The 55,585-nt window shown below is 71.1% G+C and carries 57 protein-coding genes and 1 pseudogene (1 of these 58 cut by a window edge); 25 read left to right on the top strand and 33 right to left on the bottom strand.

The features are described 5' to 3' along the window. The 6 genes from AC1DWC_RS21340 to AC1DWC_RS21315 all read right to left on the bottom strand — a co-directional run. Window positions 1–638 carry the 5' portion of a methionine ABC transporter permease gene (locus tag AC1DWC_RS21340; RefSeq protein ID WP_477911269.1) on the bottom strand. Its footprint begins 31 nt before the window's first position, so the window shows 638 of its 669 coding nt (coding positions 1–638); it begins with the start codon at window positions 636–638; the stop codon falls past the left edge of the window. Continuing rightward, entirely contained in the window at window positions 635–1,669 is a 1,035-nt protein-coding gene (locus AC1DWC_RS21335) for a methionine ABC transporter ATP-binding protein (RefSeq protein WP_477911267.1), read from the bottom strand. The genes AC1DWC_RS21340 and AC1DWC_RS21335 overlap by 4 nt, the downstream gene beginning before the upstream one ends. Next, window positions 1,669–2,502 (bottom strand): MetQ/NlpA family ABC transporter substrate-binding protein, encoded by an 834-nt coding sequence (locus AC1DWC_RS21330; protein WP_477911265.1) that lies wholly within the window; start codon window positions 2,500–2,502, stop codon window positions 1,669–1,671. The genes AC1DWC_RS21335 and AC1DWC_RS21330 overlap by 1 nt, the downstream gene beginning before the upstream one ends. Before the next feature lie 31 nt (window positions 2,503–2,533). Beyond that, on the bottom strand, window positions 2,534–3,532 hold the full coding sequence (locus AC1DWC_RS21325; RefSeq protein WP_477911263.1) for an isopenicillin N synthase family dioxygenase: 999 nt from the start codon (window positions 3,530–3,532) through the stop codon (window positions 2,534–2,536). 329 nt (window positions 3,533–3,861) lie between these two features. Next, on the bottom strand, window positions 3,862–5,355 hold the full coding sequence (locus AC1DWC_RS21320; protein WP_477911261.1) for a SulP family inorganic anion transporter: 1,494 nt from the start codon (window positions 5,353–5,355) through the stop codon (window positions 3,862–3,864). A gap of 71 nt (window positions 5,356–5,426) precedes the next feature. Continuing rightward, window positions 5,427–5,972, bottom strand: coding sequence for an alpha/beta fold hydrolase (locus AC1DWC_RS21315; RefSeq protein ID WP_477911259.1), 546 nt, complete (start codon window positions 5,970–5,972; stop codon window positions 5,427–5,429). 132 nt (window positions 5,973–6,104) lie between these two features. Between AC1DWC_RS21315 and AC1DWC_RS21310 the strand changes: the two genes are divergently transcribed. From AC1DWC_RS21310 to AC1DWC_RS21300, 3 genes are read left to right on the top strand one after another with little or no spacing between them, the layout of a single operon-like run. After that, complete coding sequence (locus AC1DWC_RS21310) at window positions 6,105–6,467, top strand: GntR family transcriptional regulator (protein WP_477911283.1); 363 nt, start codon at window positions 6,105–6,107, stop codon at window positions 6,465–6,467. Beyond that, on the top strand, window positions 6,464–7,369 hold the full coding sequence (locus tag AC1DWC_RS21305) for an ABC transporter ATP-binding protein (RefSeq protein ID WP_477911257.1): 906 nt from the start codon (window positions 6,464–6,466) through the stop codon (window positions 7,367–7,369). The genes AC1DWC_RS21310 and AC1DWC_RS21305 overlap by 4 nt, the downstream gene beginning before the upstream one ends. Beyond that, a complete protein-coding gene (locus tag AC1DWC_RS21300; protein ID WP_477911255.1) occupies window positions 7,366–8,112 on the top strand; it encodes an ABC transporter permease in 747 nt (248 codons plus the stop codon). Before AC1DWC_RS21305 ends, AC1DWC_RS21300 begins: the two co-directional genes overlap by 4 nt. A gap of 188 nt (window positions 8,113–8,300) precedes the next feature. Here AC1DWC_RS21300 and AC1DWC_RS21295 read toward each other — a convergent pair whose 3' ends face one another. The 3 genes from AC1DWC_RS21295 to AC1DWC_RS21285 form a co-directional block, all read right to left on the bottom strand. Continuing rightward, on the bottom strand, window positions 8,301–9,845 hold the full coding sequence (locus AC1DWC_RS21295; RefSeq protein ID WP_477911253.1) for a cobyric acid synthase: 1,545 nt from the start codon (window positions 9,843–9,845) through the stop codon (window positions 8,301–8,303). Beyond that, window positions 9,842–10,699: a type I methionyl aminopeptidase gene (map, locus tag AC1DWC_RS21290; protein WP_477843067.1), complete on the bottom strand. Its 858-nt coding sequence runs from the start codon at window positions 10,697–10,699 to the stop codon at window positions 9,842–9,844. Before map ends, AC1DWC_RS21295 begins: the two co-directional genes overlap by 4 nt. A gap of 96 nt (window positions 10,700–10,795) precedes the next feature. Beyond that, window positions 10,796–12,244, bottom strand: coding sequence for an MFS transporter (locus tag AC1DWC_RS21285; protein WP_477911251.1), 1,449 nt, complete (start codon window positions 12,242–12,244; stop codon window positions 10,796–10,798). Window positions 12,245–12,414: 170 nt separating this feature from the next. Between AC1DWC_RS21285 and AC1DWC_RS21280 the strand changes: the two genes are divergently transcribed. Together AC1DWC_RS21280 and AC1DWC_RS21275 are read left to right on the top strand one after the other, a co-directional pair. Then, the gene (locus AC1DWC_RS21280; RefSeq protein ID WP_477911249.1) at window positions 12,415–12,867 is read left to right on the top strand and encodes a MarR family winged helix-turn-helix transcriptional regulator; all 453 of its coding nucleotides are present in this window, start codon (window positions 12,415–12,417) and stop codon (window positions 12,865–12,867) included. A 54-nt stretch (window positions 12,868–12,921) separates the two neighbouring features. Next, the gene (locus tag AC1DWC_RS21275) at window positions 12,922–13,047 is read left to right on the top strand and encodes a hypothetical protein (protein ID WP_477911247.1); all 126 of its coding nucleotides are present in this window, start codon (window positions 12,922–12,924) and stop codon (window positions 13,045–13,047) included. Between the two features lie 91 nt (window positions 13,048–13,138). Here AC1DWC_RS21275 and AC1DWC_RS21270 read toward each other — a convergent pair whose 3' ends face one another. Continuing rightward, window positions 13,139–13,855 carry a GntR family transcriptional regulator gene (locus tag AC1DWC_RS21270; RefSeq protein ID WP_477911245.1) on the bottom strand — a complete coding sequence of 239 codons (717 nt, stop codon included), beginning with the start codon at window positions 13,853–13,855 and terminating at the stop codon, window positions 13,139–13,141. A gap of 166 nt (window positions 13,856–14,021) precedes the next feature. Between AC1DWC_RS21270 and AC1DWC_RS21265 the strand changes: the two genes are divergently transcribed. From AC1DWC_RS21265 to AC1DWC_RS21225, 9 genes are all read left to right on the top strand, one after another. After that, window positions 14,022–15,149: a TIGR03364 family FAD-dependent oxidoreductase gene (locus AC1DWC_RS21265; RefSeq protein ID WP_477911243.1), complete on the top strand. Its 1,128-nt coding sequence runs from the start codon at window positions 14,022–14,024 to the stop codon at window positions 15,147–15,149. Window positions 15,150–15,198: 49 nt separating this feature from the next. After that, window positions 15,199–15,879: a phosphonatase-like hydrolase gene (locus AC1DWC_RS21260; protein ID WP_477911241.1), complete on the top strand. Its 681-nt coding sequence runs from the start codon at window positions 15,199–15,201 to the stop codon at window positions 15,877–15,879. 73 nt (window positions 15,880–15,952) lie between these two features. Then, window positions 15,953–16,999: a 2-aminoethylphosphonate ABC transporter substrate-binding protein gene (locus AC1DWC_RS21255; protein WP_477911239.1), complete on the top strand. Its 1,047-nt coding sequence runs from the start codon at window positions 15,953–15,955 to the stop codon at window positions 16,997–16,999. 1 nt (window position 17,000) lies between these two features. Next, entirely contained in the window at window positions 17,001–18,188 is a 1,188-nt protein-coding gene (locus AC1DWC_RS21250; RefSeq protein ID WP_477911237.1) for an ABC transporter ATP-binding protein, read from the top strand. Beyond that, window positions 18,185–19,093: a 2-aminoethylphosphonate ABC transporter permease subunit gene (locus AC1DWC_RS21245; RefSeq protein ID WP_477911235.1), complete on the top strand. Its 909-nt coding sequence runs from the start codon at window positions 18,185–18,187 to the stop codon at window positions 19,091–19,093. Before AC1DWC_RS21250 ends, AC1DWC_RS21245 begins: the two co-directional genes overlap by 4 nt. Then, entirely contained in the window at window positions 19,068–19,856 is a 789-nt protein-coding gene (locus AC1DWC_RS21240; protein ID WP_477911233.1) for an ABC transporter permease subunit, read from the top strand. The genes AC1DWC_RS21245 and AC1DWC_RS21240 overlap by 26 nt, the downstream gene beginning before the upstream one ends. Before the next feature lie 51 nt (window positions 19,857–19,907). Further along, window positions 19,908–20,885: a GlxA family transcriptional regulator gene (locus AC1DWC_RS21235; RefSeq protein WP_477911231.1), complete on the top strand. Its 978-nt coding sequence runs from the start codon at window positions 19,908–19,910 to the stop codon at window positions 20,883–20,885. 119 nt (window positions 20,886–21,004) lie between these two features. Beyond that, complete coding sequence (locus tag AC1DWC_RS21230; protein WP_477911229.1) at window positions 21,005–21,823, top strand: dienelactone hydrolase family protein; 819 nt, start codon at window positions 21,005–21,007, stop codon at window positions 21,821–21,823. After that, entirely contained in the window at window positions 21,820–22,113 is a 294-nt protein-coding gene (locus AC1DWC_RS21225) for an antibiotic biosynthesis monooxygenase (protein WP_477911227.1), read from the top strand. The genes AC1DWC_RS21230 and AC1DWC_RS21225 overlap by 4 nt, the downstream gene beginning before the upstream one ends. A 71-nt stretch (window positions 22,114–22,184) precedes the next feature. Here AC1DWC_RS21225 and AC1DWC_RS21220 read toward each other — a convergent pair whose 3' ends face one another. Continuing rightward, on the bottom strand, window positions 22,185–23,690 hold the full coding sequence (locus AC1DWC_RS21220; RefSeq protein WP_477911225.1) for an AMP-binding protein: 1,506 nt from the start codon (window positions 23,688–23,690) through the stop codon (window positions 22,185–22,187). A 103-nt stretch (window positions 23,691–23,793) separates the two neighbouring features. Between AC1DWC_RS21220 and AC1DWC_RS21215 the strand changes: the two genes are divergently transcribed. The 4 genes from AC1DWC_RS21215 to AC1DWC_RS21200 all read left to right on the top strand — a co-directional run bounded on the left by AC1DWC_RS21215 (window position 23,794) and on the right by AC1DWC_RS21200 (window position 28,558). Continuing rightward, window positions 23,794–24,660 carry a LuxR C-terminal-related transcriptional regulator gene (locus AC1DWC_RS21215; protein ID WP_477911223.1) on the top strand — a complete coding sequence of 289 codons (867 nt, stop codon included), beginning with the start codon at window positions 23,794–23,796 and terminating at the stop codon, window positions 24,658–24,660. Window positions 24,661–24,764: 104 nt separating this feature from the next. Then, window positions 24,765–26,126, top strand: coding sequence for an APC family permease (locus AC1DWC_RS21210; RefSeq protein WP_477911281.1), 1,362 nt, complete (start codon window positions 24,765–24,767; stop codon window positions 26,124–26,126). Window positions 26,127–26,220: 94 nt separating this feature from the next. Continuing rightward, the gene (locus AC1DWC_RS21205) at window positions 26,221–26,994 is read left to right on the top strand and encodes a nuclear transport factor 2 family protein (protein ID WP_477911221.1); all 774 of its coding nucleotides are present in this window, start codon (window positions 26,221–26,223) and stop codon (window positions 26,992–26,994) included. Between the two features lie 124 nt (window positions 26,995–27,118). Then, complete coding sequence (locus AC1DWC_RS21200; protein WP_477911219.1) at window positions 27,119–28,558, top strand: HNH endonuclease signature motif containing protein; 1,440 nt, start codon at window positions 27,119–27,121, stop codon at window positions 28,556–28,558. A gap of 222 nt (window positions 28,559–28,780) precedes the next feature. Here the strand turns inward: AC1DWC_RS21200 and AC1DWC_RS21195 are convergent, their stop codons facing one another. The 6 genes from AC1DWC_RS21195 to dxr form a co-directional block, all read right to left on the bottom strand. Next, on the bottom strand, window positions 28,781–29,482 hold the full coding sequence (locus AC1DWC_RS21195; RefSeq protein WP_477911217.1) for a hypothetical protein: 702 nt from the start codon (window positions 29,480–29,482) through the stop codon (window positions 28,781–28,783). A gap of 46 nt (window positions 29,483–29,528) precedes the next feature. Beyond that, window positions 29,529–31,340 (bottom strand): penicillin-binding transpeptidase domain-containing protein, encoded by a 1,812-nt coding sequence (locus AC1DWC_RS21190; RefSeq protein WP_477911215.1) that lies wholly within the window; start codon window positions 31,338–31,340, stop codon window positions 29,529–29,531. A gap of 90 nt (window positions 31,341–31,430) precedes the next feature. After that, window positions 31,431–32,267 carry a GNAT family N-acetyltransferase gene (locus AC1DWC_RS21185; RefSeq protein WP_477911213.1) on the bottom strand — a complete coding sequence of 279 codons (837 nt, stop codon included), beginning with the start codon at window positions 32,265–32,267 and terminating at the stop codon, window positions 31,431–31,433. A 65-nt stretch (window positions 32,268–32,332) separates the two neighbouring features. Continuing rightward, window positions 32,333–33,490, bottom strand: coding sequence for a flavodoxin-dependent (E)-4-hydroxy-3-methylbut-2-enyl-diphosphate synthase (gene ispG, locus AC1DWC_RS21180; protein ID WP_477911211.1), 1,158 nt, complete (start codon window positions 33,488–33,490; stop codon window positions 32,333–32,335). A 44-nt stretch (window positions 33,491–33,534) separates the two neighbouring features. After that, the gene (locus AC1DWC_RS21175) at window positions 33,535–34,761 is read right to left on the bottom strand and encodes a M50 family metallopeptidase (protein ID WP_477911209.1); all 1,227 of its coding nucleotides are present in this window, start codon (window positions 34,759–34,761) and stop codon (window positions 33,535–33,537) included. 7 nt (window positions 34,762–34,768) lie between these two features. Next, complete coding sequence (dxr, locus tag AC1DWC_RS21170) at window positions 34,769–35,926, bottom strand: 1-deoxy-D-xylulose-5-phosphate reductoisomerase (RefSeq protein ID WP_072846331.1); 1,158 nt, start codon at window positions 35,924–35,926, stop codon at window positions 34,769–34,771. 125 nt (window positions 35,927–36,051) lie between these two features. Between dxr and AC1DWC_RS21165 the strand changes: the two genes are divergently transcribed. Beyond that, complete coding sequence (locus tag AC1DWC_RS21165) at window positions 36,052–36,405, top strand: zinc ribbon domain-containing protein YjdM (RefSeq protein WP_477911207.1); 354 nt, start codon at window positions 36,052–36,054, stop codon at window positions 36,403–36,405. Between the two features lie 75 nt (window positions 36,406–36,480). After that, window positions 36,481–36,750, top strand: coding sequence for a DUF2631 domain-containing protein (locus AC1DWC_RS21160; RefSeq protein ID WP_477843386.1), 270 nt, complete (start codon window positions 36,481–36,483; stop codon window positions 36,748–36,750). 90 nt (window positions 36,751–36,840) lie between these two features. Here AC1DWC_RS21160 and rlmN read toward each other — a convergent pair whose 3' ends face one another. Further along, window positions 36,841–37,950 carry a dual-specificity RNA methyltransferase RlmN gene (gene rlmN, locus AC1DWC_RS21155; protein WP_477843388.1) on the bottom strand — a complete coding sequence of 370 codons (1,110 nt, stop codon included), beginning with the start codon at window positions 37,948–37,950 and terminating at the stop codon, window positions 36,841–36,843. 93 nt (window positions 37,951–38,043) lie between these two features. On the opposite strand from rlmN, the gene AC1DWC_RS21150 reads away from it, so the two are divergent. Both AC1DWC_RS21150 and AC1DWC_RS21145 read left to right on the top strand, forming a co-directional pair. Beyond that, window positions 38,044–38,439 carry a lipopolysaccharide assembly protein LapA domain-containing protein gene (locus AC1DWC_RS21150; protein WP_477911205.1) on the top strand — a complete coding sequence of 132 codons (396 nt, stop codon included), beginning with the start codon at window positions 38,044–38,046 and terminating at the stop codon, window positions 38,437–38,439. A 3-nt stretch (window positions 38,440–38,442) separates the two neighbouring features. Further along, window positions 38,443–39,351 (top strand): cation efflux transmembrane domain-containing protein, encoded by a 909-nt coding sequence (locus AC1DWC_RS21145; RefSeq protein ID WP_477911203.1) that lies wholly within the window; start codon window positions 38,443–38,445, stop codon window positions 39,349–39,351. A 6-nt stretch (window positions 39,352–39,357) separates the two neighbouring features. Here AC1DWC_RS21145 and AC1DWC_RS21140 read toward each other — a convergent pair whose 3' ends face one another. From AC1DWC_RS21140 to rpsB, 8 genes are all read right to left on the bottom strand, one after another. Continuing rightward, window positions 39,358–40,698 carry an MFS transporter gene (locus AC1DWC_RS21140; protein WP_477911201.1) on the bottom strand — a complete coding sequence of 447 codons (1,341 nt, stop codon included), beginning with the start codon at window positions 40,696–40,698 and terminating at the stop codon, window positions 39,358–39,360. A gap of 31 nt (window positions 40,699–40,729) precedes the next feature. Further along, window positions 40,730–41,902, bottom strand: a complete 1,173-nt coding sequence (locus AC1DWC_RS21135; protein WP_477911199.1) for an alpha-galactosidase — start codon at window positions 41,900–41,902, stop codon at window positions 40,730–40,732. A 134-nt stretch (window positions 41,903–42,036) separates the two neighbouring features. Continuing rightward, window positions 42,037–42,762: a class I SAM-dependent methyltransferase gene (locus tag AC1DWC_RS21130; protein ID WP_477911197.1), complete on the bottom strand. Its 726-nt coding sequence runs from the start codon at window positions 42,760–42,762 to the stop codon at window positions 42,037–42,039. A 4-nt stretch (window positions 42,763–42,766) separates the two neighbouring features. Further along, window positions 42,767–43,639, bottom strand: coding sequence for a phosphatidate cytidylyltransferase (locus AC1DWC_RS21125; protein WP_477911195.1), 873 nt, complete (start codon window positions 43,637–43,639; stop codon window positions 42,767–42,769). A gap of 5 nt (window positions 43,640–43,644) precedes the next feature. After that, a complete protein-coding gene (frr, locus tag AC1DWC_RS21120) occupies window positions 43,645–44,202 on the bottom strand; it encodes a ribosome recycling factor (protein ID WP_072846324.1) in 558 nt (185 codons plus the stop codon). Window positions 44,203–44,257: 55 nt separating this feature from the next. Then, complete coding sequence (gene pyrH, locus AC1DWC_RS21115; RefSeq protein ID WP_072846323.1) at window positions 44,258–45,001, bottom strand: UMP kinase; 744 nt, start codon at window positions 44,999–45,001, stop codon at window positions 44,258–44,260. Between the two features lie 203 nt (window positions 45,002–45,204). Beyond that, the gene (tsf, locus tag AC1DWC_RS21110) at window positions 45,205–46,029 is read right to left on the bottom strand and encodes a translation elongation factor Ts (RefSeq protein WP_477843403.1); all 825 of its coding nucleotides are present in this window, start codon (window positions 46,027–46,029) and stop codon (window positions 45,205–45,207) included. 102 nt (window positions 46,030–46,131) lie between these two features. Further along, the gene (gene rpsB / locus AC1DWC_RS21105) at window positions 46,132–47,028 is read right to left on the bottom strand and encodes a 30S ribosomal protein S2 (protein ID WP_477843405.1); all 897 of its coding nucleotides are present in this window, start codon (window positions 47,026–47,028) and stop codon (window positions 46,132–46,134) included. 284 nt (window positions 47,029–47,312) lie between these two features. On the opposite strand from rpsB, the gene AC1DWC_RS21100 reads away from it, so the two are divergent. Further along, entirely contained in the window at window positions 47,313–47,789 is a 477-nt protein-coding gene (locus AC1DWC_RS21100; protein ID WP_477911193.1) for a M23 family metallopeptidase, read from the top strand. 12 nt (window positions 47,790–47,801) lie between these two features. Here AC1DWC_RS21100 and AC1DWC_RS21095 read toward each other — a convergent pair whose 3' ends face one another. Next, window positions 47,802–48,752: a tyrosine recombinase XerC gene (locus AC1DWC_RS21095; protein ID WP_477843408.1), complete on the bottom strand. Its 951-nt coding sequence runs from the start codon at window positions 48,750–48,752 to the stop codon at window positions 47,802–47,804. Window positions 48,753–48,836: 84 nt separating this feature from the next. Between AC1DWC_RS21095 and AC1DWC_RS21090 the strand changes: the two genes are divergently transcribed. After that, window positions 48,837–50,027 (top strand): multidrug effflux MFS transporter, encoded by a 1,191-nt coding sequence (locus AC1DWC_RS21090; RefSeq protein ID WP_477911279.1) that lies wholly within the window; start codon window positions 48,837–48,839, stop codon window positions 50,025–50,027. A gap of 22 nt (window positions 50,028–50,049) precedes the next feature. Here AC1DWC_RS21090 and AC1DWC_RS21085 read toward each other — a convergent pair whose 3' ends face one another. Continuing rightward, window positions 50,050–50,820, bottom strand: a complete 771-nt coding sequence (locus tag AC1DWC_RS21085; protein ID WP_477911191.1) for a siderophore-interacting protein — start codon at window positions 50,818–50,820, stop codon at window positions 50,050–50,052. 154 nt (window positions 50,821–50,974) lie between these two features. Here AC1DWC_RS21085 and AC1DWC_RS21080 point away from each other — a divergent pair, with 154 nt between their 5' ends. Further along, window positions 50,975–51,598, top strand: coding sequence for a hypothetical protein (locus AC1DWC_RS21080; protein WP_477911189.1), 624 nt, complete (start codon window positions 50,975–50,977; stop codon window positions 51,596–51,598). On the opposite strand, the pseudogene AC1DWC_RS21075 reads toward AC1DWC_RS21080, so the two are convergent. From AC1DWC_RS21075 to AC1DWC_RS21055, 5 genes and pseudogenes are all read right to left on the bottom strand, one after another. Beyond that, window positions 51,577–53,067: pseudogene (locus AC1DWC_RS21075) on the bottom strand (long-chain-fatty-acid--CoA ligase); the annotation flags it as partial. The gene AC1DWC_RS21080 and the pseudogene AC1DWC_RS21075 sit on opposite strands and share 22 nt — an antisense overlap. A gap of 53 nt (window positions 53,068–53,120) precedes the next feature. Continuing rightward, window positions 53,121–53,768 (bottom strand): CoA transferase subunit B, encoded by a 648-nt coding sequence (locus AC1DWC_RS21070; protein WP_072846314.1) that lies wholly within the window; start codon window positions 53,766–53,768, stop codon window positions 53,121–53,123. A gap of 1 nt (window position 53,769) precedes the next feature. Then, window positions 53,770–54,537 carry a CoA transferase subunit A gene (locus tag AC1DWC_RS21065; RefSeq protein ID WP_072846313.1) on the bottom strand — a complete coding sequence of 256 codons (768 nt, stop codon included), beginning with the start codon at window positions 54,535–54,537 and terminating at the stop codon, window positions 53,770–53,772. Continuing rightward, a complete protein-coding gene (locus AC1DWC_RS21060; protein ID WP_477911186.1) occupies window positions 54,534–55,115 on the bottom strand; it encodes an RBBP9/YdeN family alpha/beta hydrolase in 582 nt (193 codons plus the stop codon). The genes AC1DWC_RS21065 and AC1DWC_RS21060 overlap by 4 nt, the downstream gene beginning before the upstream one ends. A gap of 167 nt (window positions 55,116–55,282) precedes the next feature. After that, window positions 55,283–55,585, bottom strand: a 303-nt coding sequence (locus tag AC1DWC_RS21055) for a 3-keto-5-aminohexanoate cleavage protein (protein ID WP_477911184.1), incomplete at its 5' end; no start/stop codon positions are given.

The raw sequence follows: 55,585 nt of genomic DNA, 5'->3' as shown, positions 1-55,585 counted from the left end.
CCGTCGCCGATGGACTGCAGGATCTGCACCAGCACGATGAGCACCACCACCGCGACCAGCAGCACCGGCGTGTTGAACCGCTGGTAGCCGTAGACGATCGCGAAGTCGCCGAGCCCGCCGCCGCCGATGACGCCGGCCATCGCCGAGTACCCGACGAGCAGCACCACGGTCAGGGTAGCGCCCGCCACCAGCGACGAAACCGACTCCGGCACCAGCACTTTGCGCACGATCTGACCGTTGGTCGCCCCCATCGCCTGCGCCGCCTCGACGCGGCCGACGGGGACCTCGCGCAGCGACGACTCGACCACGCGCGCGTAGAACGGGATCGCGCCGATCGTCAGCGGCACGATCGCCGCGGTCGGCCCGATCGCGGTGCCGACGATCAGCCGGGTGACGCCGATCAGGGCGATCATCAGGATCAGGAACGGCAGCGACCGGAAGATGTTGACGATCGCGCCGAGCACGCCGTTGACGGCGCGCTGCGGCCACAGCCCACTCGGCGAGGTCACGTGCAGCACCACGCCGAGCAGGATCCCCCCGATCACGGTGAGCAGGAACGAGATCGACACCATGTAGAGGGTCTCCTGCGTCGCCTCCCACACCTCGGGCAGCGAGTCGAACCAGGTCAGCTTGTTCATGCGGTTGCTCCCTGCGTCACTGCGCCGATCGTTTCCGGTCCCTCGCCCCAGGCCAGGGTGGTACCCGGCTGGGCGTCCACGAACGCGGCGACGTCCGCCCGGTCCACGTCGGGGCCGAAGCGCAGACGCAGCCGGCCGACGGTGACGCCGGCGACCTGTTCCACGCGACCCCCGACCACCGAGATGTCGACGTCGAGCTTGCGCACGAGCTGGGCGAGCCACGGCCCGTGCGCCTCGTCACCGATCGTCGTGACCAGCGCCGTGTCCGCGCCGTCCCCCGCGGACGGATCGTCCCCGACCGGGACGATCGCCGACCCCAGGACCGAGCCGGGCGTGCCGACCAGGTCGAGGATCCGGCCGGTCTCGGCGATCCGGCCGTCGTCGAGCCGGGCGGCGGACGTGCAGATGCGGCGCAGCACCCCCAGCTCATGGGTGATGAGCACGACGGTGACGCCGATCCTGCGGTTCAGCTCGGCCAGCAGGTCCAGCACCTGGTCGGTGGTGTCGGGGTCGAGGGCGCTGGTCGCCTCGTCGCACAGCAGCACGTCCGGCTCCGACGCGAGAGCGCGGGCGATGCCGACCCGCTGCTGCTGGCCGCCGGACAGCTGCGAGGGGAAGGCCTTCTCCTTGCCCGCCAGCCCCACCAGCTCGATCAGCTCGTCGGCGCGGGCCCGGCGCTGCGTGCGGCCCAGTCCGGCCAGCTCCAGCGGGAACTCGATGTTCGCCCGCACCGTCCGCGAGTGCAGCAGGTTGAACTGCTGGAACACGGTGCCGATGCGGCGACGCGCCTGCCGCTGGCCGGCGCCGGTCAGCTGCGAGACGTCGTCGCCGCGGAGCACGATGCGCCCGCTGGTCGGGCTCTCGAGCAGGTTCAGGCACCGCAGCAGCGTCGACTTGCCCGCACCCGACGGCCCGACGATGCCGAAGATCTCGCCCTCGGCGATCTCGAGGTCGATGCCGCGCAGGGCCGAGACCTCCCCCGCGCCGGCGGCGGCGGGGTAGGTCTTGACCAGGTTCTCGACGACGATCATCAGTTGGCCGCGTGAACCGGGACGACGGAACCGTGATAGTTCTCCTGGATCCAGGCGGCGGTCTCCGGCGAGACGAGTGCGGCGGCGAGGGCCTTGACGCCCGGGTCGTTCTCCGTCGCGGCGCGGACGACGAGCAGGTTCGCGAACGGGTTGTTCTCGACGTTCTCGGAGAGCAGCGCGTCGTCGGCCGGGACCAGGCCGGCCTCGATCGCGTAGTTCGAGTTGATGACGGCCGCGGTGACCTGCGGGTCGCCGAGGTTGCGGGCGATCTGGGAGCGCTCGATCTCGACGAACTTCAGGTTCTTCGGGTTGGCCTTGATGTTCTTCTGCGTGACGACGGACAGGTCGGCGTCGGCGAAGGGCACGTCCATCTCGATCAGCTTGGCCGACTCGAGCAGGTACAGCCCGCGCGCGAAGTTGGTGGTGTCCTTGGGCAGGGCGATGGTCGACCCGTCGGCGATCTGGTCGACGGCGGTGACCTTCTCGGAGTACAAGCCCATCGGCTCGAGGTGCACGTCGGCGACGGAGACGAGGTCGTCGACGCCCTTCTGCTTCTGCCAGTCGGCGAGGTACGGGGCGTGCTGGAAGTAGTTGGCCTGCACGTCGCCGGCGACGAGCAGTTCGTTGGGGTCGATCTCGCCGGTGACGGGCTTGATGTCGAGCTTGACGTCGCCGAGGGCGCCGGAGTCGGCGATGTGCTCGAGGATCTCGACGTGCGGCGTGCTCGACGCGGAGATCACCAGCTTCTCCCCGCCACCGCCCGAGGAGCAGGCGGCGAGTCCGATGGTGAGCAGGGCGGCGGCGGAGAGAACAGCGGTGCGGCGCAAGAACATTGGGAGATACCTTCCGGTGGGGTCGAGAGGGTCAGCCGCGCAGGGCGGGCAGGTCGAGCAGGTCGCGGTGGTACCGCTCGGTGACGTTCGGATGCGCGCGCAGGCGCGACTTGAGGGCGTTGAGTCCGTAACGGGCGTGCAGGGTGCCGCCGTGCTGGTCGGGTCCGACGCCGGCGGCCTCGGCCGCGAGTTCGGGCGACAGCGGCACCGTCGGCAGGGCGTGGTCGTAGCCGGGGTTGAGGAAGAACGGCAGCGAGACCCGGTCGGTGCCGGCGACCGGCGGCAGCACCCGGTGCACGGTGGCCTTGAGGTAACCGCCGGTGGTCACCTCGAGCAGCTCGCCGATGTTGACGAGCAGGTGTCCGGGAATCGGTGCGACGTCGAGCCAGCCGTCGTCCGTTTCCACCTGGAAACCGGCGCTGCCGGGCTCCGGGTACAGCAGGGTCAGCGCCCCGACGTCCTTGTGGCTGCCGACGCCCTGGTCGGTGACCGAGCCGTCGTGGCCCGGGTAGCGGGCGATCTTCAGCAGCGGATCGGGGTCGGCGAACGCGGCGTCGAAGAAGTCGGCGGGCGCGCCGAGCGAGACCGCCCATCCGCTGATCAGTCGGAGTCCCGCGGACTGCGCCTGGGCCGACCACTCGAGCGCCAGGTCGCGCAGCCGCGGGACCCGCGCCGGCCACAGGTTGGGCCCGTGCAGCACGTCCCACGGGCGGGCCGGGTCGATCGGCTCCACCGCGGCACGCTCGGGCCCGATGTCGAGCTGCTCGCGCCAGTCGATGTAGCCCTGGGTGCGCTCGCCGCCGACGCGGGTGTAGCCGCGGAAGTGCGGCGAGTTGCTGTTCTCGATCTCGAGTTTGTCGGCCTCGGGCAGCGCGAAGAACTCGCGGGCAGCGGCGATCAGGTCGTCGGTGAGCCGCTGGTCGATGCCGTGACCGGTCAGGTAGAAGAATCCGATCTCGTGCGTGACCTCGCGGAGAGCGTCGACGTCGAGGTTCTCCAGATCGATGATCGGGAGTGAGCGGGCGGACATGGAACGGGTCCTTTCCCCACGGGGCACCGGCGGGCTACTGGCGCTGCGACGTGTGGGTGCCCGGTGGGAGGATTCGCACTTCGGGTACGGGACGGCCTTGAATGGGCCGTCGCGCGGGGTCTCGTCTCAGCGCTGACGCATGCAACAACAACCACGCGTGTGCATCGTGGTGGCGGTTGCTGCGGGGCCGCGCATCGAGGTCCCTTCCGGACGAGGTCGTTACCGCCGCACAGGACTCGGCGTTGCTGAACGTTAACGCGTCGGCGGCCACGAGTTCAAATCACGCGGGCACGCGGAGCGCCGAGCGGCGAGACGGGTGCGACGAGCGGTCAGAGCTGCCCGGACAGACGCTCGAGCCGGCCTAGTCCGGCGCCCTCGAGGCCGACGATCCGGACGGACTTCCCCCGCGCCTCGTACTTCTCGCGCACCGCGTCGAGCGTGGCCACGGTCGACGCGTCCCACACCTCGGCGTCGGTCAGGTCGATGACCACCGCCTCGGGGTCGGCGTCGTAGTCGAACCGGCGGACCAGGTCGTTGCTCGACGCCCAGAACAGTTGTCCCGTGACCCGGTACACCCGCTCGACCCCTCCGTCCCGGTCGCGGTCGGCGGCGGCGACCGAGGCCATGTGGGCGACCCGACGCGCGAACGCCACCGTCGCGGTCAGCACACCGAGGACGACACCGACGGCAAGGTTCTCGGTGGCGAGGGTGCCGACGACCGTCACCACCATCACCAAGGTTTCGCTGCGCGGCATCAGCCGCAGGGTGCGCGGCGCGATGCTGCGCCAGTCGAAGGTGGTCACCGCGATCACCAGCATCACCGCGACCAGCGCGGCCATCGGGATCGCGCCGACCACGTCGCCGACCGTCACACACAGGACCAGCAGGAACGCCCCGGCGAGGAACGTGGAGATGCGGGTGCGCGCCCGGCCCTCCTTCACGTTGACCATGGTCTGCCCGATCATCGCGCAGCCGCCCATGCCGCCGAACAGTGCGCCGGCCATGTTCGCGACGCCCTGCCCCCAGGACTCGCGGGTCTTGTCCGACGGGGTGTCGGTGATGTCGTCGACGAGCTTCGCGGTCAGCAGCGACTCGAGCAGACCCACCAGGGCGAGACCGAGCGCGAAGGGCGCGACGATCGTGAGGGTCTCCCACGTCCAGGGGACGTCCGGGATCATCCAGGTGGGCAGCCCCGACGGCAGCGCGCCCTGGTCGGCGACGTCGGGCACGTCCAGGTGGAACAGGGCGACGACCCCGGTGAGCACCACGATCGCGATCAGTGGGGCCGGGACCGCCCGCGTCAGCTTCGGGACGAACACGACCATCGCGAGACCCGCGGCGACGAGGGGGTACACCAGCCACGGCACATCGAACAGGTGCCTCAACTGGGCGCCGAAGATGAGGATCGCGAGCGCGTTGACGAAGCCGATCATCACCGACCGCGGGATGAACCGCACCAGCCGCGCGACCCCAGCCAGCGCGAGGACGATCTGCAACCCGCCGGCCAACCACACCGCGGCGATCAGGTAGTCGATGCCGTGCGACGCCACGAGCGGCGCCACCACCAGCGCCGTGGCGCCGGCCGCGGCCGAGACCATCGCGGGCCGGCCGCCGACGAACGCGATCGTCATCGCCATGATGCACGACGTGTACAGCGCCACCTTGGGGTCGACGCCCGCGATGACCGCGAACGAGATCACCTCGGGGATCAGGGCAAGTGCCGTCACCAGGCCCGCCAGGGCCTCCGTGGTCAGCCGGCGGGGGGATCGCAGGGCCGAGCGGACCGACGTGTCGTCGGAGGCGGCGGGGACGGTGTCGAGCACCGGCAGAGTCTAGTGCGCTGTCTGCGGCAGGACCCGATGCGGGAGTCGTCGGTCAGCACCCGTGCAGCGACTCACCACATGCTGGTGCGCAGCGAGATCTCCGCGGCGAACGCGGCGGCCGCGGCGCGCGGCACCGACTCGACGCCGTCGAGTTCGACGACCCGGAAGTCGGAGTAGCAGCGTCGGCCGCTGGCGTCGGCGTCGGGCCGGCCGTCGGGCCCCCCGATCACCAGCGTGGACGGGACCTCCACCGCGGGACAGTCGGCGCCGGCCACCGCGGGGTGCGGACTGTCGGCGACGACGAGGCTCTTGAACCGGCCGAAGGTGCGGGCGGCGGCCTGCCAGGCGAGCGCAGCGCCTTCCCGGTTGCCGGCGAGGTTGACGTACTTCAGGCCGAGCGCGTCGAGGAGGGCGAGCACCCCCGCCACGTCGAGGCCGTCGATCGTGTCGGGCACCACGGTGCGCAGGTCGGAGCCGTGCAACCGCTCGCAGACGGCGTCGAACACCGAAGCGTCCTCGCCGGCGCCGGGCAGCAGCACCACCACGTGGGCACTCTCGGGACCGTCCATGCGCACGGTGTAGACGACCTCGCCGACCGACACTTCCGTCAACTCCATGGCATCGGACGGTACACGCCGCCGCGCCCCGGTCGGGAAAACCGTGCGCGAAGGGTTGCGCCCCCGCCGCGCCGGTTCTATGGTTCATTACATGAGTAATGAACCAGCGAGCCGGCGACGGTGGGCATTCCGGTGATCGACGACGGCAGGCCGCTCTTCCAGCAGATCGCCGAGTTGGTCGAGAACTCGATCATCGACGGAACCCTGCCGGAGGACGGCCAGGCCCCGTCGACCAACGAGCTCGCCGCGTTCCACCGGATCAACCCGGCGACCGCCGCCAAGGGCCTCGGCCAGCTGGTCACCGAGGGAATCCTCTACAAGAAACGAGGCATCGGCATGTTCGTCACGCCAGGAGCGCGCGACGCGCTCCGGTTTCGGCGACGCGAGCACTTCGCGCGCCAGTACATCGAGCCGCTCGTCGCCGAGGCCGACAAGCTCGGCATGACGATCCCCGAGCTCAAGACCATGCTCGACCAGTGGGAGGAGACCCGATGAACCGCACCGCCCTCGCCGAGCGACCGGTCGTCACCGTGCGCGAGGTCGGCATGCGCTACGGCGACGTCGACGCGCTCGACGGCGTCACCCTCACCCTCGAACGCGACAAGATCTACGGCCTGCTCGGCCGCAACGGCGCGGGCAAGACCACGCTGATGCAGACCCTCACCGGCCAGGCGCTGCAGACCACCGGACGGGTGGAGGTGTTCGGCGAGACGCCGTTCGAGAACCCCCGGGTGCTGCGCAACCTCTGCTTCATCCGGGAGAGCCAGTCCTACCCGGAGGACCTGTGCGTGCGGCACGTCCTCACCGCCGCGCGGCACCTGCTGCCCGGCTGGGACCGCGACTTCGCCGACCAACTCCTCGACGACTTCCAACTTCCCCTGGGCCGCAAGGTCAAGAAGCTCTCCCGCGGCATGCGCTCCGCACTCGGGGTGGTCATCGGCCTCGCATCCCGCGCCCCGCTCACCCTCTTCGACGAGCCCTACCTCGGCCTCGATGCCGTTGCCCGGCAGCTCTTCTACGACCGGCTGCTCGCCGACTATGCCGAGCAGCCGCGCACCGTCGTACTGTCCACCCACCTCATCGACGAGGTCGCCAACCTGCTCGAGCACGTCGTCGTCATCGACCGGGGCCGGATCATCATGGACGACGACGCCGACGCGTTGCGCCGACGCGCCGTCGTCGCTACCGGCCCGGCCGCCGCCGTGGACGCATTCAGCGCGGGGGCCACCGTGCTGCACCGCGAGTCGCTCGGCGAGCAGGCCCGCGCGACCGTGTGCCGCACCGCGTCCGGCGCCGAGGTCGCCCGACTCCGCGAGGAGGGCGTCACGCTCGAACCCGCGTCGCTGCAGGAACTCGTCATCCGGAGCACCACCGCCACGAAGGAGCCGACCCGGTGATCACCGACTCCCCCACCGCCACCGTGCCCGTCCGCGACGACGCCACCGCCGGCTCCCGGATCGGAGCGACGCTGCGCCTGCACACCGTGGCCTGGCCGCTGCTGATCGCCTGGCCGGTCGGCATCCTCGCAGGCTCGTTCCTGATCAGCTACGTGATCTTCGCCCTGCTGCAGTCGGACCAGGACGACAACTTCACTGGCAGCGTGTTCGCCGTCTACGGCTTCGTCCTGGCCTTCTACCTGCAGGCGATGACGCAGACGTTCCCGTTCGCGCTCGGCCTCAGCGTCACCCGCCGTGAGTTCTTCACCGCCACCGCGCTGATGGCCCTGGCGCAGTCCGTCGTCTTCGCCCTCGCGCTCTACCTCCTGTCGGTGGTCGAGGCGGCCACCGACGGATGGGGCGTGCGGATGCGGATGTTCGGCCTCTCCCACTACTTCACCGACAGCCCCGCCCTGCAGTTCCTCGCCCTGTTCGCCAACCTGCTGCTGGTCGCCGCGGTCGCGTTGGCCGCCGGCGCCGTCTACCAGCGCTGGAAGGTCACCGGGGTGCTCACTGCCGGCGTCACCGTCCTCGGCGGCCTCTCGCTGGCGGCCGTCCTGGTGACCTGGGCGCGGGCGTGGCCGAGCATCGGCGCCTGGTTCCAGGAGGTGAACCGGGCGGTGCCGATGGTGGTGCTGCCGCTGGCGCTGGCCGTACTGGCGATCGGGGTGTCCTGGGCCGCGCTGCGCCGGGCGACGCCGTGACCGACTAATCCCGGTCTCCGTCTCCGGACCGAGCCACCGCCGGGACCGTCGCCGCCGGCCGCTCGGCGGCCGAAAGGTCCTCGGCCGTGCGGCTTCTCGCGGACCCAACCCTGCGGAACCGGCGTTTCGACGCGTCACCCGCGCAGTGGGCCGCGCACTTCGGCCACCGCTCGGTGAGCCGGCCGAGGCTACTCCCCCACCGCCAGGAAGTGCTCCAGGACCGGAAGACCCTGGGGCGCACCGCCGCTGATCAGCGCCAGCACCGCGTCCACGTCCAGGTGCCGCTCCACCAGGTCGGCCAGCAGGTCCAGCTGGGCGGCGCGCTCGGCGGCGACGGAGGTGTCCGGCGCGACGGTGAACGCGCGGCCGGTCTGCCCGGCGACCCAGGTCAGCAGCGCGCGACGGTATCCGTCGGACTCGAGCAGCCCGTGCCAGTGGGTGCCCAGCACCGCGCCGCGGACGCTGCCCTCGGCGACGCCGTCGGCCCCGCGCAGCAACGGCGCGTCGCCGGTGCGGACCACCCGGCCGTGGTGGATCTCGTAGCCGGACACCGCGACTGCCGCGCCCGGGACCCCGGGCTCGGAGGTCCCCGTCGCCTGCCGCAGCACCTTCTCGGCCGCGAACTCGACGTCCAGGTCGAGCAGGCCGAGCCCGTCGACGGCCCCGGACCCGGACTCGACGTCGTCGACGATGGTGCGGCCCAGCATCTGGTAGCCGCCGCAGATCCCGAGGATCGGCCGGCCGGCCGCGGCCCGGGCGGTGAGGGCGTCCGCGATCCCGCTCGACCGCAGCCACGCCAGGTCCGTGACGGTGGACTTGCTGCCGGGCAGCACCACCAGGTCCGCGTCCTGCAGCCGGGACGGCTCGGTCACCCAGTGCACGGACACCCCGGGCTCGCAGGCCAGCGCCTCGACGTCGGTGGCGTTGGACACCCGTGGCAGCCGCACCGCGGCCACCCGCAGCCACGCCTGCCCGACGGGCGGGCCGGGCCGGCCGACGGGCGCGTCGGCCACCGTGGACAGCGAGTCCTCGGCGTCGATCCACAGGCCCTCGGCGAATGGCACCACGCCGAGCGTGGGCCGGCCGGTCATCACCCGGAGCTGCTCGAGCCCGGGTTCGAGCAGCCCCACGTCGCCGCGGAACTTGTTGACCACGAACCCGGTGATCAGCGCCTGGTCGGCCGCGTCCAGCACCGCCACGGTGCCGAACAGGTGGGCCAGCACCCCGCCGCGGTCGATGTCCCCGACCACGATCACTGGCAGCTGCGCGGCCTGCGCCAGCCCCATGTTCGCCAGATCCGTTGCCCGCAGGTTGATCTCGGCGGGCGAGCCGGCGCCCTCGCAGATCACCACGTCGTACTGCTCGCGCAGCGCGGCCAGTTCCTCGGCGACCACCTCGCGCAGCCACTGCCGGTGCTCGACGTAGTCGCGGGCGCCGACGGTGGTGACGGCGCGGCCCCGCACCACCAGCTGCGAGGTGCGGTCGCTGCCGGGCTTGAGCAGCACCGGGTTGAAGCGGACGCTGGGCGCGAGCCCGCAGGCCTGCGCCTGCAGGGCCTGGGCGCGGCCGATCTCGCCGCCGTCGAGGGTGACGACGGAGTTGTTCGACATGTTCTGCGCCTTGAACGGCGCCACCGAGACGCCGCGCCGGGCCAGCATCCGGCACAGCCCGGCGACCAGCACGCTCTTGCCGGCGTCGGAGGTCGTCCCGGCTACGAGCAGTGCGCCCTTCACGGGAGGGTGAGGATTTCCGTACCCGTCTCGGTCACCACGATGGTGTGCTCGAACTGCGCGGTCCACTTGCGGTCGGCGGTGACCACGGTCCAGTCGTCGGCCCACATCTCGTAGTCGGGGGTGCCGAGGTTGATCATCGGCTCGATGGTGAAGACCATGCCGGGCTCGATGACCGTGTCCACGTTCGGCTGGTCGTAGTGCAGGATCACCAGTCCGTTGTGGAACGTCTCACCGATGCCGTGGCCGGTGAAGTCGCGCACCACGCCGTAGCCGAAGCGGTTCGCGTAAGCCTCGATCACCCGGCCGATCACGTTCAGTTCGCGGCCCGGCCGGACCGCCTTGATGGCCCGCATGGTGGCCTCGCGGGTGCGTTCGACCAGCAGCCGGTGCTCCTCGGAGACGTCGCCCGCCAGGAAGGTGGCGTTGGTGTCGCCGTGCACGCCGTCGATGTAGGCGGTGACGTCGATGTTGACGATGTCACCGTCCTCGATCACCGTGGAGTCCGGGATGCCGTGGCAGATCACCTCATTGAGCGAGGTGCAGCACGACTTGGGAAAACCCTTGTAGCCCAACGTGGACGGGTAGGCGCCGTGGTCGCACATGTACTCGTGCGCGATCCGGTCCAGCTCGTCGGTGGTGACGCCGGGCGCCACCGCCTTGCCCGCCTCCGCGAGGGCCTGCGCGGCGATCCGGCCCGCCACCCGCATCTTCTCGATCGTCTCGGGGGTCTGCACCCACGGCTCGTTGCCCTCGTTGACGGTCGGCTTCCACGCGTACTCCGGCCGCTCGATCTTGGCGGGGACGGCGAGGGTCGGCGAGACGTTTCCGGGGCGGAGCTGGGTGCGCACAGACATGGGTGCAAGGCTACGCGCCACGCGAGTGCCCGAACGGACGAGCCCGGCGAACCTCCACGAGGGATGTCCGCCGGGCCCGGGTGGTTCGGCTGCAGGTCAGCTCCGCGCGGACACCAGCTCGTCCTCGGACCCGACGGTCGGCACCTCCGGCGCCCGTCGACCTGTCGGGATGCACGCGGCGACGACGGCGGCGACGAGCGCGACGCCGCAGCCCAGCAGCAGTCCGGTCCGGAAGCCGTTCTCGGTGGGCAGCGTGTACTCGCCGACCTGGACGCTCATCTGGGCGAGGACGAGGCCGACGACGGCGGCGGCGATCGACGTGCCGATGGACCGGCTGAGCGTGTTGAAGGCGTTGGCCGCGGCGGTCTCCGAGTGCGGGACCGCGCTCATGATCAGGGCCGGCATCGCACCGTAGGCGAAGCCGGTGCCGGCGCCGCAGATGGCGGCGACGATCATCAGGCCCCAGGCCGTGCCCATCAGCAGCATCGACGAGGCGTAGCCGACCGCGATGATCAGGGCACCGACGATCAGGGTCACCTTGGGCCCGCGCGCCGAGGAGAGCTTGGCGCCGACCGGGGAGAGCGCCATCATCACCAGGCCGCCCGGCACCATCCACAGGCCCATCGCCAGCATCGACTGTCCCAGACCGAATCCGGTGGCCTCGGGCAGCTGCAACAGCTGCGGCAGGATCAGCGACTGCGCGTACATCGCGAAGCCGACGACCACGCCGGCGACGTTGGTCAGCAACACCTGCGGACGCGCGGTGGTCCGGAGATCGACCAGCGGATCACTGGTGCGCAGCTCCCACCAGCCCCAGGCCAGCAGGACGGCGATCGCGACGACGAAGAGTCCGACGATGGTCCCGCTGCTCCAGCCCCAGACCGCGCCCTTGGACACGCCGAGGAGCAGGCACACGAGGCCGACGCCGAGGCCGACCGCGCCGATGGGATCGAACCTGCCGGCGTCGGGGTCGATCGGGGTGGCGGGCACGATCTTCCAGATCAGCCCGGCGATCACGACGCTGAGGACGGCGGCGCCCCAGAACAGCACCCGCCAGCTGGTGTTCTGCGTGACGGCCGCGGCGATCGGCAGGCCGAGCGCGCCGCCGATGCCCATCGACGCACTCATCAGGGCGATCGACGTGTTCAGCTTCTCCCTGGGCACCAGGTCACGCAGGGCGCTGATGCCGATCGGGATCAGGCCCATGCCCATGCCCTGCAGGGCGCGGCCGGCGATCATCGGCACCACGGACGTCGCGAGCGCACACATCACCGAACCCAGGATCAACGGCACCGTGCAGACGAGCAGCATGCGCCGCTTGCCGTAGAGGTCGCCGAGCCGGCCGGTGATCGGGACGCACACCGCGCCGGCGACCAGGGTCGCGGTGATCACCCAGGAGGCGTTCGATGCGGTGGTGTCGAGCAGGAGCGGGAGGTCGGCGATCAGCGGGACGACCAGCGTCTGCATCAGCGCGGCGACGATGCCGGTGAACGCCAGCACACCGACGAGGCCCTTCGGGTTGGCGGTTGGACTCGGACCTGACACGGGCGATCTCCTCGACTTCACGGGTGGCACCGATGTGCTCGATACACAGAGTGTGCACAATACACATCTATTGCATGATGCAAACTGTCTGCACCATGCAATGGGCATGTATCGTGCAATGCGGACAAAACGCGCAGCGCGCCCCGGGCCGGGGCGACGGAAGGACCCGCATGGACAAGCCCACGAACCGGATCGAGTTCGAGACCATGCTGCTCGGACGGCACCTCACCCGCCCCCGCCGCGGCGAGGGCCACCTGGACGCGAGCGCCTACGCCCTGCTCAGCCGACTCTGCATCGACGGCCCGATGTCCGTAGGCGAACTCAGCGAGGCCTTCATCCTGGACACCTCGACCATCAGCCGCCAGAGCAGCGCCATGCTCAATTCCGGCCTGGTCGAACGCATCCCGGACCCCGACGGCGGGATGGCCCGCAAGTTCCGGATCACCGCCGAGGGCCGCCAACGCCTCGACGCCGAGCGGGCCGGCAACGTCGCCGGGCTGGACCGGGTGATGGCCGACTGGGAACCCGACGACGTCGCCGCCTTCGCCGCGATGCTCGAACGGTTCAACCTCGACATAGAGCGCCGGGCGGGCCGCCCGTGGCCACGAATGCGCGAATCCTGAACACCCAGCGGACATCTCGCCGGTGCGAGCGCAACGTCACCCCCGGAGGTTCGCATGGGATCAATCGAGGACGTCTGCGTCGCCCACACCTACGTCGCCCGCGGCATCGACGCCGCATCGGCGGGAGGCCCGGAAGGGATACTGAACATGCTCGGCATCTCGCCCCAGTCAGCGCAGTAGAGCCCGCGCACGTCGGCGGTGGTGGCACTTCGCGCCTGTGCGCACTTTGGTACCTGGAGCCACCAAAAGTGCGCACAGGCAGCGGAGCCGCCTACTCGCGCAACGTCGCGACGAACGCCACCCGGTCGCCGCGATACAGGGACCGGACCCGCTCGATCGGCACGCCCTCGGCGTCCAGGGACGTCCTGTGCAGCAACAACACCGGCATGGACGTGGCCGAGTCCAGCAGCGCGGCCTCGCGTGGTGACGCCAGCACCGTCTCGATCCGCTCGGTCGCCGAGGTGAACACCACCCCGGTCGCGCGGATCGCCGCGTACAGCGACCCCGAGGGGTCGAAGGTCTCGGCCAACTCCCCGAACCGCCGGGCCGGCAGGTACGTGCTCTCCAGCCCGATCTTGTTGCCGTCCGCCAGCAGCACCCGCTCCAGGTGGACGACCTGGGACCCGACCGGCAGGTCCAACTCCGCCGCCAGCTCCTCGTCCGCCCGGACCCGCCCGAGCGAGACCAGCTCGCGGCCGGGCACCCGCCCCTGGCCGAGTGCCCCCTCTGTGTAGGAGCGCAACGAGAGCGGTTGCACGAGTTTGGGACTGGCGACGACGGTGCCGCGGCCCCGACGCTCGACCCGGCCCTCGACGAGGAGTTCGTGCAGGGCCTGCCGGACGGTCTCCCGGGACACCCCGCAGCGGACCGCGAGCTCCCGCTCCGCCGGGACGGCGTCGCCCTCCTCGAGCCCGACGAGCAGCGCCTCGAGTTCGGCGCGCACCAGGGCGGCCTTGGGCAGATTCACAGCGGCCTCCGCGACCCTCACCGGCGCCCGCACCCACGTGCGACGACGGCGGGGACGGCACCGATCCTTTGCTCGTTCATGCGGGTCAGCGTACCCGAAATTGGTCTGTACCAATCTTTTGCCGCCGTTGTCCCGCCGTTCACCAAGAGGTCACCTTCTGGTCTAGACCAAAGTCCACGATCTGCCCATGCGAATTGCAATTGTGGGTGGAGGAATCCTCGGAACGGCGCACGCCGACGAGGCGATCCGCCGCGGACACGACGTCGTCCAGCTCGAGCGCGAACCCGAGGCACGCGGCGCGACGGTACGGAACTTCGGCCTGGTGTGGGTGTCCGGGCGGGCCGAGCACGAGCTCGAGGCCGCCCTGCGGTCCCGCGAGCTGTGGGCGGACCTCGCCGCCCGGGTGCCCGGGGTCGGGTTCCGCGCCGCCGGGTCGATGACGCTGTTGCGCACCCCCGAGGAGGTGGCCGTCGCCGAGCAGGCCGTCGCCCGCCCGGACGCGCAGGCCCGCGGTTTCGCACTGCTCGACCCGGACCAGGTGCTCGCGGCGAACCCCGCGCTGCGCGGCAAGTTCCTCGCCGGCCTGCACTGCACCCGCGACGGCGCCGTCGAGTCCCGCGTGGCCCTGCCCGCGATCCGCCGTCACCTCGAGGCCAGCGGGCGCTACGCCTTCCACGCCTCCACCGAGGCCCGCGAGGTCCGCAGCGACGAGAACGGCGTGCACATCCGCGACGACCACGGCCGCACCTTCGACGCCGACCTGGCCGTCGTCTGCCCCGGCGCCACCCTCGGCGGGCTGGCCCGCGACCTCGCCGGCGAGCTGCCGCTGCGTCGCGTCCGTCTGCAGATGATGCAGACCGCCCCGCTCGGCGAGGCGCTGACCACCGCGATCGCCGACGGCGACAGCCTGCGCTACTACCCCGGATTCGCCGGCACCGCGCTCGACGCGCTGCGCACCGCGCAGCCGCAGGCGCCGACCGCCGAGGCACACCGGATGCAGCTGCTGTGCGTGCAGCGCCTGCACGGCGGACTGACCATCGGCGACACCCACGAGTACGACGAGCCGTTCGACTTCGACGTGGACGAGGCGCCCTACCGGCACCTGACCGGCGTGACCGAGGAGCTGCTCGGCCGCCGGCTGCCCCCGATCGTCAAGCGCTGGGCGGGCGTCTACAGCCAGTGCCGCGACACCGGCGAACTGGTGCACCGCGGCCGGCCCGCCGACAACGTCTGGGTGGTCGCCGGTCCCGGCGGCCGCGGCATGACCCTCGGGCCCGCCCTCGCCGAGCAGACCGCCGACCAGCTGGGCCTCTGACACCACCGAGGCACCGCCCACCAACACCTCTCACCCCCCAGGAGTCACCGTGACCTCCCGCATCACCCTCGCCGTGCTCGACATGGCCGGCACCACCGTCGCCGACGACGGGCTGGTCCTGCAGGCCTTCGCCGCCGCCGCCGAGGCGGGCGGGCTGCCGCCGCAGGGCCCCGAGGCCGACGCCGCCCGCCAGTACGTCCTCGACACCATGGGCCAGTCCAAGATCGTCGTCTTCCGCGCCCTGTTCGGGGACGAGGACCGCGCCCACACCGCCAACGCCGCCTTCGAGGCCGCCTACGACCGCCTGGTCGAGGAGGGCAACGCCGCGCCGATCCCCGGCGCCGCCGAGTCGATCACGGCGCTGCGCGAGGCCGGCATCAAGGTCGCGCTGACCACCGGCTTCAGCCGCGGCACCCAGGACAAGCTGCTCGCCGCCCTCGGCTGGCACGGCCTCGCCGACCTGACCCTCTCCCCCGCCGAGGCCGGCCGCGGCCGCCCCTACCCGGACCTGGTCCTCGCCTCGCTGCTGCGTCTCGGCATCGACGACGTGAAAGAGGTTGCCGTGCTGGGCGACACCGCCAGCGACGTGACCACCGGGCTGCGCGCCGGCGCCGGCGTCGTCGCGGGCACCCTCACCGGCGCCCACGACGAGGCGCAGCTGCGGGCCGCGGGCGCCACCCACGTGGTGCCCTCGGTCCGCGAGTTCGCCGACCTGCTGCTGAACCGCTGACCCGACCCCAGACATCCCGTCACCGCACCACCCCTGCCCCTGCTCGACTCCTTCACCCACAGTCAGGAATCCGATGCGCCTCCGCTCCAGCCTCGCCGCCGTCGCCCTCGCGGCGACCGTCCTCACCGTGACCACCGCGTGCGGTGGCACCGGCACCGCCGCAGGGTCCGGCACCGAGACCGTCACCGTCTACAGCGCCGACGGGCTCGCCGGGTGGTACAAGACCCAGTTCGACGCGTTCACCAAGGAGACCGGCGTCGCCGTCAACCTGGTGGAGGCCGGCTCCGGCGAGGTGGTCTCCCGGGTCGAGAAGGAACAGTCCAACCCGCAGGCCGACCTCGTCGTCACCCTGCCGCCGTTCATCCAGAAGGCCGCCGCCCAGGACCTGTTGCAGCCCAGCGGCATCGACACCTCCGCGGTGCCCGCGGCCGAGCAGGACCCGGCCGGCCGGTACGTGCCGGTGGTCAACAACTACCTCTCGTTCATCGCCAACCCGGGCGCGAACCCGGCGCCTGTCCGCTGGGACGACCTGCTCACCGAGCAGTACCAGGGCAAGCTGCAGTACTCGACCCCCGGGCAGGCCGGTGACGGCACCGCGGTGCTGCTGCTCCTGCAGCACCTGATGGGCAAGCCGGCCGCGCTGGACTACCTCGGCAAGCTCCAGGCCAACAACGTCGGCCCGTCCTCGTCCACCGGCAAGCTGCAGCCGAAGGTGAGCAACGGCGAGCTGCTGGTCGCGAACGGCGACGTCCAGATGAACCTCGCCTCGATCTCCGGCGACGGCTCCAAGTTCGCCGTCTTCTTCCCCGCCGACGCCGCCGGCGCCCGCACCACCGTCGCCCTGCCGTACGTGATGGGCCTGGCCAAGGGCGCGCCGCGCGCCGAGCAGGCCCGGAAGCTGATGGAGTTCCTGCTCTCCGAGCAGGCGCAGCGCACCGTCGGACCCGACGCGCTCGGCGTCTCCGTCCGCTCCGATCTGCAGTCCGCGGGCGACGTGACCGACAAGGGCACCCCGGCCGGCCTGCTCGACGGCGTCACCGTCTGGACGCCGGACTGGAACACCGTGATCACCGAGCTCGACGGCGACGTCGCCGCCTACCAGAAGGCCACCGGGAACTGACATGGCACGACTGAGCCTGCGCCGGGCCACCGGCTCGGCCGACACCGGGACCCGTGGCGCCGCGGCCACTTCCGCCGCCGCACCCGCGATCACCTTCGACCGCGTCAACGTGGCCTACGGCCGCGGCAAGGGCGCCACCCGCGCGTTGATCGACTTCAACCTGCGGGTGGCCCCCGGCGAGACGGTGGCGCTGCTCGGGCCCAGCGGGTCCGGCAAGTCCACCGCACTCAAGGCGCTGGCCGGCTTCGTCCGGCCGGTCTCCGGCGGCGTCCGCCTCGGCGAGCGGGACGTCACCGACCTGCCGCCGGCCCGGCGGGGGCTCGGCGTCGTGGTCCAGTCCTACGCGCTCTTCCCGCACCTGCGGGTGGCCGAGAACGTGGCCTTCGGGCTGCGCGCGCAGCGGGTGCCGCGTGGCGAGATCGGCGGGCGGGTCTCCGACGCGCTCGCCATGGTGGGAATGTCCGCGTACGGCAAGCGCTTTCCGCGCGAGCTCTCCGGCGGGCAGCAGCAGCGGGTGGCGATCGCCCGGGCGCTGGCCATCCGGCCCGGCGTCCTGCTGCTCGACGAGCCGCTGGCCGCGCTCGACGTGAAGTTGCGCGAGAGCATGCTCACCGAGCTGCAGCAACTGCGGGCGGCGCTGCCGGACACCGCGATGCTCTACGTCACCCACGACCAGAGCGAGGCCTTGGCGCTGGCCGACCGGATCGCCGTGATGCGCGACGCCCGGCTGGTGGACGTCGACACCGCGGAGAACCTCTGGAAGCGTCCGCCGAGCAGCTTCACCGCCGCCTTCCTCGGCGGCGCGAACCTGTTGCCCTGCACTGTGACCCGGGTGATCGGCACCTCCGCTCTGGTCTCGGTGGGCGGCACCCCGGTAACCGCGCTGGCCCCGCAGCCGGCGATCGGCCGGACCAAGTGGGAGTCCGACACCGGCGCCCTGCTGTGCATCCGCCCGCACGCGGTCACCCTCACCGCGCCGTCCGAGCGCGGCACCCTGGCCGCCCGGGTGGTCGGCAGCGTGTGGCGCGGCTCGACCACCCGGCTCTCGGTGGCCCTGGTGGGGCTGCCCGAGTCGCCGATCGAGGTCGACGTCCCCGGGCACGACGAGCGGCCGGTGGGCACCGCGGTGGGGGTTCGCTGCCCGGACGGCGGCGCCGTGCTGGTGCCCGAGCCCGGGTCCGCGTCGTGACCGCCGTCCTCGACGCGCCCCGACTGGACGCGCCGCAGCCGACGCGGAAGGCGCCGCGGAACTGGCGGCCCGTCGCGTGGGCGCTGCCGCCGCTGCTGCTGGTGCTGGGGTTCGCGGTGTACCCGATGGCCCGGGTGCTGGCCGAGTCCACCGTCACCGACGAGGGGCGCGGGCTGTCCACCTGGGGCTCGGTCCTGGCGTCGTCGATGTTCCGCAATGCGTTGTGGCGCACCGTCGAGGTGGCCGCGCTCTCCACCCTCGGCTGCCTGGTGCTGGGCACCTTCCTCGCGCTGGTGCTGGCGTTCGTGCCGTTCCCCGGTTCGCGGGTGGTGGGCCGGCTGATCGACACCGTGCTGTCGCTGCCGTCGTTCCTGATCACGCTGGCGTTCACGTTCCTCTACGGCACCGCGGGCGCCGTCAACGCGCTGATCGCCCGGATCACCGGCGCCGAGTCCGGGCCCCTGAACTTCCTGGCCACCCCGTGGGGCGTGATCGCCGCCGAGATCACCTTCTTCACCCCGTTCGTGGTCCGGCCGCTGCTCGCCGCGTTCACCCAGATGCCGCGTGAACAACTCGACGTCGCCGCCAGCCTGGGCGCGTCGCCGCTGCGGGTGCTGCGGACCGTGGTGCTGCCGGAGGCGTGGCCGGCGCTGATGGCGGGCGGCTCGCTGGTGCTGCTGTTGACGCTCAACGAGTTCGGCATCGTGCTGTTCACCGGCGCCAAGGACGTGGTGACGCTGCCGGTGCTGATCTACACCCGCGGGATCGTCACCTTCGACCTGCCCGGCGCCGCGGTGATCGCGACCGTCCAGGTGGCGCTGTCACTCGCCCTGTACTGCGGCTACCGATTCCTCTTCGCCCGACTGATGGGAGGCAGCCGTGCTGCTGTGGACAACGCGCGCTAGGGGCGCGGCGCTGGCCGTGTTCGCGCTGGTGGTGGCGGTGGTGTTCGTCGCCCCGATCGCCACCGTGATCGCCGCCGCCCTCGCCGGGGCGTGGACGGGGCCGCTGCCGTCGGACCTGGGCGGCGAGAACCTCGGCGCCGCGCTCTCGAACGAGAACCTGGCCAGCCTCTCGGTGAGCCTGCAGACCGCCTTCATCGCCGGCGGGATCGCGCTGTTCGTGGGCACCTGGGCGGCGCTGGCCGCCCGCGAGGCCCCGGCCTGGCTGCGCAAGAGCACCGACGCCGTCTTCCACCTGCCGATCGCGGTGCCGTCGGTGGCGATCGGCCTCGGCCTGCTGATCGCCTTCAACTCGAAGCCGCTGCTGCTGGGTGGCACCAAGTGGATCGTGATCCTCGCGCACACGGTGCTGGTGCTGGCGTTCGCGTTCAGCGCGGTGTCCGCGGCGCTGGACCGGATCGACCCCGCCTACCGGCAGGCCGCCGAATCGCTCGGCGCCGGCCCGGCGCGGGTGCTCACCCGGATCACCCTGCCGCTGCTGCTGCCCGCGCTCGGCGCCGCCGCCGGCCTGGCCATCGCCCTGTCGATGGGCGAACTCGGCGCCACCGTCATGGTGTACCCGGCCACCTGGAAGACCCTGCCGGTCACCATCTTCGGGCTCACCGACCGCGGGCAGGTGTTCCAGGCCGCCGCCGACACCACGCTGCTGCTCGCCGTCACCCTGGTGGCCCTGCTGCTGGTCGGGCGGATCCGCCGCCGCCAGTAGGCGCTGCGCACTCGTGCGCGCTGCCTGTGTCGCTGGTGAACAATGGCGGCCATGCGGATCGGAATCCTGGCCTACGAGGGCTGTTTCGCGGCCGAGATCTTCGTCTTCTCCGACATCCTCCGCATCGCCAACCGCGTGGCCCGGCAGCGCGGTGTCGAGGCCGCGGACCTGTTCGAGGTGTCGGTGATCGGGGCGTCGGACTCCCCGGTGGACGCGGCCGGCGGGTTCCCCATCGGGGTGCGACGGTGGCACCACGGGTTCGACCTGCTCGTGGTGCCCGGATTCGAGTTCGTCCCCGCCGAGGACACCGACGCCCGACTCGCCGGATGGGAACGCGAGGTCGACTTCCTCCGCGCGGCCGCGGTGCGTCGTACCCGGATCGCGTCTGTGTGCGTCGGCGCATTCCTGCTGGGGGCTGCGGGGGCGCTCGACGGGCGCCGGTCGACCACCTCGTGGCTGTACGCCTCGCAGCTGGGTCGGCGCCATCCGCGCACGACGCTGTGCGTGGAGTCGCTGATCGTCCGTGACGGGCACATCACCACGACGGCGGCGTTCAGTGCCTCACTCGATCTCGCGACCGCCCTCGTTCGCGAACACCTGGGCGACGACGTCGCCACCGCCACCGCCCGGGTGACGCTGGTGTCCGAGAACCGGACCAGCCAGGCGCCGTACATCGTCGAGGCCATGGTGCCGGCGGCCGGCGGGCCGTTCGCCGACGAGGTCGGGCGGTGGCTGGTCGAGCACCTGCAGGAGCCGTACAACCTGTCGCGGTTGGCGGGCGAGTTCCACGTCAGCGGCCGGACGCTGCTGCGCCGGTTCGGCGCCGAGGCCGGCCGGTCGCCGTTGGCCTTCCTGCTGGAGGCCCGGGTCCGGGCCGCCAAGCAGCTCCTCGCCGAGACCGACGTGCCGCTGGGCGACATTCCGCGCCGGATCGGCTACCAGGACCCGGGCGCGCTGCGCCGGCTGTTCGTCGAGCGAGTGGGCATCAGCGCCGCCGAGTACCGCCGACAGTTCGGCCGACCACGGTAGGGATGGCGAGATCGGCCGCAAATGTGGCGGCCTGGCCCCTCGCCAACCGGACCGGGAGGCAGACAGGATCATCGTGCTCGCACCGAGCAGACCGATTCGATGCCCAGGGAGTACCGCCGATGCCGACTCGTCAGATGACCGAGGACGACCCGCTCGAGGACTTCGAGGTCCGCACCGTCACCTTCGGCGGCGTCGCCAAGGTAGTCCGGGTGAGCGGCCGGGGCCCGGCGGTGATCGTGCTGCCGGAGATGCCCGGCATCAGCCCGCAGGTCGCGCGCTTCGCCCGCTGGGTTCGCGAGGCCGGCTTCACCGTCTACCTGCCCTCGCTGTTCGGGCGGGACGGCGCGGTGCCACAGGTCGAGGACGGCACCGCCGTCATGCAACGCGCCTGTGTCAGCGCGGAGTTCCGCGCCTTCGGGGCCAACCGGACCAGCCCCGTCACCCGGTGGCTGCGGGCGCTGGCGGGGCTGGTGCACGACGAGTGCGGCGGACCCGGCGTCGGCGCGATCGGCATGTGCTTCACCGGGAACTTCGCGCTGACCATGGTCCTCGAGGAGTCGGTGCTCGCGCCGGTCGTCTGCCAGCCGTCCCTGCCGCTCGACGACCCCGCCGGACTCGAGATCGCACCGGGCGACCTGCGGGCCGTCGCCGACCGCCTCGACCGGGACGACCTGACGGTCCTGGCCTACCGATTCGCCGGCGACAAGTGGTGCCGCGCCGAACGATTCGCCGCGTACTCCGAGGCGCTCGGCGACCGGTTCGTCGGCAGGGTGCTGCCGGACAGCGCCGCCAACCCCACGCCCGCACCGTTCTTCGCGGAGGTGGTCGCCAGCCCGCACAGTGTGGTCACGGCGCACCTGGTCGACGGCGCCGGCGAGCCCACCGCCGCCGCGCGCGACGAGATCCTGACGTTCTTCGCCGATCGGCTCGCGCGATGACCGGCGACGGGCTTTACGTCCTGATCGTCCATGAGGTCGCCGACTACGCCGCCTGGAAGGCGGTGTTCGACGACGCGGCGCCGATGCGCAGGGCGGCCGGGGAAATCGAGTACCGGCTGCTGCGGCAGGAACACGACGCCAACCAGGTCGTCCACTTCTCACGGTGGACGACGCTGGCGGCGGCGAGATGCTTCTTCGAATCCCCCGACCTCGTCCGGATCCGCGCCGAGGCCGGGGTCCGGGCACCGACGTTCCACTACCTGGAGAGCCTGGCGGACGGAACCCTCTGACAGGCGCTGCGCGCCCGTGCGCCTCTCTGGTCCGCATGGGGGCCAGTAGGACTCACGGGCGGCGGAGCCGCCTACCCCTTGCGGAGGAGGTAGCGCTGCACCTTGCCGCTGGGGGTCTTCGGCAGCGCCGGCACGAAGTGCACGGTCCGCGGGTAGGCGTGCGCGGCGAACTTCTTCTTCACCAGCGTCTGCAGCTCCGCCTCGAGCGCGTCGGTGCCCGCGACCCCGTCCCGCAGCACCACGAACGCCTCGAGCACCTCGCCGCGCAGTTCGTCGGGCATGCCGACGACGGCCGACTCGACCACGTCCCCGTGCATCGCGAGCACGGACTCCACGTCGAAGGGTCCGATCCGGTAGCCCGCCATGATGATCACGTCGTCGTCGCGGGAGGAGAAGAAGAAGCGCCCGTCCTGGTCGGTGCTGCCGGCGTCGCCGGTGAGGTACCAGCGGCCGTCCTCGCTGAACCGCTCCGCGGTCTTCTCCGGGGCGTCGACGTAGCCGGAGAACCACATCATCGGGCTGGCGGCGGTGTCGATGGCGACCCGGCCGGCGGTGCCCGCGGTCGCCACCTCGTCCGCGTCCTCGCGCAGCACCGCACAGGAGCCGAGGGCGGTCCGCGACCACGCCACCACGTCCGGGGTCAGCGGCTCGCCCGCCGACGACGCCCGGCGCAGGGTCATCTCGGGCACCGGCCCGGTGTCCGCCCGCAGGCTCCGGTACACGGTGGGCGCGGCGGCGAAGTTGGTGACGCCGAACTTCTCGATCACCTGCCAGGTGAGCTGCGCGGAGAAGCCGGAGTGCAGCAGCAGGCTGCGGCGACCGGCGGCCAGCGGACCGAGCAGGGCGTAGTACAGCCCGTACGCCCAGCCCGGGTCGGCGGCGTTCCAGAACACGTCGTCCTCGCGGACGTCGAGCCCGAACTCCATGTAGCCGTGGAACGACGCGAGCGCGCGCACCGGCACCGGCMCGCCCTTCGGGGTGCCGGTGGTGCCGCTGGTGAACAGCTGCACGATCGGCGCGTCGCCGCCGCGCGCGACCGCCGCGCCCGCCGGGTCGTCCGCCGCGTGGGCGTCGAGCAGGTCCTGGAAGCGGAGCTGATCGTCGGACTGGGGGTCGCCGGCCGCGACGATCACCCGCCAGGACGCGTCGGCCGGGATGTCCTCGCCGGGCGCCAGCTTGGCCAGCTGGTCCCGGTCCGAGAGGACCACCTTGGCGCCGCTGGCCCCGAGCCGGAACGCGATCGCCGGCGCGGCGAACGCGGTGAACAACGGCACGTGCACGGCGCCACGACGCCAGATGCCGAGCAGCGCGACGACCAGTTCCGCCGACTTGCCCATCAGCGTGGCCACGCAGTCGCCGGGCTCGACGCCGAGGTCGGCGAGGGCGGCGGCGAACCGGGTGGACTCGGCGCGCAGCTCGCCGTACGTCAGGTCCCGCGACGAGAGGTCTCCCTCGATCACCGTGAACGCGACGTCGGCCGCGGGATGCCGGTCGCACAACAGCTCTGCCGCGCAGGCCTCCGGGGTGTCGTACCGCTCCAACAGCTCGCGCACCCGCTCAGTGGCGTCGACGCCCATGTCCAACTCCTTCTCCCAGTGGTCCGGCTCGGACCGAACTCTCGTCAGGACCTATGATCTAGCTCACATGACACTTCCACCACCCCCGGAAAGGGGTAGCCGAATGGACTCCCGCACGCCGTCGCTCCTGCGGCCCCGAGACGGCGACGCGCTGCGCGCTGAGCTCCGGCAGACCGCCGCCCTGACGGCCGTCCCGGTCCTGTTCGGCGGCGAGGTGCACGACGGGTCGCTGCACCTCACCGAGTTCCTCGGCACCCGGACCAACGGCCTCAAGGGCCTGGTGGTCCCGCCCGCATCCGGACTCGGCGGCCGCGTCGTGCACCTGCGCCGGCCGTCCGCGGTGCCCGACTACGGCAGCGACCGGACGATCACCCACCACTACGACGGCCCGGTGCTCGGCGAGGGCCTGCGCTCGGTGGTCGCGGTGCCGGTGATGGTCGACGGCGCCTCGCGTGCGGTGCTCTACGCCGCGGTCCGCGAGTCCACCGCGATCGGCGACCGCACCGCCGAGGCGCTGATCCAGGCCGGCCGCCGGCTCGCCGCCGAGATCACCGTCCGCGACGAGGTGGACCGCCGGCTGCGGATGCTCGGCGTGCAGGACGCCGACGCGCCCGCCGTCGACGGTGCCGTCGCCCAGGGCATCCGCGACGCCCACGCCGACCTGCGCGGCATCGCCCAGTCGGTGCCGGACGGCCCGCTGCGCAACCGGTTGCGGGCGGTGGCCGAGAAGCTGGCCGCGCTCGCGGGCGAGCGCGACCCCGAGGCCCCGGACGCGGTCACCCTCTCGCCCCGCGAACTGGACGTGCTCGCCCACATCGCACTCGGCTGCACCAACAACGAGGTGGCCCACCGGCTCTCGCTGCGCCCGGAGACGGTCAAGAGCTACCTGCGCGGCGCGATGGGCAAGCTGGACGCGCACTCGCGGCACGAGGCCGTGGTGACCGCGCGGCGACTGGGACTGCTGCCGTAAGTCGGCGCCACCGACCCGGTGGCCCACACCGAGAGGAGCCGGACGTGACCACTCCGCGACCCACCGAGGACGCCGGCACGCACGAACCCACCCTCCGACGCGTGATGGGTCCCTGGCTGCTGTTGCTGTTCATCGTCGGCGACATCCTCGGCACCGGCATCTACGCCCTCACCGGCCAGGTCGCCAACGACGTGGGCGGCGTGGTGTGGCTGCCGTTCCTGGTGGCCTTCCTGGTCGCCCTGATCACCGCGTTCAGCTACCTCGAACTCGTGACGAAGTACCCGCAGGCGGCGGGGGCCGCGCTGTACACCCACAAGGCCTTCGGCATCCAGTTCTTCACCTTCATGGTGACGTTCGCCGTGATGTGTTCGGGCATCACCTCGGCGTCGACGGCGTCGCGGGCGTTCGCCTCCAACTTCGCCGAGGCCTTCGACTGGGACGTGCGCACCGGCGCCGGCATCACGATCATCGGCATCGTCTTCATGCTCGCGGTCGCGGCGGTGAACTTCCGCGGGGTCAGCGAGTCGGTGAAGCTCAATGTGGTGCTCACCTGCGTCGAGCTGTCGGGCCTGCTGATCGTGATCTTCATCGGCATGTGGGCACTCGGCGTCGGCGAGGGCGACTTCTCCCGCGCCGCCACCTTCGACACCGGGGACCGGTCGGCGCTCGGCGGGGTGATCGCCGCGACCACGCTCGCCTTCTACGCCATGGTCGGATTCGAGGACTCGGTAAACATGGCCGAGGAGTGCAAGGACCCGACCCGGATCTTCCCCAAGGTGCTGCTGATCGGCCTCGTCTCGACGGGCCTGATCTACGTCCTGGTGTCCGTGACCGCGGTCGCATTGGTGCCGATCAACGAACTCGGCGAGGGCGACACCCCGCTGCTGAAGGTGGTCGAGGCGGGCGCGCCGGGATTCCCGCTGGGCATCTTCGCGTTCATCACCATGTTCGCGGTCGCCAACTCCGCGCTGATCAACATGCTGATGGCCAGCCGCCTGCTCTACGGCATGGCCCGCCAGCATGTGCTGCCCTACGCACTCGGCCGCGTGCACCCGTCGCGACGCACCCCGCACGTCGCGATCGGCTTCACGACGGTGCTGGCACTCGGGCTCATCACCGTGGTCGGCGAGGTGCCCCAGCTCGGCGGCACCACCGCGTTGCTGCTGCTCTGCGTGTTCACCGTGGTCAACGTCGCGGTACTGGTGCTCCGTCGGGACGTGGTCGAACACAAGCACTTCCGTGCGCCCACGGTGCTGCCGATCGTCGGCGCGGTCAGCTGCGCGTTCCTGGCCACCCCGCTCACCGATCGTGACCCGGTGCAGTACAAGATCGCCGGTGTGCTGCTCGCCATCGGCGTGGTGCTGTGGTTCGTGACGGTGGCCGTCAACAAGCGCCTCGGGGTGAAGGCGGAACTGCACCCGGAGTTCCTCGGCGAGGAGGGCGTCCCGCCCGGGCCGATGAACTGAGCCCGGCAACCTCGGCACCGCGGCAATTCTGGAACACGTTCTAGCATTCCTGGCATACTCCGTGGAACCGACATCACCGACCACGGGGAGAGCCATGACCGCGACCACCGACACCCTGCTGGCGCTGGCCCACGCCTCTCCCGCCGCAGTCGCCGCACACGACAAGCAGGCCTGGCTCGACCTCTTCGCGTACCGCCACGTGGTCGAGGACCCGGTCGGCGGGCGGCCCGTGCACGGCGGGCTCAGCGACCGCCGCAGCGGCGAGCGCGGCAACGCACCCCTGGCCCGGTTCTGGGAAACCTTCATCGCCCCCAACGACATCCGCTTCCAAGTCGAGCGCGAGGACATCGTCGACGGGCTGAACGTGGTCCGCGACGTGACCATCGAGACCCGGCTGTCCGGCGACGTCACGGCGAAGGCCCCGATGCACCTGCTGTACGAGGCCACCGTCGACGACGGCGCGCCGCGGATCCGCCGGATCGCCGCGCACTGGGAGGTCGGACCGATGTTCGCGCAGGTGGCCGGGGTGTCGCCGGCGAAGCTCCGGGTCGGCGCCGGGATGGGCGCGCGGATGCTCCGACTGCAGGGCCTCGGCGGCTCGCTCGCATTCGGCGCCGCCGTCCGCAGCGTCGGCGCTCCCGGCAAGCGCGCGGTGCAGCGGTTCGTAGAGTCCGCGGCGAGCGGCAACGGCGAGGCGTTGCGGATGCTCGGCGGCCGCACCGTCACCGACCTGACGAAGACCATCGCCGCCGGCGACACGGTCACCGCGTCGTGCACCGTCGACGGTCGCCATGCCGTGCTGTTCGCCTACCTGAACCGAAAGGACCTGCGCGTCATCGACGCCCGCGTGTACTCCCAGACCGCCTGACGCGCGTACGGCACCTGTGCGTGCTTTTGGTCTCCCAGGGGGACCAGAAGCGCACACAGAGAAATGCCGTTCACCTGGCAAAACATCATTGTCTTCGAATAGATGTGCGAGTACCGTGTGGTGTATGGAACTCGTCGAGATGCTCACCGACCCCGCCCGGGTCGAGGCATGGCGACTCGACGAAACCGAGCTCGCCACGACGGTCCCGGAACTGTCGGAGAAGATCCTCGCACTGGAGGCGCTGCGGGTGCGATTGGTACACGAGGCCGACCAGAGATGCGTGCCCAATCACCTCGGCGCCGCCGACACCACCTCATGGCTCTCCGACGCCACCCACATGACCGCCGGCCACGCCGGAAAGATCGTCCGACTCGGACGGGAACTCCCGCTGCACCCGAGGATGGCCGAGGCGCTCGACGCCGGGCGAATCGAGTTGGGTCACGTGCAGGTGATCGTCGACTTCCTCGCCCGACTCGACACCCTCACCACCGACCAGCCGAACGTAGATGCGGTGGAGACGGACTGGAACCACCCCGACCCAGAAACCGGCCGACCCGACGACTGCCAGGCCTACCTCCTCATCGCCGCGCAGCTCGAGAACATCACCGTCCTGCGCCGACGAGCACGTGCGTTGGAGTTGCTCCTGCAGCTCGACGGGACCGTGCCACCCGACGGAGAAAACCCCGAACTCAACGAATTCCACGCCTCCGCCACCTTGGGCGGACGAGTCCACGTCAAAGGCTCCTTCGACGCCGAGACCGGCGAAGCCCTCAACACCGCACTCTCCGGCCTGTCCACGCCCCACCCCAGCACCGACGACGACGGAAACCCCATCCGCGACCCCCGCACCGCAGCCAAACGCCGCGCCGACGCGCTGGAACAGATCATCCGCGGCCACCTCGACAACGCCCGCGGCCCGATCGAGGGCGGTGAACGGCCGCACGTCACCGTCACCATCGACCTCGACGCCCTCAAGGAAGCCGTAGCCAAGACGGCGCCCAGCCCCGCGACCGGCACCTGGACCAAGAACGGCTGGGACTACCACTCCGACAACGCAACCGGACCCACCGACAGCACACACAGCGAGAACTGCTCGGACGTCCGGCCGCCGCGGCACTACCGCCGCAGACGCCACGCCACCATGCCCTGGGCCGGACCCGTCTCCGCGGCCATCGCCGCCCGTCTGTCCTGCGACGCCCAGGTCACCCCGATCTTCGTCGACAGAGAAGGCAACCCCCTCGACGTCGGCCTCACCACCCGCATCATCTCCCCACGACTGCGAAAGGCGTTGGTGGCCAGGGACTGCGGCTGCGCGTTCCCCGGCTGCGGACGCCCCGCCGCATGGACCGACGCCCACCACATCATCCACTGGTCCGCCAAAGGCCCCACCGCACTGTCGAACCTGGTGCTGCTGTGCAAGAAGCACCACACGATCATCCACAAGAACCACTGGGCCGTGGCCATCGGAGATGACGGCCATCCGTGGTTCACACCACCGGCCTGGGTCGACCCGGCACGAAGACCGAGGCCGGCCCACAACCGGCGCACGATCGACACGGCCTGACCCGCAGGCCCAGGCCCCGCACTGCCACCAGGCGAAGACCAGCACCTCCGACAACCGGACCGGTTGCGGCCGAGACACTCGGCCGCGACCGGTCCGAGCTGCGCTGCGAACCTGCCATACCGGCGCCATCGTCGGGGCTCCCCCGCACTGGCGGTCCCCGCTACCGCCGTCACCTGCCGCTCCCGCCGCCTACACCGCGTCACCGACACCGCGGGTCCCGAATCAGCGCCTCTCGCGAAACAACTCGTCGGCCATCGGCGCGTCGACAGCCGCGATCCGCATGTCCGCCCGCTGGGGGCCGGCACCGGCACCGCCGACGTGCCGGACCGACACGCACACCCCGGTCTGCACGTCGAGTCGGACCACCGACTCGGCCGGCGGCGGCCACGGGCCGGGGCCCGGTTCGCCGTCGCCGCAGAGCAGCGAGCAGCATGAGCACCGCGGCTCGTACTCCCCCGTCGGCCGCACCGTCGCCTCCCACGCGGGTCTGCCGTAATGCTCCACCGCGTTCACCTCACGTATCTCGACGCCCGCCGACATTTCCACGGGATCGAGCAGTGCGACCCAGAAGTAATCGTCGTGGAACGGCTCGTCGTAGTCGATGCCGATTCCGTCGGGTCGCTCGAGGACCAAACCGTCTGCGCCGTACACGGGTTCGACGTCCGTCGGCCAGACTCGCGAGACGCGCTCGCCGCCACCATCGGAGTATCGCACCGCCGGCGACGCCGGCGCGGTGACGCCGACGGTGGTGTACAACACCGCACCCGACCCGTCCTCCACCCGCAGCCGATCCGGTCGCCGGATCCACGCGTGCTCGACCTCGCCCGACCGGTCCAGCTCGAACTCGAGCGTGGACCAGCGCCACGGCGAGGAGCGCGCGAGCGCGCGGAACGACTCTGCCAGGGGTTTCAGACCATCGGACACGGTCACAGTGTGGCCCTCGATACCCTTCCGGTCGAACGGGTTTCGTTCAGTACCCGCCCGGCAGCGCCGTGAGCATGTCCCGGGTCACGGCGACCGCGTTGTCGGAGCTGCCGCCCCGCACCACCAGCGTCGCGAACGCGAGATCGCCCCGGTAGCCGACGAACCAGGCGTGCGAGCCGCCGTCGACCTCGGCCTCCCCCGTCTTGCCGTACACCTCACCCTGGTCGGCGATCCGCTCGGCGGTGCCGCTGGTGACCACCTCACGCATCATCCCGCGCAGGCCGTCGACCATCGCGGGGCTGATCTCCGGGTGCGCACCGGAGATCGTGGTCTCCTCGCCGACGATCAGCTGCGGCACCGGCGTCGACCCGTGCGCGACAGTGGACGCCGCCAGCGCCATCCCGAAGGTGCTCACCACCACCTTGCCCTGGCCGAAGCCGTCCTCGGTGCGCTGCACCAGGTCCGAGGCCGGCGGCACCGAACCGGAGTCGGTGGGCAGCCCGGCGACGGTGTAGTCGGGGCCGACGCCGAACTTCGCGGCGGCCACCGTCAACGCGTCGGGCGTCATCTCGCTCGCCAGCTTCGCGAAGGTGGTGTTGCAGGACCGCGCGAACGCAGTGCTCATCGACACCGTGCCCAGCGCAAACTCGTTGTAGTTGGGCACCGTTCGCTCGCCGATCTCGATCCGGCCCGGGCAGCCGACCATGCTGCCGGGCTGGGCCAGTCCGTTGTCGATCGCCGCGCCCGCGGTGATGATCTTGAAGGTGGAGCCCGGTGGGTACAGGCCCGTCGACGCCACCGGCCCGTCGCGGTCGGCGGCCTTGTTCTGCGCGACCGCCAGGATCGCGCCGGTCGAGGGCTGCATCACCACCATCATCGCCTGGTCGGGCCGGGCGTCGACGGCGTTCTGCGCGGCCACCTGGACGGGACGGTCCAGGGTCACCGAAAACGACGGCACCGGTTGGGGTTTGCTCTCGGTGAGCACGTCGATGTCGACGCCGTTCTTGTTCACGGTGACGACGCTCCAGCCGGCCTTGCCGTCCACCTCGTCGATCACCCGCTTCTTGACCTGGCCGATCAGGTCGGGCGCGAACGTCCGGTCGGTGGCGACCAGGTCCGCCTCCTCGACCACCGAGACGCCCGGCATCCCGGCCAGCCTCGCCGCGACGGACTCGTAGTCGTCCTGACGCAGGGTCATCACCGGGTAGACCCCCTTGACCGCGGTCGCCGACTCCACCAGCGACTGGGCGGTGAGGGTCTTGTCGAACGGCGCGAGCGTCGCCGCCAGCGCGGCCCCGACCGAGCCCACGTCGCCGGCCTCCCGCGGGTTGAATCCGATCCGCATGGTCGTGCCGGGCACCAGCACGTCCGAGCCCGCCCGCTCGTTGACCCGGGCCCGCGGCGCCGGGGTGGCCCGCAGCGTCATCGTCTGGGTGTCGCCCAGTTTCGGGTGAATGTCGGTCGCGCTCCAACGCACCCCCCACTGCCCGTCCCGGCGGCCCATCTGCAGTTCGCCGGTGTAGGTCCAGACCCGCTCCTTGGGCAGGTGCCACTCGTAGGTGTAGCCGACGGTGGCGGTGTCCCCGTTCACCCGGACGGTCCCGGTCGACGCGGTGAGCGATTCCGCCTGCAGGTTCTCCCATGCCGAGTCGAGGGCCGCCTGCGCGGCATCCGGACGGTCTGAGAGGTCCGCCGCGCGGCCGGTGTCGCGTTCCGCGACGGCGGTGAGGAACTGCTGTGCCACCGGTTCGGGCCCGGCCGGCTTGGGCGTGCAGGCTGCGAGGCCGACGGCAAGGGCCCCCGTCACGACCAGGACGACGGGCGGACGGAGGCGGCGGCGGACGGTTCGGGAGATCATCGGTGCCCATCCTAGGGGTGGGCCGACGGCGACAGGGCAAGGCGCGCATGGCCCGTCACCGGAGGACCCCGCCGCCCGGGCCGGGCGGCGTCAGTCCATCAGGACGGTGGCGAACGTGGCCACCTGGCTGAACCCGACCCGGTCGTAGGTCTGCCGGGCCGCCCGGTTGAAGCTGTTCACGTACAGGCTCGCGATCCGACCCGAGTCGACGACGGCCTGCGAGACCGCCGCGGTGCCCGCGCCGCCGAACCCCTGTCCGCGGAACCGCGGATGCACCCACACGCCCTGGATCTGGCCGACCTGCGCGGACATCGACCCGACCTCGGCCTTGAAGATCACCTTGCCGCCCTCGAACCGGGCCCACGCCCGCCCTGACGCGATCAGCCCGGCGACCCTGCGGCGGTAGCCGCGGCCGCCGTCGCTGGCGCGGGGGTCGATGCCGACCTCCTCGATGAACATCGCGACGGCGGCCACCAGGTAGGCGTCGAGCTCGTCCATCCGCACCAGCCGCACCCGCAGGTCCGGCGCGATCGCCGGCGGCCCCGCCAGCGCGAGCAGTGGCTGCTCGGCGCGAACCTCCCGGGCCGGGCCCCAGTCCGCCTCGAGCATCTCCCACAGCGGCATCGTCAGCTCGGCGCGGCCGACCAGCGAGGAACACATCCGCGGCACCCGGCAGGCGCGGTCGGCGAACGCCCGCAGGTCGCTCGGGTTGCCGCGCAGCGGCACCAGGTTCGCGCCGGAGAAGCACAGCGACTCCGCGGGCCCGCCACGGCTCCACAGCTCCCCGTTGATGGCGCGCGGCTCCACACCGAGGTCCTGCACCCGAGCCGCGACCATGCACGTCGCGATCGGGTCGGCGTCGAGCACCTGCAGCACGTCGGCGCGGTCCCGCGTGCCGAGCTGCCTGGCACCGAGCAGTTTGAGCACCCAGTCACCCCCGGGTCCGTCGGAAAAATCGTGTGGACGTGTGACGCCCACCATACGGTGCTGTCCTAGCTGACGGTCACGACCGGCGTACCCGAGTCGGAACCGTCACCCATTTCCTCGGCGATGCGCATCGCCTCCTCGATCAGCGTCTCCACGATCTTCGCCTCGGGCACCGTCTTGATGACCTTGCCCTTTACGAAGATCTGTCCCTTGCCGTTGCCGGACGCGACGCCGAGGTCCGCCTCGCGGGCCTCACCCGGACCGTTGACGACGCAGCCCATCACGGCGACGCGCAGCGGGATGTCCATGCCCTCGAGCCCGGCCGTCACCTCGTCGGCGAGGGTGTAGACGTCCACCTGCGCCCGCCCGCAGGACGGGCAGGAGACGATCTCGAGCTTGCGCGGCCGCAGGTTCAGCGACTGGAGGATCTGGGTGCCGACCTTGATCTCCTCGGCGGGCGGCGCGGAGAGCGAGACGCGAATGGTGTCGCCGATGCCCTCGGACAGCAGTGCCCCGAAGGCGACCGCGGACTTGATGGTGCCCTGGAACGCCGGACCCGCCTCGGTCACCCCGAGGTGCAGCGGGTAGTCGCACTTGGCGGCCAGCTGGCGGTACGCCTCGACCATGACCACCGGGTCGTTGTGCTTGACGGAGATCTTGATGTCACCGAAGCCGTGCTCCTCGAACAGGCCGGCCTCCCACAGCGCGGACTCGACCAGCGCCTCCGGCGTGGCCTTGCCGTACTTGGCCATCAGCCGCGGGTCCAGCGAGCCGGCGTTGACGCCGATGCGGATCGGGATGCCCGCGTCGCCCGCCGCCTTCGCGACCTCCGCGACCCGGCCGTCGAACTCCTTGATGTTGCCGGGGTTCACCCGCACCGCGGCGCAGCCGGCGTCGATGGCCGCGAAGATGTAGCGCGGCTGGAAGTGGATGTCCGCGATGACCGGGATCTGGCTCTTCTTCGCGATGGTCGCGAGCGCGTCGGCGTCCTCCTGGCGGGGGCACGCGACGCGGACGATGTCGCAGCCCGACGCGGTGAGCTCGGCGATCTGCTGCAGGGTCGCGTTGATGTCGTGGGTCTTGGTGGTGCACATCGACTGCACCGAAACCGGCGACTCGCTGCCGACGCCGACGTTGCCGACCTTGAGCTGGCGGGTCTGGCGGCGGGGCGCGAGCACTGCGGCCGGGCCGGCGGGCATGCCCAGTCCAACGGGGCTAGTCACGGGGTGTGCCTTCTTTCGTCGCTACAGGAAAAGTCTAGTTCTTGTCAGAAGATCTTGATCGGGTTGACGATGTCCGCGGTGAGCGTGAGCAGCATGAATGCGCCGCCGAGGACGATGACCACGTAGGTCAGCGGCATCAGTTTCGCGTAGTCCACCGGCCCGCCTGCGGGCAGCCCACGGCGGAACCGTAATGCGTTGCGGATCTTCTCGTAGATCGCGACCGCCATGTGCCCGCCGTCGAGCGGGAGCAGCGGCACCAGGTTGAAGATGCCGAGGAAGAAGTTCAGCGTCGCCAGCAGCAGGACGAAGGTCTCCCAGTTGCTGGCCTCGGCGGCCTGACCGCCGATCACCGAGGCGCCGACCACGCTCACCGGGGTGTCGAGTCCGCGCTCGCCGCCGGTGACGGCGTGCCAGAGGTCGACGACCTTGCTCGGCATCTGCACCAGGCCCTCCACGCTGCGCGCGAAGATGTCGCCGGTGAAGTCCGCGACGGCCGGGACGGCCGCCACCGCGGAGTACTTCACCAGTGGCGGCGGCGCCTTGATGCCGATGGCGCCGACCTCCTGGGAGATCGGCGGCCGGGGCGCGGCCTCGGTCGACTCCGGGTCGTTGACCCAGCGCTGGGCCTGCTGGACCTGCACCGGGACGCTGACCGTCCGCCCGTCGCGGTCGACGGTGAATTCAGCGGTCCCGGTCAGCGGCTGGGTCGCCAGCACCACGTCCCGGAAGGTGGAGGTGGGTGTCCCGTTCACGGCGATCACGACGTCGCCCGGTTCGATGCCCGCGGCCTGCGCCGGTCCCACCCCGTCGCACTCCGCGAGCGCGAAGTCGGGTCCGGGGCCCTGGCTGGGAGAGACACAGGTGACGCCGTCCACGACGGCCCGCGTCTCGGGGTTCGGCAGGCCCCAGCCCATCGCCAGCACGAAGACCAGCACGGTGCCGAACACGAAGTTCATCGCGATGCCGCCGGACATGACGACCAGCCGCTTCCACGTCTTCTGCTTGTACATCGCCCGGTCGACCTCGTCGGGGGCGAGCTCGTCGTGCATGGTCATGCCCGCGATGTCGCAGAACCCGCCGGCCGGGATGGCCTTGAGCCCGTACTCGGTCTCCCCGCGCCGGAAGGAGAAGATCTTCGGCCCGAAGCCGATGTAGTAGCGACGCACCTTCATCCCCAGCGCGCGGGCGGTCCACATGTGGCCGGCCTCGTGCAGCGCGATGGAGACGGTGATGCCGAGTGCGAACAGCACCACTCCCAGTACGAACACCATCTGTGGTCTAGCCCTCCTGCTCGACGAGCTCGTGTGCCCGCGCCCGCGCCCAGCCGTCCGCGGCGAGCACGTCGTCCACGGTAGCCGGTGCGGCGCTCCACCCGTCGCCACCTGCGAGAACGCGTTCGACCGTGCGCACGATCGCCGGGAACCGCAGCGCGCCGTCCAGGAAGTACTGGGCCGCGACCTCGTTGGCGGCGTTGTACACCGCGGTCAGGCAGCCCCCGGCCTTGCCCGCGGCGCGGGCCAGGTCGACGGCCGGGAAGACCGTGGCGTCCAGGGGTTCGAACGTCCAGGTCGCCGCGGTGGAGAAGTCGCAGGCCGCGGCCGCGCCGGGCACCCGGTCCGGCCAGCCCAGGGCGAGGGCGATCGGCAGCTTCATGTCCGGCGGGCTGGCCTGGGCCAGGGTGGAGCCGTCGGTGAAGGTCGCCATCGAGTGCACGATCGACTGCGGGTGCACGGTGACGTCGATGCGGTCGTAGTCGATGCCGAACAGCAGGTGGGTCTCGATCAGCTCGAGCCCCTTGTTGACCAGGGTGGCGGAGTTCAGCGTGTTCATCGGGCCCATCGACCAGGTCGGGTGCGCCCCGGCCTGCTCGGGGGTGACGGCCTCGAGCGCGTCGGCGGTCCAACCGCGGAACGGTCCGCCGGAGGCGGTGAGCACCAGCCGGTCCACCTCGTCGGCGCGACCGCCTCGCAGGCACTGCGCGAGCGCCGAGTGCTCGGAGTCCACCGGCACGATCTGCCCGGGCGCCGCGGCGGCCGTCACCAACGGACCGCCCGCGACCAACGACTCCTTGTTCGCCAGCGCGAGCCGGGCACCCGAGGCGAGGGCGGCCAGGGTCGGCGCGAGGCCGAGGGAGCCGACCAGCGCGTTGAGCACCACGTCGGCCGGCGTCTCGCGGACCAGTTCGGTGACCGCGTCGGGGCCGCTGAGCACCCCGGGCAGGTCGAGCCGCGCGGCAGCGGCCGGGTCGGCGACGGCCACCCGGGTGACGCCGGTGGCGCGGATCTGCGCGGCCAGCAGGTCGATGTTGCCGCCGCCCGCGGCGAGACCGACCACCTCGAACTTGTCGGGGTTGGCGGCGATCACCTCGAGAGCCTGGGTGCCGATGGAGCCGGTGCTGCCCAGCAGCAGGACGCGAGTCGGTTGGTTGTCAGCCACGCGTCCATTGTTCCTGACGGAGCCTGAGAGAATTACACAGGTGCGCACAGGATTCCCCACCCACGTCGGCGGGGAGCGCTCCGGTGCGACCTCTCCCCCCCGCCGCCTCCCCTACGATGACCCGCATGGACGAGACCCTGCCGCCGTGCCCCCAGTGCTCCTGCGAGTACACCTACGAGATGGGTGCCCTGCTGGTCTGCCCGGAGTGTGCGCACGAGTGGGCGCCGGCCGCCGCCGACGCCGCGGAGGACGCCGGTGACGGGGTGGTCCGCGACGCGGTGGGCAACGTCCTCGCCGACGGCGACACGGTCACCGTGGTCAAGACCCTCAAGGTCAAGGGCAGCCCGACCGGCATCAAGGCGGGCACCAAGGTGCGCAACATCCGCCTGGTGAACGGCGTCGGCGATCACGACATCGACTGCAAGGTCGACGGCATCGGTCCGATGCAGCTCAAGTCCAGTGTGGTCAAGAAGGTCTGACCCAGCTAGGTACGACGCCCGGTCGTATGCCACGATATGCACACACGCACACCCGTACGATCAGGAGGATCGACCGTGGCCGCCACCGAGCTGGACCCCAGCGTCAACGAGCCCCTCGTCGCCGCACACGTCGACACCGCAGAAGTTCCGTCCGCAGCCTGGGGCTGGAGCGGCGAGGCGCCGCGGCTGTTCCGTTTCCTCGGCTGGTTCTTCGCCGCGTTCCTGCTCCTGTACACAATCGGCAACCACGAGGGCAAGGTCGAGGACCTCTGGCTCGTCGGCATTTCCGCCTTCATGGTGTTCCTGCTGGTCCGTGACATCCTGCAGCGCCGCAAGCCGCGGTAGCGACCAAGACACAAACGACTGCGGCCGCGCGGTTCCCCTCGGGGAACTGCGCGGCCGCAGTCGTTGCATTCGGTGCCGCGGGAGGCGGCGTCAGTTCTCGGCGGCGAGCTGCCCGCAGGCGGCGGCGATCTCCTGGCCGCGGGTGTCGCGGACGGTGCAGGAGACGCCCTGCGCGATGACCCGGCGCACGAACTCACGCTCGACGTCCTTGGGGCTGGCGTCCCACTTGCTGCCCGGCGTCGGGTTCAACGGGATCAGGTTCACGTGCACCCGCGAGCCCAGCGCCTTGTGCAGCTTCTTGCCGAGCAGGTCGGCCCGCCACGGCTGGTCGTTGATGTCGCGGATCAGCGCGTACTCGATGGACACCCGGCGGCCGGTCTGGTCGGCGTAGTACTTCGCCGCGTCGAGCACCTCGGCGACGGTCCACCGGTTGTTCACCGGGACCAGGGTGTCGCGCAGCTCGTCGTCCGGGGTGTGCAGCGACACCGCGAGCGTCACCGACAGGCCCTCGTCGGCCAGCTTGCGGATCGCCGGCGCCAGCCCCACGGTGGAGACGGTGACCGAGCGCTGCGAGAGCCCGAGGCCCTCGGGCGCGGGCGAGGTGATCCGGCGCACCGCCGCCACCACCCGCTTGTAGTTGGCCAGCGGCTCGCCCATGCCCATGAAGACCACGTTGGACAGGCGTCCCTCGCCGCCGGCGACCTCGCCGTCCCGCATCGCGGCGGCCGCCGCACGCACCTGGTCGACGATCTCCGCGGTGGACAGGTTCCGGGTCAGGCCGGCCTGACCGGTCGCGCAGAACGGGCAGGCCATGCCGCAACCGGCCTGGCTGGAGATGCACAGCGTCGCCCGGTCCGGGTAGCGCATCAGGACGCTCTCGAGGAGCGTGCCGTCGTTCGCCTTCCACAGCGTCTTGCGGGTGGTCCCCTCGTCGCAGGCGACGTGCTTGACCGGGGTGAGCAGCGTCGGGAACAGCGCCGACCCGACCTTCTCCCGCACGGCGGCGGGCAGGTCGGTCATCTTCTCCGCGTCCGCCTCCAGCCGGGCGTAGTACTGGCGGGCCAGCTGGTCGGCGCGGAATGCGGGCAGTCCGAGTTCCTTGACGGCCTCGCGGCGACCCTCCGCGTCGAGGTCGGCGAGATGCGTGGGCGGCATGCCTCGGCGCGGGGCATTGAACACGAGCGGGACTGGAACAGACATAGTGCCTCCCAGTGTCCCATCCCCCGGCCGCGACATGCGAATTCCAGGTGAGATGAGCGTGCAATCACACATCCGGTGCGTGATGATGTGGCCATGGCACAGACCGAAGGACCCGACCCGGACCCTCGCCTCGGCCCGACCGACGACACACCCGGGCCGGCCCCCGAGCCGGCATCGGAACCGGCCCCGCCGGTGACGCCCGAACAGGCCGCACTCGACCGACACACCAGCCTGGGACACACCAAGGCCGCCGCGACCTGGACCGGCCTGGTCATCGGCGCGCTGGTGCTGGTGCTGCTGCTGGTGTTCATCCTGCAAAACCTCGACCAGGTGACGCTCAACGTGTTCGTGTGGGAGTTCTCGCTGCCGCTCGGGGTCAGCCTGCTGCTCGCCGCCATCGCGGGCGCGCTGATCATGGCCCTCGCCGGCGGGGTGCGCATCGCGCAGATCCGCCGCGTCGCCAAGAAGTCCCGTACCGCGGCGCGCTGACCGTTGGCATCCACCTCCGACGCCGCGAGGCGGGAACAGTCGGTCCTGCGGGTCTGCCTGGCGGCGTCCGCCGGCCTCGCCGCCCTCGCCGTCTGCTGGGGGCTGGTCTCCGGCTCGCAGGTCATCCTCCTCGACGGCGCCTACGCCCTGATCGGGATGGGCCTGACGTGGCTCTCGCTGGTGACGTCCCGGGTGGCGGCCTCGGGTCCGACGGCCCGGTACCCGTTCGGCCGGGAGTCGCTCACGCCGGTGGTCGTGGTGGTCCAGTGCCTCGCCCTGTTCGGCACCCTCGCCTACGCGGCGGCCGAGTCGGTCCGGGTGATCCTCGACGGCGGCGGCGAGGTCGCCGGCGGCTCCCTGCTCGGCTACGGCCTGGTCACCGCCGTGCTGTCGGCGACCGCGTACCTCTACGTCCGCGCCGCGGCCCGCGGGTCCGACCTGCTCGGCGCGGAGGCCCGCGGCTGGCTGTCCGGGACGGTGTTCAGCGCGGTGATCGCCGTCGGCGGCGTCGTGGTGATGGTCCTGCAGCGCACGGCCTGGTCCGACGCGGACCGCTACGTCGACTCGTTGCTGGTGTTGGTCACCTGCGCGCTGCTGCTGCCCCAGCCGGTCACGATGCTGCGGTCGGCGATGGTCGAGATCCTCGAGGGCGCACCGACGGACGCCGTGCAGGAACCCGTGCACCGCGCGATCGCCGAGGTCCGCGCGACGTTCGACCTGCCCGAGCCGGAGACCTCGATCAGCAAGGTCGGCCGCAAGATGTACGTCGAGGTGGTCTTCCTCGACCCGCCCGGCCTGTGGGAGATCACGGACGAGGACGCGGTCCGCCGCGCCCTGATCGGGCGGCTGAAGGAACTGCCGTACGAGCTGTGGGTGAACGTGGAGCTGACCACCGACCCCGAACTGGTGTGACCGGGCTCAGGCGACGCCCTTGATCCGGTAGACGAGCACCCCGGCGAGCACCGACAGCGCCCCGGAGAGCAGGTACAGGCCGGTGTAGCCGCCGAGGGAGTTCACCATGACCGCCGCGACCACCGGCGAGAGCACGTTCGGCAGCGCGATCGCCAGGTTGATGATGCCGATGTCCTTGCCGTTGCTCTCGGCCGCCGGCAGCACCTCCGTCACCAGGGCGAAGTCGACCGAGGTGAACACCCCGGTGCCGAGCCCGAGGATCACCGCCGCCAGCACCGTCACCGGGAAGCTCGGGACGAAGGCCATCAGCAGCGTCGCGACCGAGATGAAGAGGGCCGACGCCGACACGAAGACCCGGCGCCGCCCGACGCGGTCGGAGATGACACCGGCCAGCACCACCGTGACGAAGACCGACAGCGCGTAGACGACGGTGAGGACCAGCACCCCGTCGCTGACCCGGAGCCCGCCACCGGTCGCCGCGTCGTCGCGGGTCAGGCCCACCTCGTCCTGCAGGTAGTAGAAGAGGTAGAACAGCGCCGTCGCGGTGCTCAGGGTGGCGAGGAACCGGGTCAGCCAGGCCCAGCCGAAGTCCGGGTACCGGCGCACGTCCACCCAGTAGCAGGCGAGCAACTCGGCGAACCGGAACGGCGGCCGGTCGACCGGGGCGAGCGGGGTCTCCCAGCGCGAGAAGACGAACGGCAGCATCGCCAGGACACAGGCGGCCGCGCACAGCAGGTACCCCACCGTGATCCCCAGCGGACCCGCCCACACCGCGGTCGCGACGGTGCCGAGAGCGGTGCCGGCGACGACGGCGAGGGTGTAGGCGAATCCGTACCAGCCGGAGACCACGCCGCGCTGGGCGACCGGCACGTGGTCCGGCACCGAGGCCGACAGCGGCGAGATGACCGCGTTGATCGCGGTCTGCATCGCCACCCAGCTGAGCAGCACCGCCGGCAGCGACTGCGCGAACCCGGTGGCCACCAGCCCGGCCGCCACCACCACCATGCCCCCGGCCATCCACGGGGTGCGCCGACCCCAGCGGGAGGCCGTGCGATCGGACAGCGCGCCCCACAGCGGCGTCGACAGCAGCGCGAAGATGCCCGCGACGAAGCCGATGACGGCGAGGTTGGTCTCCTTGCTGGTGGCCGAGAAGAACCACGGCGCACCGTCTGTCAGCCGCTCCACCTGCGGCGACATCAGCACCTGCGTCGGACCCGACCACGCGATGTTGATGCCCACGTACGCGAGGGTGAACATCGTGATCCACCCGCGTGACGCCCGCGTGGTCGGTGCCGCGACGCGCTGCGGCGCGGTGGGCGCGACGGACTCGGGCGGCGAAACGGGCATCGGGATCCCTTCGGGCGACGGTGTGCCCGCGTCATCCGGACGGGGAACGAACCAGCACCATCTCACGAGACTGCAGCGGCCACATGCCTTTCCGGTCGCGGACCGGGTGCCCGGTCCAGACGTCGACGCTGTCGGCGGCGAGCGGGCACAACACCTTGCCCTCGGGCAGCACCAGCGCGTCGTCGCGGACCTGGAGCGAGACCTCGCGTCGGCCCCGGTTGAGCACCCCGTACGCCACGCCGCCGCTCAGCTCGCGGCGCCACACCTCGACGCGCCCGAACCGTGCGACCCGCTCCCCCTGCCTGCCGAGCGCGTCCTGGGAGATCGCCAGCACCCCGGCATGGGTGAGCAGCCGGCGCGTCTGCTCCGTCATGGTGCGCAGGTCGTTTCCCGCGAACAGCGGCGCCGCCAACAGCGCCCACAGCATGAGGTGGCTGCGGGACTCCACCTCACCGAGCTCGGGGTTGCCCACCTCGAGCATGTCGGGGTCGTTCCAGCCGCCGGGGCCCGCGTGCCGGGCCAGGCCGTGCTGACGGTCGACGAGCCGGAGCACCGAGCGCCAGCTCGGACCGATGTCCCCGGTGGTGCGCCACAGGTGCCCGTACTCTCCCGCCCACTCCCACGGCCGGGTCTGGCCGTACTCGGAGATGCTGTAGACGATCGGCCTGCCGGTGTCCGCGAGGGCCGCGGCCATCCGCTCGAAGGCCCCCCGGTGGTCGAGTCCGGTGCCGCCCCGACCGGCCCGGCACCAGTCGTACTTGAGGTAGTCGACGCCCCATCCCGCGAGGGTGTCCGCGTCCAGCTGCTCGTACCCGAAGGATCCGATGTCGCGCGCCGGGTAGCGGTCGTAGATCATCGCGCACGTCTTGCGCCCGGGCGCCAGGTAGAGGCCGAACCTCAGTCCGCGGGCGTGGATCTGCTCGCCGAGGGCGGCCATCCCGCTCGGGAACCGTCGGGGGTGCGAGCGCAGCCGGCCGTCGTCGCCGCGGGCGAAGGCCTGCCAGCAGTCGTCGACCACCAGGTACCGGTACCCGGCGTCGCGCATCCCGCTCTCGACCATGGCGTCCGCGGTCGCCAGGACGACCTCCTCGGTCAGGTCGTAGCAACGGAAACGGTTCCAGCTGTTCCAGCCCATCGGCGGGGTGGGCGCGAGGGCCGGGTCCTTGCCCGGCGCCGTCCGCCCTGCGGTGTTGCCTGCACTCACGCGAGACCCCTTGGCACTATGACACTTTCGACGGACCCGTCAGAGTTCAGGGCGAACAGTAACGACGAGGAAAGGCCTCCGCAGCCAATGGACTCAGATTGCCAACGGGCAATTCGGTTTCGGGACTTCGACGCTCAGAGCACAAGGCCGGCCGCCGCGCGCCGGGTGTGGATCCGGTAGCCGACCTCGAGCGCCAGCCCGGGCGTCTGCGCGAAGGCCCGCTCCGCGGTGCGTTCGGTGAACTCGATGCCCAGCACCGACCGCATCGCCTCCCGGCTGTCGAACTCCCAGCGGGTCCGCACCCGCACCAGCCCGAAGCCCTGCGCGGCGAAGAACGCCTCCACCTTCGCCGGGTCGTAGTGCGGCAGGTCCGCGCGCATCCACTCGCCGTAACCGCCGACCGTGGCGTCGAGGTCCACCACGGCGAGGACGCCGCCGGGCCGCAGCACCCGCATCGACTCGACGATCCCGGCGCCGCAGCCGGGGCCGAAGAAGTACGCGGTTCGCGCGTGCACCACGTCGACGCTGTCGTCGGGCAACGGGATGCGTTCGGCGGACCCGGCGAGCACCGTGACGGGCGGCTCGGCGGCGCGGACCCGGCGCAGTGCCAGGTCCACCAGCGGGCGGTGCGGCTCGACCCCGGTCACCGACCGGGCGTCGCGCGCGAACTGCGGCAGGTGGAAACCGGCGCCGCAGCCGAGGTCCAGGACGTCGCGTCCGGACCAGTCCGCGACGTCCCGCAGCGCCGCGAAGATCGCGCCGTCCGCGTCCTGTGCCCGGTTCTCCACCTCGTAGATCTCCGGCCAGTGCCAGATGTTGGGGCTGGGGATCGGGCCGGAGCCGGCGCGCGCGGGTCTCATGGCGTCAGAGCAGGGCGGTGAGCACCAGCCACGTCACGAACGCGGACGGCAGCAGCGAGTCCAGCCGGTCCATGATGCCGCCGTGCCCGGGCAGCAGCGTGCCCATGTCCTTGATCCCGAGCTCTCGCTTGACCTGCGACTCGATCAGGTCGCCGAGCGTCGCGACCACCACCAGGAGCGCGCCCAGCAGGGCGCCGGTCAACGGGCTGGCGTCCAGGATGAGGGTGACGGTGAGGATCGAGCCGACCACGGCGAACACCAGCGAGCCGGCGAAGCCCTCCCAGGACTTCTTGGGGCTGATCGCGGGGACCATCGGGTGCCTGCCGAACAGCACGCCGGCCGCGTAGCCGCCGACGTCGGAGCACACCACCCCGATCATCAGCACGAAGATGCGGCCGGGTCCGTCGTCCTGCAGCACCATCAGCGTCGCGAACGACGCCAGCAGCGGGATCCAGGCCGCGACGAACACGGTGATCGACACGTCCCGCAGGAAGTTCTGCGGGGCGGCCTTGAGACCCTGGTCGAACAGCCGCCACACCATGCACACCAGCACGGTGCCCGCGAATCCCGCGAGCACGCCGGCGGCGCCGTAGGGCCAGCCGAGCCAGATGATGGCCTGCCCACCGAGGATCAGCGGGATCCGCGGCACCAGGATGCCGCCCTCACGCAGCCGCTTGGCGACCTCCCAGGTCGCGACGGCCATCGCGGCGCCCACGATGACGAACCAGGCCCGGGGAACGAAGAGCAGGGTGGCGATCAGCAGGGCACCGAGCCCCACCCCGACCCCGATGGCGGCCGGCAGGTTCCGGCCGGCCTTCGAGGGCGGGGCGGTGGCCGCGCCCGCCGAGCCGCCGGGCGCTGAGCCTTCGGTGGACAATGTGCCTAGACCTCCATCAATTCGGCTTCCTTGTGCTTGACCAGCTCGTCGATGCTCGCCACGTACTTGGCGGTCGTCTTGTCGAGCTCCTTCTCGGCGCGGGCGACCTCGTCCTCGCCGGCCTCGCCGTCCTTCTGGATGCGACCCAGCTCCTCCATCGCCTTGCGGCGGATGTTGCGGATGGCAACCTTCGAGTCCTCGCCCTTGCCCTTGGACTGCTTGACCAGCTCGCGGCGCCGCTCCTCGGTGAGCTGCGGGACCGAGATGCGGATGATGCTGCCGTCGTTGGACGGGTTCACCCCGAGGTCCGAGTTGCGGATCGCGTTCTCGATCGCGTTCAGCTGCGAGGCCTCGTACGGCTTGATGATGACCATCCGGGCCTCGGGCACGTTGATGCTCGCGAGCTGGGTGATCGGGGTGATCGAGCCGTAGTAGTCGATCACGATGCGGTTGAACATGCCGGGGTTGGCGCGGCCGGTGCGGATGCCACCGAGGTCGTCCTTGGCCACCGCGACGGCCTTGTCCATCTTCTCCTCGGCATCGAAGAGCGCTTCATCAATCACGGTGTTCCTCCAGGCTCGGCGGGTACGGCGGTGGCATTCACGATGTCACCGAAATTCACGATTTGACCAGTGTTCCGATCTTCTCACCGGCGACCGCGCGGGCGATGTTGCCCTCGGTCAGCAGGTTGAAGACCATGATCGGCATCTGGTTGTCCATGCACAGGCTGAATGCGGTGGCGTCCGCGACCTTGAGGCCCTGCTCGATGACCTCGCGGTGGCTGATCTCGGTGTACATGGTGGCGGCCGGGTCGACCCGGGGGTCCGCGGTGTAGACGCCGTCGACACCCTTCGCCATCAGCACCACCTCGGCGCCGATCTCGAGCGCCCGCTGCGCGGCGGTGGTGTCGGTGGAGAAGTAGGGCATGCCCATGCCGGCGCCGAAGATCACGACGCGGCCCTTCTCCAGGTGCCGACGCGCCCGCAACGGCAGGTACGGCTCCGCGACCTGTCCCATGGTGATGGCCGTCTGCACGCGGGTGTCGACGCCGGCCTTCTCCAGGAAGTCCTGCAGCGCAAGGCAGTTCATCACGGTGCCGAGCATGCCCATGTAGTCGGAGCGGGCCCGGTCCATGCCGCGCTGCTGCAGTTCCGCGCCGCGGAAGAAGTTGCCGCCACCGATGACGACGGCGACCTGGACGCCGGTCGCGACGACCTCGGCGATCTGCTTGGCGATCGTCTGCACGACGTCCGGGTCCAGACCCACCCCACCACCACCGAACATCTCGCCGCCGAGCTTGAGCAGGACGCGCGAGAAGCCCTCGCGTCCGGTCGCGGATTCGGTTGGTGCGGGTTCGGTCATGGCTCTCCTCGGTCTCTGTGCCGCGTGGATGGTGCGGCCAGCATGAATCGGCCACCCGCCACCGAATCGGTCGCGGATTGCCTGTCCATCCTGCCTCATCGGCTCCCGACCAGCACTGCCGGGTCGGGTCGGCGTGGCGTACGCGACAGGGCCCCGTCTCCGAAATCGGAGACGGGGCCCTGTCGTTCGTCTGTTGCGCCGAACTAGCTGGCGCCGACCTCGAACCGCGCGAAGCGGGTGATGGTCACGCCGGCCTCGTCGAGAAGCGCCTTGACGGTCTTCTTCGAGTCGGTGACCGAGGACTGCTCGGTCAGGACGACGTCCTTGTAGTAGCCGTTGACGCGACCCTCGACGATCTTGGGGAGTGCAGCCTCGGGCTTGCCCTCCTCCTTGGCCGTCTGCTCGGCGATGCGACGCTCGGCCTCGACGACGTCCGCGGGGACCTCGTCGCGGGTGACGTACTTGGCCTTGAGCGCGGCAACCTGCATCGCGGCGGCGCGAGCGGCGGCCTCGGCGGCCTCGCCCTCACCGGTGTACTCGACCAGCACGCCCACGGCGGGGGGCAGGTCGGAGCTGCGCTTGTGCAGGTAGATCGCGACCGGGCCGTCGAAGGAGACGACACGACGCAGCTCGAGCTTCTCGCCGATCTTGGCGGACAGGGCCGCGACGGCCTCGTCCACGGTGCCACCGTCGACAGCGACGGCCTTGAGGGCGTCGAGGTCGGCCGGCTTGGCGGCGGCGGCCGCGGTGACGACCTTCTCCGCCAGCTCCTGGTACTCGGCGTTCTTGGCGACGAAGTCGGTCTCGCAGTTGAGCTCGAGCATCACGCCGTCCTTGGCGACGACGAGGCCCTCGGCGGTGGTGCGCTCGGCGCGCTTGCCCACGTCCTTGGCGCCCTTGATACGGAGCAGCTCGACGGCCTTGTCGAAGTCGCCGTCGGTCTCGGCGAGCGCGTTCTTGCAGTCCATCATTCCGGAGCCGGTGAGCTCGCGGAGCCGCTTCACGTCAGCGGCGGTGTAGTTCGCCATCGGGGCGAGCCTCCTTGAGTGAGTTTCGATGCCTGGGGTGGTGCAGAGGGCGAAACGGCCCTGACCCAGTCTTTTCGAGATGACGGGTCAGGGCCGGATCAACTAGGCCTGCTTTTCGGCGTCCGCGATCTCCGCGGGGGCCTCGGCGAGCTTCTCCTCGGCCTCGGCGACAGCCTCACGCGGGGACTCGGGGCCACCCTCGGTGATGACATCGGCGGCGGGAGCCGCGGAGGAGAGCAGTTCCTGCTCCCACTCGGCGAGCGGCTCGCCTGCGCCGGCCTCGGGCTTGGCGTCGTCGCCCGCGTTGCGTCCGGCGCGCGCCTGGACACCCTCGGCCACCGCGGAAGCGACAACCTTGGTGAGCAGCGCGGCGGAGCGGATCGCGTCGTCGTTACCCGGGATCGGGTAGTCGACCAGGTCGGGATCGCAGTTGGTGTCCAGGATCGCGATGACCGGGATGTTCAGCTTGCGAGCCTCGGAGACCGCGAGGTGCTCCTTGTTGGTGTCGACGACCCAGATGGCCGACGGAACCTTGGCCATGTCCCGGATGCCGCCGAGGGTGCGGTCAAGCTTGGTCATCTCACGCGTGAGCATGAGGATTTCCTTCTTGGTGCGACCCTCGAAGCCACCGCTCTGCTCCATGGCCTCGAGATCCTTGAGGCGCAGCAGACGCTTGTGGACGGTGGTGAAGTTGGTGAGCATGCCACCGAGCCAGCGCTGGTTCACGTACGGCATGCCGACGCGGGTCGCCTCTGCGGCGATGGACTCCTGCGCCTGCTTCTTGGTGCCGACGAAGAGGACGGTGCCGCCGTGGGCAACGGTCTCCTTGACGAACTCGTACGCCTTGTCGATGTACGTGAGGGTCTGCTGCAGGTCGATGATGTAGATGCCGTTGCGGTCCGTCAAGATGAAACGCTTCATCTTCGGGTTCCAGCGACGGGTCTGGTGCCCGAAGTGGGTACCACTGTCGAGCATCTGCTTCATGGTTACGACAGCCATGGCTGTGTACCTCTTTCATTCGGTTGACGCAGGCGGTCGGGTGACCCCTGCCCTGGCGCCCGTAGAACCCTCGGACCTGCACGGGTGCAGGACCAGCCGAGGGCCGATGTTCTTGCGCGGACGCGCGAAGTCGGACTGCGCGAACACAGACCGCGTGGCAAGTGTACGGCTTGGGTCGCGCAGGTCATAACCAGGCGGTCGCGGGCCTGTGGAGGAACCTCCGCCGGTCCACAGGAGGCGGGAACGGGCTTCCGCGGGAGGGCGCGAGGGCCGAGCGTGGAGGGATGCGCCTGCTCCCCGTCGTCGGACTCGCCGCCCTGCTCCTGCTCGCCGCGCCTCCCCCGGCTCCCGCGGCCGCGGCGTTCGGCTGGCCGCTGGACCCCCGACCGCCGCTCGGCCGGGGTTTCGACCCGCCCGCGCACGACTGGCTGCCCGGGCACCGGGGCGTCGACCTGGTCGGCGAACCGGGCCGGCCGGTGCTCGCCGCGGGCGACGGGACGGTGGTCTTCGCCGGGACGGTCGCGGGCAAGCCGGTGGTGTCGGTGGACCACGCCGGCGGCCTGCGCACCACGTACGAGCCGGTGCGGGCCGCGGTCGCCGTGGGCCGACGGGTCACCCGCGGCACCGTGCTGGGCACCCTCGTGGCCGGCCACCCCGGGTGCGACGGCTGCCTGCACTGGGGGCTGCGCCGGGACCGGACCTACCTCGACCCGCTCGGACTGCTCCGCGCGACGCCGGTGCGCCTCAAGCCGCTGCGGTAGCGGCTCCGCCGGTCAGGCGCGGGGGTGGGCCTGGTCGTGCACGGCCCGCAGGCGCGCCACCGAGACGTGCGTGTACAGCTGGGTGGTGGCCAGGCTGGTGTGCCCGAGCAGCTCCTGCACCACCCTCAGGTCGGCGCCGCCCTCGAGCAGGTGCGTGGCGGCCGAGTGCCGCAGCCCGTGGGGGGCGAGGCTCGGCGCCCCGGGAACGGCCTCGAGCACCTCGTGCACCACCGACCGGGCCTGGCGCTGGTCGAGCCGTCGACCTCGTTTGCCGAGCAGTAGCGCCGGGCCCGACTCGGCCCGCACCAGGTGCGGCCGGCCGGCCCGCAGCCAGGCGTCGAGTGCGTCGGCGGCCGGCCCGCCGAAGGGCACCGACCGTTCCTTGTTGCCCTTGCCCAGCACCCGCAGCACCCGGCGGTCCCGGTCGACGTCGTCGAGGTCCAGGCCGCACAGCTCCCCCACCCGGATTCCGGTGGCGTACAGCATCTCCACCACCAGCCGGTCGCGCACCGCGACGGGATCCATCTGCGCCGCACCGGATTCCGCTGCCCGCATCGCATCCTCGGCCTGCTCCTGCCGCAGCACCGCGGGCAACGTCCGGTGCGACTTGGGTGAGGCCAGCCGGGTACCGGGGTCACGGGTGATGCGTCGGGTGCGGGCCAGCCATGCGGTGAAGGTGCGCGCGGCGGCGGTGCGCCGGGCCAGGGTGCTGCGGGCGACGCCGGCGGCCGCCTGGGCGGACAGCCAGGACCGCAGCACACGCAGGTCCAGGTCCTCGATCCCGTCCTCCGGCGCGGTCGCGACGAAGTGCGCGAGCAGCGAACGGGCGTCGGACAGGTAGGCGCGCACGGTGTGCTCGGAGCGGTCCCGCTCGAGCCGCAGATGCTCGGAGTAGGCGTCGAGGTGTGCCGCCAGCCGGGGCGGCAGCTGCTCTGCGGGGTGGTCGCGTGCCTCGGAAGCCATGCCCGAAGATTCTCTCCCGCACGGGAATAAATCAAGCGTCCGCGCCGCTGGCTCATTCATGTGACCCGAGCCATTTCGATACCCATGCTGCTGGCCCTCGCCCTGCTCTCCGCGATCGCACCCCTCGCCACCGACATGTACCTGCCCGGCCTGCCCGCGCTCGGCGAGGACCTCGGGGCACCGACGGAGACGGTCCAGCTCACCCTCGCGACGTTCATGGCGGGTCTCGGCATCGGACAGCTGGTCGTCGGGCCGCTCTCGGACGGCTGGGGCCGACGCCGGCTGCTCCTCGGCGGCACCGTGGCGTTCGCGATCAGCGGCGTCCTGTGCGCACTGGCCCCCACCGCGGAGGTGCTGATCGGGGCCCGACTGTTGCAGGGCCTGAGCGGCGGCGCGGCAATCGTGTTGGCGCGCGCGGTGATTGCCGATCGCGCCAAGGGCGACGCGGCCGCGAAGCTCTTCAGCGTCATGATGATCATCGGCGGCGTCGCGCCGGTGGTGGCGCCGCTGCTCGGCGGCGCGTTGCTCGGCCCGATCGGCTGGCGCGGCATCTTCTGGGTGCTGACCGGCGCCGGCGTGGCGATGGTGGTCGGCGTACTGACCCTGATTCCCGAGACGCTCCCGGCGGAGAAACGGCACGGCGGCGGGCTGGCCGCGCACGCGCACAACATGCGGTACGTGGTCGGCAACCGGCGCTACCTCGGCTACGCGCTCACCTTCGTGTTCGGGTTCGGCGCCCTGTTCTCGTACATCTCGGCGTCGCCGTTCGTGGTCCAGGACGTGCTCGGCATGTCTCCGGGCCAGTTCTCCGTGATCTTCGGCGTGAACTCGGTCGGCATCGTCGGCGGCAGCATCGTCAACACCCGGCTCATCGGGCGCTTCCACGCCCGGCAGCTGCTGGCCTTCGGCGTCACGCTGCTGCTCACCGCCGGCGTCGCGCTGCTGCTCGAGGTCACGCTCGGCGGCACCCACACCGCGGTGGTGCTGCCGCTGCTGTTCCTGGTCACCACCAGCATCGGGTTCATCATGGGCAACGCCACCGCACTGAGCCAGGCCCAGGTCACCAAGGCCGCGGGCACCGGATCGGCCGTGATGGGCGCCGGCCAGTTCGGCCTGGCCGCGCTGATCTCACCGCTGGTCGGCGGCTCGGCCGTGCAGATGGCGAGCAGCATCGTCGTCTGCGGCGCGGTCGCGACGACGGCGCTGCTGACCCTCGGCCGACCCGAGCCCCGACCCGAGCCGTCGGCCTCCGAGGCGGCGTCCGCGCTCGCCTGAGACTCCCTGCCCCGGGAAGTTCCTAGCCCTCGGTCTTCGCGAGGTCGGACTTCCAGACCCGGAAGCCCTCCTCGGTGCGGCCGCGCCGCCAGTATCCCGAGATCGACGCCCACTCCGCGCTCACCCCGCGCTCCTTGCGGATGTAGCCACGCAGGCCGTGCATGACGGCGTTCGCCTCGCCGTGCACGAACACGTGGGGCTGGCCGGGCAGCCACGGCGCCTGCCGGACGGCGGCGACCAGCGGCGCGTTGTCCCCGGCGCGGTCGTCGCCCACCTCGTCGGCGGCCGCGCCGCGGTGCACCCAGGTGACCTCGACATCCGCGACGGAGGGCAGGTCGAGTTCGCCGTCGGGACCGTCCACCTCGACGAACACCTTGGCGACCGCCGATGCGGGCAGCGCCTCGAGCGCCGCGCCGATCGCGGGTATCGCGGACTCGTCGCCGGCCATCAGGTGCCAGTCCGCGTCCGCCCGCGGGGCGTACGCACCGCCCGGACCGCGCAGCCGCAGGCTCTGACCCGGCTGCGCCGCCCGCGCCCACGGCCCGGCCACCCCCTCGTCGCCGTGGACGACGAAATCGATTGCGATCTCCCGCTTCTCGTCGTCCACACGGCGGACGGTGTAGGTACGCAGCACGGGCTCTGTGTCGGTGCCGAAGACCAGCTTCACGTAGGCGTCGGTGTAGCCGTTCGCCACGAAGTCGTCGAAGCCGGGGTCGCCGAGGTACACCCGCACCAGGTGCGAGGTGAGCCGTTCGGTGCGCAGTACGGTGAGGGTGACGAGCGGTCGGGTCATGCCGATACCTCCAACGGTTAGGGCTACCTAACTATAGCGGAGGTGGGATATCCGACGCGGAATCCGCGCGCGGCTGCAATACTGCACACCGCCGTGCCGACGGAGCGGAACGCTGCGCCCGTCGCCCAATCCCGTTCACACCATTCGGAGGATCATGAAAATCGCTCGTCGTGCCTGCACGTTCGCCGCAACCGTAGCGGTGGTCGGTGTCGCGATCGTCGGATGCTCTTCGGACTCCGAGCCGGCCGCCAACGCCTCTACCGGCGGCACCACGACGTGCGCGGACGCGACCGCCGCCAACGCGACCGCGGCGGATCTCGTCGACGTGCTGCGACCGGTGCAGGTCGAGGACGCCGACGACGAGTACCGGAGCCTGCTGGCGCAGTTCGAAGAGGGCCGGGCGGACCAGATCGCCCGCCTGGAGGCGAGCGAGGTCTTCCGCGCCGTGCCCGCCGGCGGCGACGCCGAGTTCGTGAAAGCGGTGTGCTCGCAGTCCCGTTGGGACGACGTGGTCGACGCCGACGGCAAGGCCGTCTCGAGCCCGCGGTCCCAGCGCGCCGCGATCGCGGCCACCGGCCACACCTACTGCGACGCCTTCGCCCAGCTCCAGCCCTCCGCCGCCTCCACCGGCGCCTGGACGGACTGGTCCGGCTACGTCGACATGATGACGCAGGGCGGCATGGAGGGCACCGACGAGGCGCCCCCCCCCCCCCCGTCGTCGGTCATCGCGGCCCCGTGCTCACAAGGGCGACGCGATCACAAGCTCGAGGCGACCTGACCGAGCTCACGCTTGAGGATCTTGCCGGTGGCGGTCATCGGCAGGACCGTGACGAACTCGACGAGGCGCGGGTACTTGTACGCCGCCATCTGCTCCTTGGTCCACTCGATCAGCTCGGCCTCGGCGGTCTGCGAACCCGGCTCGAGGATCACGAACGCCTTGATCTCCTCGCCGTGCCGTTCGTCGGGAACCCCGACGACGGCGGCCAGGGAGACCGCCTCGTGGGCCATCAGGACCTCCTCGATCTCGCGGGGGTACACGTTGAACCCGCCCCGCACGATCATGTCCTTGGCCCGGTCGACGATGTAGTAGAAGCCGTCCTCGTCCACCTTGGCCAGGTCGCCGGTGCGGAACCAGCCGTTGTCCGTCACCTCGCTGGTGGCCTCGGGGCGGTTGTAGTACCCCTTCATGACGTTGTGCCCGCGCAGGGCCAGCTCGCCGACCTCGTCGGTGCCGGTGACGGTGTTCCAGTCCCGGTCCACGAGGCGGGCCTCGATGCCCCAGACCGGGACGCCGATCGATCCCGGCCGCGGGTCGCGCTCCGGGTCGCTGAACAGTGCCAGCGGCGAGGTCTCCGACAGGCCGTAGCCCTCCAGGATCTGCACGCCGAAGCGCTCCTTGAACCGCGTGAGGATCTCCACCGGCAGCGCGGCGCCACCGGAGATGGCGCGTCGCATGTTCCGCGCGATCCGCTCGACGTCGACCCCCTCCTCGAGGGCGCCGAGCAGGCTCCAGTACATGGTCGGGACGCCGGCGAAGATCGTGATCGACTCCCGCTCCATCAGCTCGAGCGCCGCGGCGGGCTCGAACCGCGGCAGCATCACCAGCGTCGAGCCGACCGCGAGGCCGGCGTTCATGCTCACCGTCTGACCGAAGGAGTGGAACAGCGGCAGCGTGAGCAGGCTGGTGTCGTGCCGCATCGGCGAACTGTCGAACAACCGGTTCGCCGCCATGGCGTTGAGCACCATGTTGGAGTGGGTGAGCTCGGCGCCCTTCGGCTTTCCGGTGGTGCCGCTGGTGTACAGAATCACCGCCGTGTCGGCGGGTTCACGCACCGCGGTCTCGAACTGGACGGGCTGGTCCGCGAGAACCTGACCGGCGCTCTCGACCCCCTCGATCGCCGAGGGCGCGGCCGGGTCCGCGGTGAGCACGAACATCTCGCGGCACTCGGGGGCCTGGGCGAAGCCGGCGTGTCCGTACTCCCCGATCGGAAGGTCGGCCGAACCCTCGAAGCAGAAGTAGGCCTTGGCATCGGAATCGGTGAGGTGGTAAGCGATCTCGCGTCCCTTCAACAGCACGTTGAGAGGAACGACCACGGCACCCGCCTTGAGGATCCCGTAGTAGACGATCGAGAAGTGCGGCAGGTTCGGGCAGGAGAGCGCGACCTTGTCGCCCGGCTCGATGCCACGGGAGACGAGCAGGTTCGCCACCTGGTTGGCGCGGTTGTTCAGCTCCTCGTACGACAGGCGTTACGCGGCGGCGCCCCTGCGATCCGTCCGTGCCGCGTGCACGGACCCGGCCGCTACGCCAGAGGCGCGTCGGTGGCGTCCCGGACCTGTTGCTCGGTGACGCCGGGTGCGCATTCGCGCAGCACCAGCCCGGTGTCGGTGACGTCGATGACCGCGAGATTGGTGACGATCCGCTGCACCACGCCCTCACCCGTGAGCGGCAGCGTGCATTCCTGCACGATCTTGGAGGCACCGGACTTGTCGGTGTGCTCCATCAGCACGATCACCCGGCCGGCGCCGTGGACGAGGTCCATCGCGCCGCCCATGCCCTTGACCATCTTGCCGGGCACCATCCAGTTCGCCAGGTCGCCGGTCGCCGAAACCTGCATGCCGCCGAGGACTGCGGTGCCGATGTGGCCGCCGCGGATCATCCCGAAGCTGGTCGCCGAGTCGAAGAACGAGGCGCCCGGGTTGACCGTCACCGTCTCCTTGCCCGCGTTGATCAGGTCGGCGTCGACGGCGTCCTCGGTCGGGTAGGGCCCGGTCCCGAGGATCCCGTTCTCGCTGTGCAGGGTGACCGTCACGCCCGCGGGCAGATGGTTCGGGATCATCGTCGGCAACCCGATGCCCAGGTTCACGTACTCGCCGTCGGACAGCTCCTGCGCGGCCCGGCCCGCCATCTGCTCGCGGGTCCAGCCGACGGTCTCAATCATGGTCGTCATCTCAGTTCCCCGTCCCGGCCGCGGCAGAGACCGTTCGCTTCTCGATCTTCTTGTCCTGCGGTCCGGTGTGCACGACCCGGTCGACGAAGATGCCCGGCAGGTGCACCTGCGCGGGGTCGATCTCGCCCGGCTCGACGAGCCGCTCGACCTGCGCGATGCAGACCCGACCGGCCATCGCCGCGAGCGGGTTGAAGTTCATCGCCGCCTTGTCGAACACCAGGTTGCCCTCGGTGTCCCCGATCAGCGCATGCACCAGTGCGAAGTCGGCGGTGATCGACTCCTCGAGCACGTAGCGCCTGCCGCGGAACTCGCGGACCTCCTTCGGCGGCGACGCGAGCGCGACGGACCCGTCGGCGTGGTAACGCCACGGCAGCCCGCCCAGGGCGATCGGGGTGCCGACGCCCGCCGGGGTGAAGAACGCCGGGATACCGGCGCCGCCGGCACGCAACTTCTCGGCGAGCGTGCCCTGCGGGGTCAGCTCCACCTCGAGTTCACCGGTCAGGTACTGGCGGGCGAACTCGCGGTTCTCCCCCACGTACGAGGCGGTGACCCGGCGGATCCGCTTGCCTTCCAGCAGGATTCCCAGACCGTGTCCGTCGGTTCCGCAGTTGTTGGAGAAGACCTCGAGGTTCTCCGCACCGCCGGACGCGATCGCGGCGATCAGCCGGTCCGGAATCCCGCACAACCCGAATCCGCCGACCGCGAGGGACGACCCCGACTCGACGTCGACCACGGCATCGGCCGTGGACGCGACCACCTTGTTCGTCACCCGAGGACCGCCGTCTCCCGGATCAGGTCCTGGACCAGTTCCTCGGCCTGCGGCCAGTACCCGAAGCCGGATGCCGGGTTCAGGTGGCCGACGTTGCCGGCGTCGACACGCTTGCTGCCCCATGCCTCGGCGAACCCGACGACCCGGTCGTAGCCCGCCAACGGGTCGTTGGTGCTCGCGACGACGGTGCTGGGGAACGGCAACGGCTGCAGCGGGGTGGGGTTCCATCCGTTGTTCTCGAGGTCCTCGGACGACGGGTAGCCCGCCGGCAGCGGCGATGCGAAGTCCGGCGGAGCGACCAGCAACGCGCCCTGGACGGGGCGGTCGTGCTGCGCGGCCCAGTGCACGGTGATCATGACGCCGGCGCTGTGCGCGACGAGCACGACGGGCCCGGAGACCTCCGACAGGACGTGGTCCAGCGCGGCCACCCGGGCCGACAGGCTGAGCTTGTCGTGCTCGAGCGGCGGCACGGTGACCTCCTTGTCGAGCTTCTCGGCAAGGAGGGTCTGCCAGTGATCGGCGACGTGGTCACGCAGACCGGGGACGATCACGACGGTCGGGGATTCGCTGTTGTTCATTACCTACTCCGGTTGTCGGTTGTGGATCAGGTGAGATGGCCTCGCGCGCAACGCCGCGAACCGCGGGACGGACTCGTCCGCCGGCCGGGATACGGCGGTGGGGGCATGGACTCGTCGGTCCATGCCCCCTCGCCGCGTGGCGACGTCCCGGTCAGCTCATGACTCGATCAGGAGTGCTGGGTGAAGCCCTTCTGGCCGGGCTTGCGGTTCGGTGCGTAACCGAGCTTCGCCAGGGTCTCGTCGGCGTCGGCGTAGGTCTCGCCGATGCGGTAGATGTCCCGGGCCTCCTTGGCGGTGGCCACCTCACGACCGAGCTCGTTGGCGACGCGCACCAGCTGGCGGACCTGCTCGGCGGAGGTGATCTTGACCTCGCCGTTCGGGGCCCACAGGTTGTCCTCGTTGCCGCAGCGCGGGTGCAGGCCCATCGCGATGGCCATCGTGTTCACCGGCAGCACGCTGCGCATCAGCGT

Source organism: Rhodococcus sp. P4_C10 (assembly GCF_056402135.1).
This window is presented reverse-complemented; position numbering and strand designations above follow the sequence as displayed.

What these genes read in the sequence shown, in the direction of transcription:
- AC1DWC_RS21335 (WP_477911267.1), bottom strand. Translation starts at nt 1,669, where the DNA reads ATGATCGTCGTCGAGAACCTGGTCAAGACCTACCCCGCCGCCGCCGGC.
- AC1DWC_RS21330 (WP_477911265.1), bottom strand. Translation starts at nt 2,502, where the DNA reads ATGTTCTTGCGCCGCACCGCTGTTCTCTCCGCCGCCGCCCTGCTCACC.
- AC1DWC_RS21325 (WP_477911263.1), bottom strand. Translation starts at nt 3,532, where the DNA reads ATGTCCGCCCGCTCACTCCCGATCATCGATCTGGAGAACCTCGACGTC.
- AC1DWC_RS21315 (WP_477911259.1), bottom strand. Translation starts at nt 5,972, where the DNA reads ATGGAGTTGACGGAAGTGTCGGTCGGCGAGGTCGTCTACACCGTGCGC.
- AC1DWC_RS21305 (WP_477911257.1), top strand. Translation starts at nt 6,464, where the DNA reads ATGAACCGCACCGCCCTCGCCGAGCGACCGGTCGTCACCGTGCGCGAG.
- map (WP_477843067.1), bottom strand. Translation starts at nt 10,699, where the DNA reads ATGTCTGTGCGCACCCAGCTCCGCCCCGGAAACGTCTCGCCGACCCTC.
- AC1DWC_RS21280 (WP_477911249.1), top strand. Translation starts at nt 12,415, where the DNA reads ATGGACAAGCCCACGAACCGGATCGAGTTCGAGACCATGCTGCTCGGA.
- AC1DWC_RS21275 (WP_477911247.1), top strand. Translation starts at nt 12,922, where the DNA reads ATGGGATCAATCGAGGACGTCTGCGTCGCCCACACCTACGTCGCCCGC.
- AC1DWC_RS21265 (WP_477911243.1), top strand. Translation starts at nt 14,022, where the DNA reads ATGCGAATTGCAATTGTGGGTGGAGGAATCCTCGGAACGGCGCACGCC.
- AC1DWC_RS21255 (WP_477911239.1), top strand. Translation starts at nt 15,953, where the DNA reads ATGCGCCTCCGCTCCAGCCTCGCCGCCGTCGCCCTCGCGGCGACCGTC.
- AC1DWC_RS21250 (WP_477911237.1), top strand. Translation starts at nt 17,001, where the DNA reads ATGGCACGACTGAGCCTGCGCCGGGCCACCGGCTCGGCCGACACCGGG.
- AC1DWC_RS21235 (WP_477911231.1), top strand. Translation starts at nt 19,908, where the DNA reads ATGCGGATCGGAATCCTGGCCTACGAGGGCTGTTTCGCGGCCGAGATC.
- AC1DWC_RS21230 (WP_477911229.1), top strand. Translation starts at nt 21,005, where the DNA reads ATGCCGACTCGTCAGATGACCGAGGACGACCCGCTCGAGGACTTCGAG.
- AC1DWC_RS21225 (WP_477911227.1), top strand. Translation starts at nt 21,820, where the DNA reads ATGACCGGCGACGGGCTTTACGTCCTGATCGTCCATGAGGTCGCCGAC.
- AC1DWC_RS21215 (WP_477911223.1), top strand. Translation starts at nt 23,794, where the DNA reads ATGGACTCCCGCACGCCGTCGCTCCTGCGGCCCCGAGACGGCGACGCG.
- AC1DWC_RS21210 (WP_477911281.1), top strand. Translation starts at nt 24,765, where the DNA reads ATGGGTCCCTGGCTGCTGTTGCTGTTCATCGTCGGCGACATCCTCGGC.
- AC1DWC_RS21205 (WP_477911221.1), top strand. Translation starts at nt 26,221, where the DNA reads ATGACCGCGACCACCGACACCCTGCTGGCGCTGGCCCACGCCTCTCCC.
- AC1DWC_RS21200 (WP_477911219.1), top strand. Translation starts at nt 27,119, where the DNA reads ATGGAACTCGTCGAGATGCTCACCGACCCCGCCCGGGTCGAGGCATGG.
- AC1DWC_RS21190 (WP_477911215.1), bottom strand. Translation starts at nt 31,340, where the DNA reads ATGATCTCCCGAACCGTCCGCCGCCGCCTCCGTCCGCCCGTCGTCCTG.
- AC1DWC_RS21175 (WP_477911209.1), bottom strand. Translation starts at nt 34,761, where the DNA reads ATGGTGTTCGTACTGGGAGTGGTGCTGTTCGCACTCGGCATCACCGTC.
- AC1DWC_RS21165 (WP_477911207.1), top strand. Translation starts at nt 36,052, where the DNA reads ATGGACGAGACCCTGCCGCCGTGCCCCCAGTGCTCCTGCGAGTACACC.
- rlmN (WP_477843388.1), bottom strand. Translation starts at nt 37,950, where the DNA reads ATGTCTGTTCCAGTCCCGCTCGTGTTCAATGCCCCGCGCCGAGGCATG.
- AC1DWC_RS21150 (WP_477911205.1), top strand. Translation starts at nt 38,044, where the DNA reads ATGGCACAGACCGAAGGACCCGACCCGGACCCTCGCCTCGGCCCGACC.
- AC1DWC_RS21140 (WP_477911201.1), bottom strand. Translation starts at nt 40,698, where the DNA reads ATGCCCGTTTCGCCGCCCGAGTCCGTCGCGCCCACCGCGCCGCAGCGC.
- AC1DWC_RS21130 (WP_477911197.1), bottom strand. Translation starts at nt 42,762, where the DNA reads ATGAGACCCGCGCGCGCCGGCTCCGGCCCGATCCCCAGCCCCAACATC.
- pyrH (WP_072846323.1), bottom strand. Translation starts at nt 45,001, where the DNA reads ATGACCGAACCCGCACCAACCGAATCCGCGACCGGACGCGAGGGCTTC.
- tsf (WP_477843403.1), bottom strand. Translation starts at nt 46,029, where the DNA reads ATGGCGAACTACACCGCCGCTGACGTGAAGCGGCTCCGCGAGCTCACC.
- rpsB (WP_477843405.1), bottom strand. Translation starts at nt 47,028, where the DNA reads ATGGCTGTCGTAACCATGAAGCAGATGCTCGACAGTGGTACCCACTTC.
- AC1DWC_RS21100 (WP_477911193.1), top strand. Translation starts at nt 47,313, where the DNA reads ATGCGCCTGCTCCCCGTCGTCGGACTCGCCGCCCTGCTCCTGCTCGCC.
- AC1DWC_RS21095 (WP_477843408.1), bottom strand. Translation starts at nt 48,752, where the DNA reads ATGGCTTCCGAGGCACGCGACCACCCCGCAGAGCAGCTGCCGCCCCGG.
- AC1DWC_RS21090 (WP_477911279.1), top strand. Translation starts at nt 48,837, where the DNA reads ATGCTGCTGGCCCTCGCCCTGCTCTCCGCGATCGCACCCCTCGCCACC.
- AC1DWC_RS21085 (WP_477911191.1), bottom strand. Translation starts at nt 50,820, where the DNA reads ATGACCCGACCGCTCGTCACCCTCACCGTACTGCGCACCGAACGGCTC.
- AC1DWC_RS21080 (WP_477911189.1), top strand. Translation starts at nt 50,975, where the DNA reads ATGAAAATCGCTCGTCGTGCCTGCACGTTCGCCGCAACCGTAGCGGTG.
- AC1DWC_RS21070 (WP_072846314.1), bottom strand. Translation starts at nt 53,768, where the DNA reads ATGACGACCATGATTGAGACCGTCGGCTGGACCCGCGAGCAGATGGCG.
- AC1DWC_RS21060 (WP_477911186.1), bottom strand. Translation starts at nt 55,115, where the DNA reads ATGAACAACAGCGAATCCCCGACCGTCGTGATCGTCCCCGGTCTGCGT.